The following is a 57,671-nucleotide window of genomic DNA, read 5'->3' as shown; positions in this document are numbered from 1 at the left end:
CACAAATAGCGTATAGGCAATGAACAGAGGATATTTATGAAGCCTGTTGACCTTGAGTTTCCCGAGATACAACAAGAAAAAAATGACAATAGATACAATAAAATAGCATACGGCAGGTAGAATCGGTGGGGTTAATGACAACTCGAATTGTTCCGACATAATTAATTCTCTTTAGCTATCTGGTACATCTGCCAACCTGTGACGCTTCCACTGGTTATATCCAGAGCCATCGCTGTTTTAGAAGCCTCTTGCCATCCTCTGATATAATCAGATTCGATGTTGCGAAACAGACTCCAGGATTTTTCTCTGGGAGCCAGTACTCTCCTGCCCGCGCCATAGGCTGATAAAGAGATATCAACTACTCCATAGACAATATCAGCTTCATTATTCCCATAGCCGAGTTTCGCTGCTGCGTAACGATAAGCATCTCTTAGCGTGCCAGACCGATCTTCACGATAAAGAAGATAGTATCCATTTTCATACATGTTGTTTAGCCCATGAGTAATCATAGGTGCACCATACGCAGCACAGGCCAGACCCAGCGAACCGACGCATAAACTAGCGCCCCCATACACTTGCGCACCACCGGCAACGAAACCGATCTGTTTAAGCGCTAAAGTCGTCGTTGTTGTCCGGTTTTTTTCAACAACAATAAATAACTTAGCTCTATTGAAGGTGAGTAAATCATCCTGTTCCTTAAGATGATGTATCTGTTCATCAAGTAATTGAATCCCGCCTGACCAGGTCAAGCAATGCGACTCGATCTCCCTTCTCAGGTGAGCAACAAGTTGTTGAGTTTCAAAAAACATACCAGCGGTACCATAAAGCAAATGCTTTGTGGCAATTCGCTGCGCAAGATTTTCAATCTCTAAGACTTTCTCTTCGAAATGACTTTTGTCCCGATTATGGTTGTACATTCGGTCTCCCTGTCATTTTAATATGATAGTAATAATACTACCTTCAATGTTAGGACATTCAAAGAGCTACGTCATTTTAACAGCTAAAGGTAGTCATATTTTCAAGCATTGGGAAACCACTTACCAAAACATACGCACTTGTTGTGACTTTAGTCTCCCCCATAGCCCCCTTAGAGTAAAACAAGCAGACATGTCGCTGGTGTCAGTCCCGCTTAAGAAATCGGTGGATATGAATATCATGGAGTTAGGGTGCACATATGCTCTAGAATAATTGATAGAACTTATTGAATTCAATAATATTTTAGAAATTGTAAGATAATTTTAATCATGCTAACGTGAATGCAAAATCACTGGAGAAAGTCTTATGAAACTCGCGGTATATAGCACAAAGCAGTACGACAAAAAGTATCTGCAACATGTTAACGAGGCTTACGGGTTTGAGCTTGAATTTTTCGACTTTCTGCTGTCCGAAAAAACCGCCAAAACGGCGCACGGCTGTGAAGGCGTCTGCATTTTTGTTAACGACGACGGCAGTCGTCCGGTGCTGGAAGAGTTGAAAAAACAGGGCGTGAAATATATCGCCCTGCGCTGCGCGGGCTTTAATAACGTGGACCTCGACGCGGCGAAAGAGCTGGGTCTGAGGGTGGTGCGCGTCCCGGCGTACTCCCCGGAAGCGGTCGCGGAACATGCAATTGGCATGATGATGTCGCTCAACCGTCGTATTCACCGCGCTTATCAGCGCACCCGTGATGCCAACTTCTCTCTGGAAGGGCTGACCGGCTTTACCATGTACGGCAAAACCGCGGGCGTGATCGGCACCGGTAAAATTGGCGTCGCCGCCCTGCGCATTCTGAAAGGCTTCGGCATGCGTCTGCTGGCGTTCGATCCGTACCCGAGCGCCGCTGCGCTGGAGCTGGGCGTGGAATACGTCGACCTGCAGACCCTGTTCTCCCAGTCTGACGTGATCTCCCTGCACTGCCCGCTGACGCCGGAGAACTACCACCTGCTTAACCAGGCGGCGTTTGACCAGATGAAAGACGGCGTGATGATCATCAACACCAGCCGCGGCGGGCTGGTTGACTCTCAGGCCGCTATCGAAGCGCTGAAAACCCAGAAAATTGGCGCGCTGGGAATGGACGTGTACGAGAACGAACGCGATCTGTTCTTTGAGGACAAGTCGAATGATGTGATCCAGGACGACGTGTTCCGCCGCCTGTCAGCCTGTCATAACGTGCTGTTTACCGGACACCAGGCGTTTCTGACTGCCGAAGCGCTGATCAGCATTTCAGAAACCACGCTGGGTAATCTGCAGCAGCTGGAAAAGGGCGAAGCGTGCCCTAACGAACTGGCGTAAGCGTGACGCCGGGTGGCGGCTATGCCCCACCCGGCGTACTGTCTGTTTCCCAGGTCCAGTGCGAAAAGCACCACCACAGCAGGACGGCCACCAGCGCAATCGCGCTCAGGACACTGAATGCCGTGGCAAATGAGTAATGACCGGCAATCGTGCCGGTTAACGCCGGGCTCATGGATGCCCCTACCCCCTGCATCAGCATCACCACACTCTGCCCGGCATTGACGTGCCCGCTCCCGCGCAACAGCACCACGATAAACGACGGCACCGCGACGCCCAGGATCCCTGCGGCGAGCCCGTCGAGAATTTGTACCGGGATCATCATGAGCGGCGCGTCCGTCGACGCCGCCAGCGCGGCGCGCACCGGCATCACCAGCAGCGCCAGCATAATTAAGCGCCAGTAGCCGTAGCGGTCTATTCGGTGGGCGACCCAGATGGCGACGGGGATCATCACGGCCTGAGAGATGATAACGGTGCCCGCCGCGTACAAACCAGGGTTGATCGAGGCGGGCGCGGCGGCCACCCTCATGCTCAGCATCGGCAGCAGCGCGGCGTTCGCCAGGTGAAACAGCAGCAGCGTCAGTCCGGTCACTAACAGCGCCCGGTTTTTAATCAGCACGGCAAAGCCGGGAACCGGCAGGCTCGCTGAAGAAGAGAGCCCCCTCGCCGCGTCGTTATCGATATCCCCGTTGCGAATGGCAAGCAGCGCACAGAGCGTTAACAGCGTGGTACAGGTCATCAGCAGGAAAATCCCGCCGACGCCCCAGTACCACGCAATGCCCCCTGCAATCAGTGCGGTAACAAAGTTACCGCCGTGATTGAACGCCTCATTTTTGCCCATCTGCGCGCTGAACCCGCTCTGGCCGGTCAGCCCCAGGGTAATCCCGGCGATCAGCGGCCCGACAAACGCCGCGCAGATACCGGAGACAATTTGCGAAACGGCGACAACAGCGCTCTGCTGGCTAAACCAGAGCAGGAGCGTGCTAAGAGTGATGAGCAGGCACACCAGCGCCAGCACGGTCCGCTTGCTGCGGGAGGTGTCGGTGATGAATCCCGCCGGCAGCGTGGCCAGTAATCCCGCCAGCCCACCGGCCGTCATCAGGATGCCGATATCATCGGGAGCCCAGTGGCGTTCGGTCAGAAAAATACCGAGAAAAGGACCGAGGCCATCGCGGACATCCGCGATGAAAAAACTTGTCAGGCATAATGCCCGCAGCGAACGAAGAGACATACTTCCTGCCTTTGTCTGTTATCGCCTGTAAAAAAGGAAATGTAGTATAGCGGGTATTTTTTAAAATCAGATGACGTCTTAAAAAATATGCCTTGCGAACTTAAACAATTCATAACGGAGGCTGTCTTTTCGCTTTACTCATTATCGACCCTGACTATACTGGCAATAAATTTTCACAGGAGTCCTTCGTTGGAAAGTTATTTTATTGTTGATACGAAGGTAAGCTAGCGCGATTTCCTCGCTGCTTACCTGAAACGGTGGGCAGCAATCCTCTTTAAGCGATTGTATCCCGAAATAGTAAAACCACTCAATTTGTGGGGCATCGCATGTTCATGTTTACACATTCACTCTTTCCGCCACCGTCGTCCTGACACGTTTAGCATTTAAACGGCGTTATGATGTGCTTAGCAAAGCACTGACGCTTATTATTTAATAACGTTAACAGGCGACAGGCTGATGTTCCCTTATATCTCTCATCTGCTCGCAGCGATGCTGCTGGGCGCAATTATTGGCGCGGAAAGACAGTGGCGCCAGCGTATGGCCGGACTTCGTACCAATGCACTGGTTGCCACGGGTGCGGCAGTGTTCATTTTAAGTTCGGTATCGACTTCTCCTGATAGCCCGGGGCGTATCGCAGCGCAGATCGTCTCCGGAATCGGCTTTCTTGGCGCTGGCGTCATTATGCGTGAAGGAATGAATATTCGTGGTTTAAACACCGCCGCAACGCTGTGGTGCTCGGCTGGAATTGGCGTACTGTGCGGATTAGGCCAGTTCTGGAATGCCGCCATGGCCAGCCTAATTATTCTCTGCGCTAACATATTGCTTCGCGAAGCCGCGCAGCGAATTAATCAACTGCCCGTGCTCCATGAAGGCGAAAAATGCTATGTACTTAAAATCACCTGCAATGATGAGCATGAAGATGCGGTGCGGCAGAGCGTCGTAAATATGGCGAAAGAGTTGACGTTAAGTCTGAAAGCGATTTATTCCGCTACGGCGCAAGCAGAAGGTAAAACCGAAATTCGGGCGGAAGTGATGACCCGGGAGGAATACCGAAAATTACTCGATCTGATTATGGGGAATATGGGCGGGAATAAAATTATCGCGTCCGTCAGCTGTCACGCAATATGAACAAGGTACCGGGCATTGCGCCCGGTTGAGGCTTTGGCGTTTTGCAGAAAACGGACCGTGACGCGGAGAGATTCATCCCCGAATGCCGTGTTCGTTGTCACGCCACGTTGACGAGATCACGGGCTGGTTCGACTGTACGCCTATCACATAACCGAAATTTGTCCCCGTTATGACAGCTTGCTCTCTGTTTTCCTGAAATTAACGGTCTACCCTGAATTGTGTGAAAAACACTCAGGAGGGACAAATGTATAATTCAATTTTGGTTCCAATTGACATTTCGGAGGATAGCCTGACGCACATGGTTATCCCCTTCGTTCAGGCACATACAGCACTTAACACAGCTAAAGTTCACTTTCTTACCGTCATTCCATCGCTTCCGTATTATTCATCATTAGGCCTGGCCTATTCGGTTGAAATGCCGAAGCTGAAAGAGTTCCAGCACGCGGCCTTAGCGAAGCTGGATGAAATCGTTAAGCAATTCAAAATTCCTCCAGACAAGATACAGACTCACGCCGTGACGGGATCTCCAAAGGATCAAATCCTTAAGCTCGCTGACACGATCGATGCCGACCTGATTATCATCGCTTCCCACAAACCTGACATATCGACGTATCTGTTGGGTTCGAACGCTGCGGCAGTGGTTCGGCATGCGAAATGCCCTGTCCTGGTCGTAAGATAGAAAGCGGCGTTTACGATCGTGGATACGAACGGAGAGCGGATAACAAAAACCGGGCGAGAAGCCCGGTTTTTCATTTGCGCTTTCCTGAGTGAAAACGCGATTTAGAGATTTACTCTGTTGGCGTTTAAATTTAAGTCCGTAATGGCGGCCGGTTTTCCAAGCAGGTAGCCCTGAACTTCATCACATTTATTTTTTTTCAGAAAAGACAGCTGTTCGACGGTCTCCACCCCTTCTGCGGTTACCGCCATGGAATAGGCTTTTCCCAGGTCGATAATTTTCTCCACGACTGACTGGTTCTGCGGCGAGTCACCGAGGGTAAAAATAAAGCTCTTGTCGAGCTTAAGCCCGTCAAACTGAAACTTCCGCAGATAGCTCAGAGAGGCATAGCCGGTACCGAAATCGTCAATCAGAATGCGGACGCCCATTCTTTTGAGAGACTTCATGGTCTGCAAGGTTTTTTCCGGGTCGGAAAGCGTAACGTTTTCAGTGACTTCAATTTCCAGCCGGTTGGGTTCAAGCCCCGTTTCGTGAAGGATCTCTTTTATTCTTTCGGCAAGATCGCTTGCCTGGAATTCGATAGCAGAAATATTGACGGAGACCGATAATCCCGGCAATTTGTCTTTCGTCTCCGTACAGGCTTTGCGTATGACCCAGTTACTCAGGCTAATAATCAGCCCGGTTTCTTCTGCCAGCGGGATAAACTGATCGGGCATTATGGTCCCCCGAGCCGGGTGCTGCCAGCGTACCAGCGCTTCGACGGCCTCAATTTTAGAATACCGGAGGTTATAACGCGGCTGGTAAACCAGGTAGAGCTGTTCTTCGCGAATCGCGGTCTTGAGTTCTAATTCCAGTTTCCTGCGTTCGGTCAACTTTTCCGACATATCCGGGCGATAATAGACCCATCGGTTTCTGCCGGATTGTTTCGCCTGATACAGCGCAATATCCGCGTAGCGCAGAAGATCGTTTGCGCTGCTGCTATCCCGGGGAGCCAGCGCAATGCCCATGCTTACGCCTATCGCCACATCATTGCCCTCAATGGCGAAAGGACGGTTAAGTTCTTGCACGATACGACGACACACCTCCTCAATCTGGTCTTGCTGGCTGGTGTTGCCGAGGAGAAGCATAAATTCATCCCCTCCCTGCCGTGCGACAAAATCACCCCGACGAACGCAATTTTTAAGACGTGAAGCGACCTCGCCAAGCAGGGCATCGCCGGTGGAGTGCCCGAAAATATCATTGACGGGTTTAAACTTGTCTAAATCAAGGCAGATCATGGCAAACGGATAACGGTTAAGGTCTTCTTTCGCCAACTGGCCAGCCAAAAATTCCTTAATATGATACCGGTTCGGCAGACCGGTTAATTCATCATGGCGTGACAGGAACTCCACGCGTTTTGTTGCTTCAACTTCCTGAGAGACGTCGGTTGCCGCGCCTCGCAACACCACCGTTCCATCAGGCTGAGCAGAAAACTTTGCCAGAAGCGTGCAATATGACGTGGTTTTTTGCGCGTGAGTATAAGGACAGTTTTTAAATTCAAAGCGTTCGGTTAAATCCCGCTGCCCGGCGCAGTCATGTGATAATCCGCCTGTCGACGGAAAGAGTTCATCCAACCTGCGGCCTATCCATTTGCTATTTTCATATCCCGTTATTGTAGAAAAACGACCCGATAGCCACGTTATCCTTAACGATAAATCTGTTTCCCAGAACCAGTCGCTGGTTGTTTCACTGACGTCCCGGAATCTTTTTTCACTCGTAATAAGATTCAACCGCGCCTGCTCGAGGAGAAACGTATTTTCGTCAAGCATTCTCGCCTTGTGCATAATATGGCGCATCAATATAACCGTCATCGATACCGTCAGAACGACGGAAAGAATGAGCAATGGCAAAAAATAAATTATTAACGCCTGGCCGGGATTTTCACCGTCCCAGATAATTTGCACATCCCCATTTTGGGTGCTTAAGGTAAATTCCGTCTGATTATTTATTTGAGAAGTGGCTGTATCAGGTGAAGTACGAACGTTCTGGATGCCGTCATCCTGCCCAATCGTGAGGAGTTTTTTAGCCGTTAACTTGTCTATAAACACCATTGTCGACGGTTTTCCGGGCATGGTTTGCACGCTCGCATCATCGCCCGTCGTTATCCATTGCGCAGAAACAATGGCCGGCACGGAATCGATAAGCGCTAGCACAGAAACCGGCACTCCCTTTTTTATACTCAACTCATGGAGTAAACGGTCTTTGGTTGATTTGTCTAACCAGCGCTCCAGCTCCTGAAGCTTCAGCTTCCCATCAACCACGCTGTATCGCGTACTCCCTTCCGGAGAGAGAACAAACACCCCTTCGTAGCCAAAGTTGTCATACAGGGACTTACCCAGGTTCTGCTTATCCCATGCCCAGTGAACGTCATTGTTCAGATGAAGATGTTTGTAGGCATCCCCCCACTCGGCATTATCTTTCAAATGACTTCGCATGCTCTCCTGGCGGGTCTCCAGGGCTTTCCTTAACAAAAATTCATCGTGCGTGTCGCTGATTTCATTCACATTATCTTTTATTATTAGCAGGGAAATTATTGCCGCAATAAAAATACTTATCAACAACGTTACAATATAGGTAAAGGTTTTATTTATCAGGCCTTTAGAAGGCTCGGTATCCGTGAAGCCCGGATTGTTCAGAGGTAGGGTCATCTTTCGCCTTCTTAACTGCTACTACGTCGATTTTTATGCCACTTTCATTTATCGGCACAAAATAACAAAAATTTATAGCTAAAAATCCGAAGCTAAAGGTTTTTATTTTTCGCAATCCAGAACAAACTATTAATCATTAATTCATTTAAAGCCTAACCTCGGTTAATTAAATATACTGGTCAAAGTAAGTATTAATCTCACCTGTTTTATTTATAAAGAACGCATATTAAAACTTTTTTTTGCAGAAGACGTTACAAGCACGTTGGAGCCTATAAAAAAACCGGGCGTAAAGCCCGGTTTTTTTTTCTGACGAGACTGGCTCTATTCGCTCAACCCGCGATTTTCCAGCATCGGTTCAATCTTCGGATCGTGCCCGCGCCACTGCCGATAAAGTTCTGCCAGATCCGTGCTGTTACCACGGGACAAAATCGCCTCGCGGAATATTTGCCCGTTTTCACGAGTCAGGCCGCCCTGTTCGACAAACCACTGATAGCCATCGTCCGCCAGCATTTGCGTCCACAGGTAGGCGTAATATCCCGCCGCGTAGCCGCCGCCGAAAATATGGGCAAAATAGCTGCTGCGATAGCGCGGCGGTACGGCGGGCAGATCCAGCCCCTCTTTTTTCAGTGCTGCCGCTTCAAACGCGTCTACGCCCGAAACGGCTTCGCTGATCCCGTGCCAGTTCATGTCCAGCAGCGCGGCAGCCAGCAGCTCCGTCATGTCATAACCCTTGTTGAAATGGGTCGCGTTGAGCATGCTTTCCCGCAGCGCGTCCGGCATCGGTTCACCGGTTTCGTAATGACGGGCGTAGTGGGTAAATACCTGTGGATGGCTGGCCCAGTGTTCGTTGATCTGCGACGGGAATTCAACGAAATCGCGCGGCGTATTGGTCCCGGAGAGCGTGGCGAAACGCTGGCTGGCAAACAGACCGTGCAGCGTATGGCCAAACTCGTGGAACAGGGTGATCACGTCATCCCAGGAGAGAAGCGCGACGCCGCCGTTAGCCGGTTTTTGGTAATTACAGACGTTGTAGATCGCCGGACGGGCAGCAAGCTCGAAGGATTGCTCGACGAAATTCCCCATCCAGGCCCCGCCCTGCTTGGAATCGCGGGCAAAAAAGTCGCCGTAAAACAGCGCCATGCCCTCACCGGTGTGGTCGAAAATTTCCCAGACGCGGACGTCCGGGTGATACACCGGAATATCGAAGCGCTCCACAAAGCGGATGCCAAACAGCTGGCTTGCGGCCCAGAATACGCCATCGTGCAATACGGTATTGAGCGCAAAATAGGGTTTGATTTGCGATTCATCGAGGGCATATTTTGCCTGACGCACGCGCTCGGCATAAAAGGCCCAGTCCCAGGCCTGTACGGTGAAACCGCCCTGCTCGTCATCAATCACTTTCTGAATATCGGCCTGCTCGCGCTCTGCCCGGGCGCGGGCGGCGGGCACAATGCCGCGCATAAATTCCAGCGCGGCGTCCGGGGTTTTCGCCATCTGGTCGGCGATACTCCAGCTGGCGTAATCGTCAAATCCCAGCAGGCGGGCCTGCCGGGCGCGCAGCGCCGTAAGGCGGAGGATCAGCTCGCGAGTGTCGTTTTCATCCCCTTTCTGGGTGCGCGTCCAGCCTGCGTTGAACAGGTTTTCGCGGGTCTGACGATTGCGCAGCGCGGAAAGCGCGGGCTGCTGAGTCGTGTTCAGAAGCGGGATCAGCCAGCGGTCGTTTAACCCTCGATCCGAGGCAGCCTGCGCCGCGTCGGCGATCTCGCTGGCGCTGAGCCCGTCAAGCTGGTGCGCGTAATCCACCACCAGCCCACCCGTTTTATCGGCAGCCAGCAGACGCTGATTGAACTGGCTGGTCAGGGTCGCCGCCTCGGTATTCAACGCCTTCAGCTCGGCTTTTTCCGTTTCATTGAGACGCGCGCCGGCCAGAATAAACCGCTGATACGTCTCCTCGACCAGACGACGGGATTCGGCGTCCAGCGCGGCACGGTCCTGCCAGACGCTCTCCACGCGGGCGAAAAGGGTGTCATTCAGCCAGATGTCGTTTGCCAGCGAGGCAAGCTCGGTGGAGAACTGCTCCTCAAGCTCCTGCAGATACGCATTGGTGTGCGCGGAGGTCATGGCGAAGAACACGCTGCTGACGCGCGAGAGCATGGTGCCGCTTTTCTCCAGCGCCAGCACGGTGTTGGTGAAGTCCGGCGCAGCGGTTTGGGACACAATGGCGTCTACGTCCGCCCGCTTCTGGCGAAGCGCTTCATCAAAGGCCGGGCGATAGTGATCGTCGGTGATTTCATCAAAATGGGGGGCCTGGTAAGGCAGCAGGCTGATGTCAAAAAAGGGATTCGTGGCCGTCATCTTTCGCTCCTGAGTACGGGTATCCTCCCAGAGTAGGCCAGGCCGCCATCCCCTGCAACGCCGTCATACAAATGTTGCCTTAACGCACCCTCTGCGGCCGTGCTATGTTAGTACAACACAAAAAGCGTTGAGGAACAGTGAGATGATTATTTTAGTTACCGGGGCAACGGCAGGTTTTGGTGAAAGCATCACGCGTCGCTTCGTCGCCAACGGGCACAAGGTTATTGCCACGGGCCGTCGTCAGGAGCGCCTGCAGGAGCTGAAGGACGAATTAGGCGACAGCATCCTGACCGCGCAGCTGGACGTGCGTAACCGCGCGGCCATTGAAGAGATGATTGCCAACCTGCCCGCCGAGTGGCGCGCCATCGACGTGCTGGTCAACAATGCCGGTCTGGCGCTGGGCATGGAGCCCGCCCACAAAGCCAGCGTGGAAGACTGGGAAAACATGATCGACACCAACAACAAAGGGCTGGTCTATATGACCCGCGCGGTGCTGCCTGGCATGGTCGAGCGCAACCGCGGCCACATTATCAACATTGGCTCCACCGCCGGAAGCTGGCCTTACGCGGGCGGCAACGTCTATGGCGCAACGAAGGCGTTTGTGCGCCAGTTCAGCCTTAACCTGCGTACCGACCTGCACGGCACCGCCATTCGCGTTACCGATATCGAGCCGGGCCTGGTGGGCGGCACCGAGTTTTCCAACGTGCGTTTCAAAGGCGATGACGCGAAAGCGGGCAAAACATACGAAAATGCGAACGCGCTGACGCCGGAAGATGTGACCGAAACGGTCTGGTGGGTGGCAACGCTGCCAAAACACGTCAACATCAATACCGTGGAAATGATGCCCGTCAGCCAGAGTTTTGCCGGACTTAGCGTCCATCGTGGCTAACTCTGCCCTTCCCGGCCTGCGGGCCGGGTCTGTTTCGGGTTATAAAAGAATGGTAGTATGTTCAGGCTAACTCTCTGAGAAATGACAACTCATGGCCGCTGAATCGCAACTCAATCCCACCCAGCCCGTTAACCAGCAAATCTATCGCATTTTGCGACGTGATATTGTCCATTGCCTGATCCCACCGGGAACGCCGCTTTCTGAAAAAGAGGTGTCTGTGCGTTTTGACGTTTCCCGTCAGCCGGTACGTGAAGCGTTTATTAAGCTTGCTGAGAACGGACTAATTCAGATCCGCCCGCAGCGCGGCAGCTACGTGAACAAAATTTCACTCTCTCAGGTACGCAACGGCTGTTTCGTTCGCCAGGCCATTGAATGCGCAGTGGCGCGCCGCGCCGCAACGCTTATCAACGACAACCAGTGTTACCAGCTGGAGCAGAACCTGCACCAGCAGCGTATTGCGATTGACCGTAAGCAGCTCAATGATTTCTTCCAGCTTGACGATGAATTCCACCAGAAGCTGGCGCAAATCGCGGATTGTCAGCTGGCCTGGGACACCATCGAGAACATCAAGGCCACCATTGACCGCGTGCGCTATATGAGCCTCGATCACGTCTCCCCGCCGGAAATGCTGCTCCGACAGCATCATGATATTTTCAGCGCGCTGGAAAAACGCGACCCGGACGGTGTGGAAAAAGCGATGACGCTGCATCTGCAGGAAATTAGCGAATCCGTGCAGCTTATTCGTCAGGAAAATAGCGAGTGGTTTAGCGAAGAGTAATATGCGCCGCCCCTTTCGGGTGCGGCGAGGTGATTAGCGAACGACTAACACCGGGATCGTGGCGTAGCGCAGAATAGATTCCGCATTTGAACCCAGCAGATGCGTGGAGATGCTCGGATTTTTCGACCCGATGACAATCGCATCATATTTCCCCTCCTTGCTCAGCTTGATAATTTCATCCCGGACGTTGCCAAAACGCACCATGCTGTGAATATTCTCAGGGGCAATATCGAACAGTCTTTTTAACTCGTTCATTTTCTTGCCGGATTCTGCGGTCATATACTCTTCAAACTTTTTAATATCGGCGTTGAAACCGCGCAGCAGAGACCGGCTGCTGGCAGGCAGAATATTGACCAGGGTAATCGACGCGCCCTCAGCCTTCGCAAGGCTTGCCGCGTGGCGAACCGCTTTGTCGCTCAAATCCATTTCAAACACGTCTACAGGCATCAAAATGTTCTTATACATAAGCCTGACTCCTTATTCCGATGAAAGGGTTATTTCCTGCACACAGGATGACATCCGGAATATAAACCAACCCTCAACGCTTCCCTGTCGAAACTATCAATTAATGAAAATAACGGTCCACTTTGTAAATTACCGTCCTGAACCGTCAGCGCTCGACGAAATAAAGAAAAAAGTGTGAGTTTGATCAAAAACAAAAACATGAAGCGCGGACAGGCGTATTTATATGCCCCGTGAACGGCATAACCCGAAATAGCGCCGTAACGAACAGGTTAGAGAGGAGAAAATACCATGATGACATACGACCGTAACCGCAATGCAATCACCACCGGCAGCCGCGTCATGATTAGCGGCACGGGCAAAACCGGCGTGATTAAAGCGATCCACAGCGACGGGCTGGATGCCGCGCAGGTGCGCCGCAGCAAAACGGTTGAAGTGGAAGGATGCGAAGGTAAGTTCGAGCCGATTGAGCTGATTCGCCTGGGAATGCACTAAGCTGTGCGCAGCCATGCCGCCGCGCACGGCGGCATGTGCTGAACTACCGTTGAGACGCGTACTGCGCGACGGTCGCTTTCGCGCCTTTTTGCAGCAACGACCGGTACGCGGCCATCACCGCAGCCACAAAGCGCGGCTCCTTCGGTAACTCGTTACCAAAGATGGCCTCAATGCCGAGCAGCGCATTGACCCGGCTTTCGCCTTCCGCACTTTCGTTCACCGCCGCCTGAATCACCGCCAGCTGCGGATCGCTCACGTCAATGGCGTTACCCTGCTCGTCAATGCCGCCGACATAACGCATCCAGCCAGCCACCCCCAGCGCCAGCAGCGGGAAAGGCGTCTGGTGCACCAGGTGCCAGCGCACGGAGTCCAGCATACGCTGCGGGAGCTTCTGGCTGCCGTCCATCGCGATTTGCCATGTCCTGTGGCGCAGGGCCGGGTTGCTGTAGCGAGCTATCAGGAGATCGGCATAGCGACCTAAATCAACGCCCTTCACTTTCAGCGTGGGCGCCTGCTCGTTAAGCATCAGCGCGTGCGCGGCGAGGCGGTAGTTCTCATCTTCCATACAGTCGTTGATATGCGGGTAGCCGGCCAGATAGCCCAGGTACGCCAGGAACGAGTGGCTGCCGTTGAGCATGCGCAGCTTCATCTCTTCAAACGGGATCACGTCTGACACCAGCTCGGCACCGGCCTTTTCCCACTCGGGACGTCCTGCCACAAAGTTATCTTCGATCACCCACTGGCGGAACGGTTCACAGGCGACTGCCGCCGGGTCACGCACGCCGGTCAGCTGTTCGATTTTATCCAGCGTATCGGGCGTGACCGCCGGCACGATGCGATCCACCATGGTTGACGGGAAGGTGACGTTAGCCTCGATCCAGTCCGCCAGCTCGCCGTCTACCGCCCGGGCGTACGCGCAGGTCACATTGCGCATCACGTGGCCGTTCTCCGGCATGTTGTCGCAGGACATCACGCTAAACGCGGGCAGACCCGCCGCTCTGCGACGCGCCAGCGCTTCCACCACCACGCCCGGCGCGGATTTCGGCTGGTGCGGGTTTTGCAGGTCGGCGACGATAAACGGGTGATCGAGCATCAGTTGTCCTGTCGCCGGTGAATGGCAGTACCCTTTCTCGGTGATGGTCAGCGAGACAATCGCCACCTGCGGTTCGCACATCGCCGCCAGAACGCTTTCCAGCCCGTCAACCTGCGCATGCAGCGCTTTTTTAACTACGCCAACTACGCGGGATGTCCATGCGTCGGCAGACATCTCCGCCACGGTGTAGAGGTTATCCTGCGCCTTCAGATCGGCAATCTGCTGCTCGCCGCCAATCAGGTTAACCTCACAGTAGCCCCAGTCGCTGCCGTGCCCGGCGGCGAGAATGTCGGCGTACACCGCCTGGTGCGCCCGGTGAAAGGCGCCAAAACCCAGATGAACAATGCGTGGTTGAAGGCTGTCGCGATCGTACTGAGGCAGCGTCGCGTTGGCCTGTAATAAGGTGTTTTCCATGATTAAGACTCGTTAATTAGAAAGTCGTGGACCGCTGCCGCTCCTCTGAAGCGGCAGCGCCTGCTGACTACACCAACTAGAATGGCAGCTGGGGTAAAAAAATAACTGCCATCAACCATACTGATACTGCCGTTTGAGATTTTGATTTATATTAACTTTTGCTCATGTGGTGTGACATAAAGATAAAGTTATGTGACAGGTCACGTAAGTTATAAACCATTAGCGTCGCGAGGAGACCGCGCCGTAACCCACACTCTCCTCTGGCGCGGACTCCGCTGCGTCGTGCGCCGCGCTCAAATCACGGTCGCGCACTTCCGGCATCAGGAACGCCGAGACTAGCCCAATCACGGAATAGGCCACCAGCATGGCAACAATCGGCCACCAGGAGCCGGTCATGTTGCAGAAGATCCCCGCCAGTACCGGACCAAAGCCCACCGCCACCAGACCGCCCGCCTCTTTCGAGATAGCCATGCGGGTAAAGCGATTTCGCGAGCCAAACATCTCAGCCATGGTGATATTTTCCAGCGCAAACAGCCCCAGCACGGCGAAGTTATGGATAACGATGATAGAGAGCATGATTGTCCCCGGCGCATAGCTCTTATCGACGATGATAGAGAGCATCGGATACGCGAGAAGAATGGCGGAGACATTGAGAAAAATGTACGGCAGACGGCGCCCTACTTTATCGGAAAGCCATCCCAGCAGCGGAATGGAGATAAACCCGAGAATGGAGCTTATCATCAGCGCATCGGTCGGGATGGCTTTATCGAACAGCAGCGTCTGGACCAGATATCCGGCGAGGAACGTCTGGATCAGACCCGAGTTGCCTGCCTGACCAAACCGCAGGCCGGTCGCCAGCCAGAAGGATTTACTTTTCACCATTGAACCGAGCGAGGTGTCCGGCTGTACGGTTTGGGCATCGTTCACTTTCTCAAACACCGGGCTCTCTTTCAGGTTCATTCGCAGCCAGATGGCGAAAATCATCACCACGACGCTGGCGAGGAACGGCACGCGCCAGCCCCAGGCAATCAGCTCTTCACGGTCGAGGGCAAAGAACATCACCGCCCAGATCGCCGTGGCGCTCAGCGTCCCGCAGTTAGTGCCCATCGCCACTAGCGAGGAGATAATGCCGCGTTTCCCTTTCGGCGCGTACTCCGCCAGCATGGTCCCGGCCCCGGAAATCTCAGCCCCGGCCCCCAGGCCCTGGATGATACGCAGCGTTACCAGCAGAACGGGAGCAAAAATCCCGATCTGCGCGTAGGTCGGCAGGACGCCAATCAGCGTGGTGCAGATCCCCATCATGGTGATGGTGATAAACAGCACCTTCTTACGACCAATGCTGTCGCCCATTCTGCCAAAGATAAAGGCGCCGACAATGCGTGCGATATAGCCTGCGCCGTAGGTTCCCATCGCGAGGATCAGCGCCATCGCGGCTGACTGTTCCGGGAAGAAGATCTCGTGAAAGACCAGGGCTGCCCCCAGCGAGTAAAGCTGAAAGTCCATAAACTCCAGGGCGGTGCCCAGCCAGCCGGAAACGGCGGCTTTCACCAGGTCGGAGGTGGTTCTTTGAGGTTGTGCTTGCGTCATAATGGCTATCTCTGAAGGGTAAGATGCGTACCACATAGAGCCTGTCTGCGCAGGCTCTTAACCGCGTATAGGATTATTGCCCGAACGTGAGCAAGACTTTGCAGCACTGCCGCTGGTCTTTCTCAAACAGTTCAATGGCGTCTGTTACATGGTGATAGTCAAAGGCATGAGTGATCAGTTTTTCCGGGTCGATCAGCCCTTTTTTCAGCCAGTCGATGACGACCGGGAATTTGTTGGCATTGAGGCGCGAGGAGAAGATCGCCAGCTCTTTGCCGGTGATGCCCTGCTGGACAATCTGGCTCGGCTCGCTGGAGAACCCCATCAGCACGATGCGCGCCGCCGGAGAGGCCAGGGTAATCGCCTCCTGCAAAATCGCCGGATGACAGGCGGCATCAATGATTAACGTCGGTTTGATCCCCCTTTCCTCCAGTGCGGCCTGCAGCGACTGCTCGCCGTTATTCAACACCCAGTCCGCGCCGCTGCGCTGGGCCATTTTCAGGCGTTCGTCGATGCGATCAACCACGATAACCTGCTTCACCTTATAGACGCCCTTCAGCGCCTGCACGGTGACCAGCCCCATCGGGCCTGCGCCATAAACCAGTGCGACGTCCTGCTCGATGGGGTTGGCCTGCCCCGTTACGTTGGCGGCGATGGTGAAAGGTTCCACCATAACGGCGTGTTTATCCGGAATGTCATCGGGGATAGGCCAGGCATTTTTAGCGGGTACCGCCGCGTATTCGCTGAAGCCCCCGTCGCGGTGTACGCCCAGCACCACCAGCGAGGTACAGACGTTCGGTTTTCCGACGGAACACGGATAGCAGTGTCCGCAGCTGATCACCGGATCGACCGAGACGCGCTGGCCCAGACGTGCACTGTCGACCCCCTCGCCTACGGCGTCAATCACGCCAAAGAACTCATGGCCGATGACGCGTGGATATTTCGCAAACGGATTATGGCCGCGATAGATGTGGCTATCCGAACCGCAGATCCCCGCCAGCGTGATTTTGACGCGAACTTCACCTGCACCTGGCGCCGGGAGTGGCCGCTCTTCAATCACCAGTTCGTTCGGCTGTTGAATCACTACGCTTTTCATCGTTCGCTCCTCGTTTACCAGTTCCACAGCGTGCCGTCCTCAAGACGGGCCACCGGCAGATAGGCCGGATCGTACGGGTATTTCGCCGCCAGCTTTTCATCAAACTCGATGCCCAGCCCCGGCCTGTCGCCCGGATGCATATAGCCGTTATCAAAACGCCAGCTGTGCGGGAAGACTTCCAGCATCTGTTCGGAATAGCCCATATATTCCTGGACGCCAAAGTTTGGCACCCACAGGTCGAAATGCAGCGCGGCGGCGTGGCATACCGGCGAGAGATCCGACGGGCCGTGCGAGCCGGTTCGCACCTGATAGAGCGAGGCGAAGTCCGCGATGCGACGCATCCCGGTGATCCCGCCCGCGTGGGTAATGGTGGTGCGGATATAGTCGATGAGCTGCTCTTCGATGAGCTGCTTACAGTCCCAGATGCTGTTAAATACTTCGCCCACGGCAATTGGCGTGACGGTGTGCTGGCGGATCAGGCGGAAGCAGGCCTGGTTTTCCGCAGGCGTTGGATCTTCCATCCAGAACATGCGGAATTCCTCGATGCTCTTGCCGAAGCGCGCCGCTTCGATTGGCGTCAGGCGGTGGTGCATGTCATGCAGAAGATGCTCATTGAAGCCGAATTTACTGCGCACCGCGTCGAACAGCTTCGGTGTGAAATCGAGGTATTTTTCGGTGGACCAGAGCTGCTCTTCCGGCCAGTCGCCTTTGGTCGCAGGCTCGTAGGCAAGCCCCTTCCCTTTGGCCATGCCGTAGGTGGTTTTCATACCCGGCACCCCGCACTGCACGCGGATCGCCTTAAAGCCCATCTCTTTATGGCGGGCGTAGTCTTCCAGCACGTCGTCAATGGTGTGACCGGTCGTGTGGCAATAAACCATCACGCCTTCGCGGGATGCGCCGCCCAGCAGCTGGTAGAGCGGCATATTGGCCGCTTTGGCTTTGATGTCCCACAGCGCCATGTCCACGGCGGAGATGGCCGACATGGTGACCGGGCCGCGACGCCAGTAGGCGCCCTTATAGAAAAACTGCCAGATGTCTTCGATACGGTGCGCATCGCGGCCAATCAGCTGCGGGCAGAGATGGTCTTTCAGGTAGGAAGCCACGGAGAGTTCACGCCCGTTTAGCGTAGCGTCACCGAGGCCGACAATCCCCTCATCGGTGGTGATTTTAAGGGTGACAAAGTTCCGCCCCGGGCAGGTAACAAACACGTCAGCCGCGACAATCTTCATAATTCCTTTCCTTACATCATTCGTTGTGATGCTGGAAACTTACCCACTAACCAGACTACCATACAAGTATAATGATCATAAAATCCGCTAACGATCACAAAACCGGGGCCTCAGGCCCGCCCCCATCCCGCCACAATAATCAGCATTCCGCACAGGGCAATCAGCGCGCCGGCCCAGTCGTACGCGCTGAGCTTGACGCCGTCCACCACGCGTAGCCACAGCAGCGCGGTACAGACATAGACACCACCGTAAGCGGCGTAGACGCGGCCGCTCGCGGCCGGATGCAGCGTTAACAGCCAGACAAACAGAGCCAGCGCGATGCTTGCCGGGATGAGAAGCAATACGGATCCCCCCTTCTTCAGCCAGAGCCAGGGCAGGAAGCAGCCGATGATTTCGCATAGCGCGGTGGCAAAAAAAAGCAGCGTCGTTTTGAGCATATTTCACGTCAGGTGAGGATTTATTTAGACATCATACCTGATGATATCCTTTACTTTTCCATACTTGCACCGCGGGTATGCCGTCTTTTCGCTTTGGTGTAGAATCTGTTCGGGGTAACTTGATTATCTGCACCCGTTTAAAAGGAAACGCTATGACCACATTAAGCAAACGCCTTTGTCTGACAGCCCTGCTGGCGCTGTCATCGTTCGCCTTTGCCGCCTCTGCGACAGCGGAAACCAGCAAGCTCATTATTGAGTCTGGTGACAGCGCGCAAAGCCGCCAGAACGCCGCTATGGACAAAGAACAATGGAATGACACCCGCAGCCTTCGTCACAAGGTCAACAAACGTGCTGAAAAAGAGTGGGATAAAGAAGATGTCGCTTTTGACGCGCGCGATAAGTGTCAGCAAAGTGCAAACGTCAACGCCTACTGGGAGCCAAACACCCTGCGCTGCCTGGATCGCCGCACTGGCCGCACGGTAGCCCCGTAATGTCGGCGCCCTGCGACGTTAAGCTCCGTCCGCTGGAGCGTGAAGACCTGCGCTTCGTCCACCAGCTCGACAATAACGCCAGCGTGATGCGCTACTGGTTCGAAGAGCCGTACGAGGCTTTTGTTGAGCTGTCCGATCTCTACGATAAGCACATTCACGATCAGAGTGAACGTCGTTTTGTGGTGGAGTGTGAAGGCGAAAAAGCCGGTCTTGTGGAGCTGGTTGAAATCAACCATGTTCACCGCCGGGCGGAGTTTCAGATCATTATTTCCCCTGAGCATCAGGGAAAAGGCCTTGCCTCACGGGCAGCGAAGCTGGCAATGGATTACGGATTCAACGTTCTGAATCTCTACAAGCTTTACCTGATTGTGGATAAAGAGAACGAGAAAGCGATCCATATCTACCGCAAGCTGGGCTTTATGGTGGAAGGCGAGCTGATTCACGAGTTCTTTATCAACGGCGAATACCGCAATACCATTCGCATGTGCATCTTCCAGCATCAGCATCTTGCCGGGCACAAGCCGTCAGGCGCCAGCCTGCTGAAACCGACCGCGCAGTAACCTGCGCGGTTTTATTCTCAGTAGTATTCAATCGTGTTTTTGATGGTGTATTTGTGCTCAACGGCAGGTTTGACGCTATCGTCCGTGATCGTCAGGTCACAGCTCACCGGATTATTGTGTCGATCGTAATCGCAGCTCTGCTTCACGTTGCCCAGCGGCTTGTCATTCAACATGCTCACTGCCGAGTAATCCATTCTTTTGCGAACGTCTTTAGACGGCGTCGACTGGACGGACAGGTGCTGATCCCCCGAGACGGTGGTTTTGCCCAGCGGGTAGCCATCCGCATCGTAACGATACTTCACTTCCATCTCTTTGCCGTGCGCCGCCACCACAAAACCGTTGTCGTCGGTATCCCACGTTATCCCGGCTGACGGCAGTTCGGCCAGCTGGCATTTCCCCTGCAGCTTCACTTTTCGCTGCTGGGTTTCCGCATCAAGGTAGTAATTGGCATCCAGCACCAGCGCCACGCCGGTATTGGCCTCCAGGTCGTGCAGTTCCAGGGTATCGAAACACCCTTCCGCCGACACGGTGCCGGTCACCCGTTTGGACACTTCGCCCTTCTCGTTGAGCAGCGTCTGGGTGAAGTCTTTCACCGGGCCGCGCAGCGGATCAAAATCAAATTCGTTCGAGAAACTCGCCATCTCGGGCGTAAACGACAGCGGCGCGGAGCTGTTGTCGCACCCCACCAGTGTTGCTGCCAGTAGCGTTATCGCTGCGTATTTCTTCACATTTATTACCGTTCAGGGAGATTATTCCCAATCATATTAGCAAATACAGTTGTTTACACGAAGCCTGCTAAAATTAATCTCTACACAGAGAAAAGGAGCTACAGATGAAACGGTTACCCTGGATTACCGCCCTGCTGTTAATGAGTGCCTCAACGGCCGCGCTGGCGGCACCGGATTCCTGCGAGCGCGTGAAAAGCGACATTCAGCAGAAAATTATCAACAACGGCGTGCCTGAATCAGGTTTTACGCTGAGCATTGTGCCAAACGATCAGGCTGACCAGGCGGGCACTCAGGTGGTAGGCCACTGCGCCAACGACACCTTTAAAATTTTGTATACCCGCACAGGCAACGGGGCTGCTGAAGCGCAGTAATTTACCCTCAATCCCCTTTGATTTGATGAGGATTAAGATTTAATACCCCCAAATCAGTAACACTCACCCCATCATTAGCCCGGTTATCATTTCGGGAAAAATAATACGTAATTATAATGATGGGGTGAGCCATGTCCGATACTGAACATCACGGCGGAATTAGCCGTCGAACTCTCGTGAAATCTACGGCAATAGGGTCTCTGGCGCTGGCCTCCGGTGGGATCTCACTTCCTTTCGGCTTAAAAAGCGCCGCCGCGGCGGTGAAGAACGCCGTTCAGCCTGCTGAAGATAAAGTGGTATGGGGCGCCTGCTCGGTCAACTGTGGCAGCCGCTGCGCGCTGCGTCTGCACGTCCGCGACGACGAAGTGTACTGGGTCGAAACGGACAACACCGGTGAAGATATTTACGGTAACCATCAGGTGCGCGCCTGCCTGCGCGGGCGTTCTATTCGCCGTCGGATCAATCATCCTGACCGTCTCAACTACCCGATGAAACGCGTGGGCAAACGCGGTGAAGGCAAGTTCGTGCGCATCACATGGGATGAAGCGCTGGACGCCATCACCGCCAGCCTTAAAAACGTGGTCAGCAAATACGGCAACGAGGCGGTGTATATCAACTACTCTTCAGGCATCGTCGGCGGCAATATCACCCGCTCCTCCCCTTACGCTTCGCTGGTGGCGCGCCTGATGAACTGCTACGGCGGTTTCCTGAGCCACTACGGCACCTACAGTACGGCGCAAATCGCCTGCGCGATGCCCTACACCTACGGCAGCAACGATGGCAACAGCACCTCGGATATTGAAAACAGCAAACTGGTGGTGATGTTCGGCAATAACCCGGCGGAAACCCGCATGAGCGGCGGCGGGATTACCTATTATCTGGAGCAGGCCCGCGAGCGATCCAATGCGCGCATGATCGTTATCGACCCGCGCTATACCGATACGGCAGCCGGACGCGAAGATGAATGGATCCCGATCCGTCCGGGTACCGATGCCGCGCTGGTGGCGGGAATCGCGTGGGTATTGATCGACGAAAACCTGGTCGACCAGCCGTTTCTGGATAAATACTGCGTTGGCTACGACGAAAAAACGCTGCCGGAAGGCGCGCCCGCTAACGGCCACTACAAAGCGTACATTCTCGGCCAGGGCGATGACCGCACGGCGAAAACGCCGGAGTGGGCCTCACGCATCACAGGCATTCCCGCGGATCGCATCATCAAACTTGCTCGTGAAATCGGCTCCGCGAAACCGGCCTATATCTGCCAGGGCTGGGGGCCACAGCGCCAGGCGAACGGCGAGCTGACGTCGCGCGCCATCGCCATGCTGCCAATCCTCACCGGAAACGTCGGCATCAACGGCGGTAACAGCGGCGCCCGAGAGTCGACCTACACCATTACCATCGAACGTATGCCGATACCGGATAACCCGGTCAAAACGCAAATCTCCTGCTTCAGCTGGACGGACGCCATCGCCCGCGGGCCGGAGATGACCGCCCTGCGCGACGGCGTGCGCGGGAAAGATAAGCTGGACGTGCCGATTAAGTTCATCTGGAACTATGCGGGCAACACCATCATCAACCAGCACTCTGATATCAATAAAACCCACGATATCCTGCAGGACGAAAGTAAATGCGAAATGATTGTCGTCATCGACAACTTCATGACCTCGTCAGCGAAGCACGCCGATATTATTTTGCCGGACCTGATGACCGTCGAGCAGGAAGACATTATTCCTAACGATTATGCCGGTAACATGGGCTACCTGATTTTCCTCCAGCCCGTGACCGCACCGAAGTTCGAGCGTAAGCCGATCTACTGGATGATGAGCGAAGTGGCGAAACGCCTCGGGCCGGATATCCATCAGAAATTCACCGAAGGACGCACGCAGGAACAGTGGCTGCAGTTCCTGTATGCCAAAATGCTCGAGAAAGACCCTAAGCTTCCGTCCTATGACGAGCTGAAAAAAATGGGCATTTATAAGCGCAACGATCCGAACGGACACTTTGTGGCCTATAAAAAATTCCGCGAGAACCCGGAAGCCCATCCGCTGAAAACGCCATCTGGCAAGATTGAGATTTACTCCAGCAAGCTGGCGGAGATTGCGGCTACCTGGGAGCTGGAAAAAGATGAGACCATCAGCCCTCTGCCCGTCTACGCGTCGACCTTTGACGGCTGGGATGCGCCCGAGCGCGCGCAGTTCCCGCTGCAGCTGTTCGGCTTTCACTTCAAGGCCCGTACCCACTCGAGCTACGGTAACGTCGACGTGCTGAAAGCGGCCTGTCGCCAGGAGGTGTGGCTTAATCCTGTCGATGCTGCAAAACGCGGCATCAAGAACGGCGATACGGTGCGCGTATTTAACGATCGCGGCGAGGTGCGAACTGAAGCGAAAGTCACGCCACGCATCATGCCCGGCGTGAGCGCCATGGGCCAGGGAGCGTGGCATGATGCCAATATGAATGGCGATCGTATCGATCACGGTTCATGCATCAACACGCTGACGACCCATCGACCTTCTCCGCTGGCAAAAGGCAACCCGCAGCACACCAATCTGGTGCAGATTGAGAAAGTGTAGAGGGTGAAACGCGAGACCCTGGTTTATTCTGTGGTCAGTATTATCGGTTAACACAGTCGCGCGGGCGTCATCCGCGCGAGCAAGGAAAGTTTAATGAAAGACGTCTCACATCGTGAATCGTTCGCGTTCAGCGCCCGGGTGCTGGGCGCGCTGTTTTATTTCGCTCCCGACAGCGAGCAGGCCGCGCCGCTGGTGAAAGCGCTCACCGCTGGCGAATGGGTTCAGGACTGGCCCCTGCCTTCGGAAACGCTGCAGCCGGTTGCCGATACGTTTGCTTCATCTTCCGATGAGCCGCTGGCGGACGCCTGGCAACGGCTGTTTATTGGTCCGTATGCCCTGCCCGCTCCGCCGTGGGGTTCCGTCTGGCTGGACCGTGAATCCGTATTGTTTGGCGACTCGACCCTCGCGCTGCGCCAGTGGATGCGGGAGAACAATATCGCGTTTGAGATGCAGCAGAATGAGCCGGAAGATCATTTCGGTACGTTGCTGCTGCTGGCGGCGTGGCTGGCCGAGAACGGCCGCGAGCCGGAGTGCAATCAGCTTCTGGCGTGGCACCTGCTGCCGTGGAGCACCCGCTTCCTGTCGGTGTTTGTCGACAACGCCGGGCATCCGTTTTATGCCGCGCTGGGCAGGCTTGCGCAGCTGACGCTCGCGGACTGGCGATCCGGTCTGCTTATTCCGGTGACGGAAAAGACGTTGTATCGCTAAGGGTGTGGCTTGCTCGCGGTTGGCGGGCAAGCCTTTAGCTTATACCTCGCCACCTGATTCACTCGCACTCTCCTTGCTTTGAATGAACCGAAGTGCCAGATAGAGGTCTGGCGCCAGAATCATGTCATCATCATTCATCGTTGGCCGGCTATCTTTAAACCAGCGCGTTAATTCCGTTTTTCTGCCCGCAAGGATTAACGTAATTTCTCGACCTTTCAGATCGCGCTTTAACTCATTTATGGTTGCCAGAACGCTGATATCTGAATAGGTGAAGCAAGCAACGGCATCAATGACCACCCATTTAGGCTGTACTGCTGCACCATCAACCAGGTTCAATACCCGACGTTTAAAATAAGCCACGTTAAAATAGGTCAACGGTGAGTTAAATCGATACATCAGCACGCCCGGGACCATTTTAATATCGGTTGTATTCCCTAATGAGTGAATCATTCCATCTTCGTCGGTTCCCAGTAAGTGCTCAGAGGGACGAAACACCGTACGCAGGAACTGTAACAGGCCAAGCAACACCGCAAGGCCGATCCCCTGGATAACGCCGATAATTAACACACAGCCAAACGTGAAAAAGGCCAGGCGAAATGCCTGTTTATTTCTTCGCCTCAGATTCCATAACCCGCGCAGATCAATTAATGACCAGGATGCGTACATCAGAACAATTCCTAATGCAGATACCGGAATAAATTGTAATGGCTGAGTGAAAAACACCACCACGATACCGATGAGTAAGGCTGCGACGATGGAAACCAGCTGGCTTTTCCCACCCACTGAATCATTAACCGCTGTCCGGGAATCGGCTCCACTGATAGCAAACCCCTGAGATAACCCAGACATAATGTTCGCAATACCCAGCGCTCTGAACTCTGCATCAGCATTAATTTCATAGCCATTTTTCGCGGCGAAACTGCGGGCGGTCAGCATCAGGCTGACAAAACTGACCAACGCCAGGTTCAGTGCCGGGATCACTAAATCACGCATCGGACCGGGCTGGAACGCGCCCCAGTTAACGACGGGTAAACCAGGCTGGAAGCCTTCCCCCCCAATAGTGGCAATACCATACTGTTGTGCAGATGTCGCCCATACCAGTAGCGTTGTCATCACAATGGCAATCAACGGTGCTGGCCAGTGGCTGCGATACGTTTTGATCGCCATTAAAATAATTAACGTTAAAAGCGATATGCCAACGGTTAATAAATGGCTTTCTGAAAGACGGCCTGGCAAGGCCATTATTTTCTCAATAACCTGCGCTTCGTCGAGTTTTATCCCCAACACCTTGCCTAATTGCCCGACAATAATCGTCACGGCAACGCCATTAAGCAAACCCGTAAGGATGGGATGAGAAAGTAAATCGGCAAGTGCGCCCAGACGAAATTTACTGGCAAGCAGGCACCACCCGCCCATCATCAACGTCATGATAATGGTCAGCTGCCAGTGCAGTTCGGGATTACCTGCAGAAAGCGGAAACACGACGGCCGCAATCACCGCGCAGGTCGTGGCATCAGGGCCCACAATAAGCTGACGCGAAGAACCAAAGAGTGCATACGCTATCATCGGTAAAACGCAGGAATAGAGCCCCACTATTGCCCCAACACCCGCCAATTCAGCATAAGCAATAGCCACGGGTAGCGCGACAGCCGCAACGGATAACCCGGCTTTAATATCATGTTTTAGCCAGCTTTTATCGTAGGCTAACAAAGTTTGTAAACCTGGCATGTAGTTTAATAATTGTTTTCCGAACACGTTGTTCTCCGGATAAGGATATTAGCCACGTCATGCTGGCACACTTCTCAGTGAGGTTCTGGTTTTCAAATGCTCCGGATTAAGGCGCCACTGTTCAGAATCTAATAACAGTTGAACTATTTATTATTCTGACTGGTGTTAAACATAGTTCAAAAACGACCGCTTGTGACTATTCTTCGTCCGGGAACGTATCGGCTTCAGGAGAATAATGCTGAAAAACGCATGCCAGCTTATGCCCGTCAGGATCGCGCAGATAGGCAACATAAAAATCGGGGCCGTATGCGGTTCGTGTCCCTGGCATGCCTTCACTCCTCCCTCCCGCAAGAAGGCCTGCGGCATGGAAACGTCTGACTAGCTCCGCGTTAGCTGCACGGAATGCGAACATTGTCCCGTTTCCCGCCGTTGCGGGTTGTCGGTCAAACGGAGGACAAATACAGAAGCTAAACCCCTCATCTGGATTATTTTCATCTCCCCACGTTGCCCAGTCCTCGGTCCAGGCAGGAAAACGTGAATAGCCAAGCACGTTAAAAATCGCGTCATAAAACGACGCGGCGCGCTGAAGATCATTTGTACCTATGGTGATATAAGTCAGCATCTTGTCACATCCTCTTTGCCGTTTTCTGAACAGCGATTATACCTCAGAGGCTATGATTTTAGCGGCGGTAAAAGGCTGATTTTCACTCCTGTAAGCGCGTGGGGTAAGGGTTCTCAGAACATGTCCTATCGTAATTTCAGCCCCCAATCCGTGACGTGAATATCTCGAGTTTTGGTATGTATGCTAAAATTTATCCAGCTGAAGACCGAAAACAGTCCTTATAATTTCAGTACGTTAGCCAAAGTGAGCGAATATGGATAATATTCCACATAAGCAGACAGTTCGGAAAAGATGCCCCACATGGCTGTGGTGCGGAAGTTTTTATCTTTTTACGTTGAATTGCTCTGCAGATGAAATAAATCTGTATTCAATAAACACCGGCTCATACGTTTATCATCTGACGCATAATCGAGGACAATACACGGAGAACTTTGAAAATAAGTTCATATCCGTGGAGAGGAAATTCTCGGATACGTCGAAATACAGTCTTGTGCTAGGGACAATGAAAAACAGCTTTAATGACAGATGCCTCGCTGCCGGCGTAAGAAGAGACTGGGCTGGATGGGATAACGGTTGGGTTTTTAAAGGAATCTATGGATATGTAGGTGAATTTTTCTTTGATACTTTCGATGATTGTGGTGACCATGGTTCATACCATGATTTTAAAAAAGCAACAGGGATAGGATTTTCGCCCTATATATATCATGGGTTCCAGTATAATTTTACGTCTTATTTTGGAATGGATGTGGGTATTATCATACCTTCCGTGTTTGTCATTACGGCACAATGGAGCTTTAGATAAATCCGTCAACCTCGTGTGCAGTGCTGTAACTGTCTGCAAAGGGAACCGCCCCGCCATCTCAACCGGAGCGGCTTTAATTACCGCAAGTGCGTGCTCAAAACGTTAAGCCACCGCAGCCCACAATCAAAAACTGTACGTCACCTTCAAACTCCCCGTGGGCGATGTTTTGCGTTGCACAATGGGACTATCACCCGCATCCCCCGTCAGCTGCGTAACGCCCGCTGAGGCAAGGACGCTCCAGCGCGAGGTGAGCCTGTGGGTCCAGTCAAGATTCATCGAGTAGCCATAAATTCCCGCCCCGGCGTCATGTCGGGCAAAGCCCGATGCGCTCGACTGAGCGGCGCTGACCCCGTAGTAGGTCTGCATGTACTTGTCGGATCCCCAGCTGCCGGTCAGCGCCAGCGTCACCTCATTTTTGGGTGAGGTATAGAACGGGCTGGAAATGCCGAAATGCACCGCTTCACCGTTGTCCCTCTCAGAAACCGGAACCTCTGCCTGCAGCTGCAGGTGAAGCCAGTCGGTCACCCTGTACTCAAGCCCGGGCACAACGATTGCCGAGCCTTTTATCTCGCCCATTCCTCGCAGCTCGTCGCTGCCGGAGCTGATCGAATCGCTGCTCACGTCTTTATCTTTACGCCCAACTCGATAGCTCAGCGCGGCGCTGTAATCCAGGTTGCCGATGTTGTTGCCGTAACCGATCCCTCGCGTGGTGCCGATAAAGAAGCCGTTTGCCATGGCGTACTCCACCACCTGAGCTGCGGAAACGCGGGTTTTATCTGAACCCGAGTAGCGCGGCGCGACGTCCACGCCTCCCCCCAGGGTTAAGACGTTACCCTGGCTCTGTTCTGCCGCCAGTACGGGCGTAGCCAGTAACGCCAGAACGACGCCCGGCACGATGTTTTTCAGGCTGCGGCCCGGGAGTAAATGGGGGAACGTATGACGCAGTTCGATGTTTCTCATTAAAGAAGCCCTTCTGGATTCAAATGATGACGATGCATGCGGTTAACCGCCAGAACGCCCATTTTGAATACCGACCCTAAGGTTCTTATGAGCCGAACATGAAGAAACACTGAAGCGCGAGCCGGTGCTGTAATCCGGGCAGGTTTCCTGATACCGTTTTTTTCTTAAGATGTTCTTCATTCACGGTTGATACAGTTACCAGTGTGAAAATTCTACTAATCGAAGACGACCTGGATCTCGGCAACGGCGTACGTATCGCCCTCTCCGATCAAGGGTTTGACGTCATATGGGTTCGCCGCAAAGAGGATGCGCTGCATCAGCTGGACGTCTGCGTGCCGGAACTTATTTTGCTCGACCTGGGGCTGCCCGACGGTGATGGCATGAGCCTGATGACGCGTTTGCGTCAGCAGCTCAAGGGGATCCCGGTCATCATTCTGACGGCGCGAGGTACGCTGCAGGACCGGCTGTGCGGGCTGGATGCCGGTGCGGACGACTATCTCGTCAAGCCATTTATTCTCGCCGAGCTGCTGGCGCGGGTGAGAGCCCTGGCGCGGCGCAGCTACGGTTTCGAAAATGAGGCGATAGAAATCCGAGGCTTATCGCTTCATGTTCCAACGCGCCGCGTGACGGTGAGCGCGCGCCACGTAGACCTGACGGCGAGTGAATATGCGCTGCTGGAAACGCTGATGCTGCGCGCTGACCGCGTGATTACGCGACGGTTTCTGGAAGAACGGATATTCGGTAACAAAGAGAACCTCAGCAATGCGCTCGACGTGCATATGGGGAATTTGCGGCGAAAAATCGGCGATGGCTATGTGCGAACGGTGCGGGGCGTCGGGTATGTCATTGATACCGTTTCAGTCCAGAAGGTGACAGGGTAATGCAAAACGTCTGGTACCACCTGAGACGCCCAACGCTGGTACGGCGAATTATTATCGCCCAGCTGCTGCTGCTTACCCTGCTGTGGTGTCTATTTTTAACCTTCATTCTGTGGGAGGACCTGCGCAGTCCTCCCATCCTTACGGGCAGTCATACCTACGACACCCTTTTTACCCTGGTCGAGCGGATGGACGAACACCCGCAGGATCGCACCGCGGTGCTGGAAGCCTTTAGCAAGGCGCTGCGTGAGGGCTATGGCGGCGGCGAAGATCCCGCGCTGTCAATCAACTTCATCGTGCGCAAAAATAACGCGATTATTTTTTCATCGCCTGATGCGCCAACGGGGGTAACCAACACCCGGTTTGGGGAAATGCAGCGTGTTCAGAGCGATGGTCGTACCTGGACCAGCCGAACCCTTAAATCCGCTCATTCCGACGTGGAGGTCACCCTTTTCACCCCGGCCGGCGGCTGGAACTTCTTTATCTACCTGAACTCGCGCGGCTACTACATCATGCCGCTTCTGGTCTGCTTCCCTTTTCTTCTTTTTCCCGCGTGGCTGTCAATCCGCATTGCGATGCGCCCCTGGAACAAGGTGGTCAATGAAATTACGTTACGCACGCCTGACGATCTCTCCCCTTTAAAAGCCGTTCCCGGACACAGGGAGCTTCGCCAGATGGTGGATGCGATCAATGACTTCCTTGCCAGGGTGCGTGAAAGCGCGGAAAGGGAACGGGTTTTCATTGCGGATGCCGCGCACGAGCTGCGTACGCCCCTTGCGGCGATGCGCATCAACGTGGAAGCGCTGCAGTCCTGGGTCATTAGCGAGAGTCAGCAGGAGCTGCTTGCGGGGGTGATTCGCAGCAACAGCCGGGCAGCGCGTCTCGTCAACCAGCTGCTGCTGATGATGCACAGCGAAGCGCGGATTGATACGGAAATGGAGACCGTGCCGCTGACGACGCTCATCCAGGAGCGAATGGCCGAGCTGGAACCGCTGGCGTCTGCGCGCAGGATTGAGCTGGAATTCTTCGCCGAGGATGACATCTGGATCCCCGGCGTCAGGGAACGCCTGGTGTCGCTTATTGATAACCTCATTGAGAACGCTGTGAAGTACAGTCCCGAGCGCGGGCGGGTTCAGGTCGATGTCTGCATAGCAGATGGCTTCGCGCGGCTTCGCGTTTCAGATGCAGGGCCCGGTATTCCGGTTGAACTGCGCGAGCGCGTGTTCGACCGGTTTTTCCGTGACCCCAATCAGGTGCAAAGCGGGAGCGGGCTGGGGCTTGCCATCGTCAAAGCGGTGGCGCAGCAACACAACAGCAGCGTAAACCTGAGTACTTCCGCTGAAGGTGGCCTGATGGTGACGGTTGACTTCCCGAACCGCACGTTTTGCTAAATCAGAACAGGGAGTTCGATCGCAAATGCCGCAGATTGCTTCAAAATAATTACCGTATTTGTTATATTGTTGTTTATTGCTTATTCACCTCTGCGGTGCCAAAAAGAACAAGATTCACCGCAACCCAGGACAGAGAAATGTTAGATTACCGCTTCCCGACAGCTTTGCAGATGGTTCTCAGCGTAGCGATGGCGGAGCAATTGGGTGAACGTTCCACGAGTGCGATTCTGGCCTACGGCCTGGAAGCGAACCCGAGCTTCATCCGCAAATTGATGGTTCCGCTGACGCGTGACGGCATTATCGTCTCAACGCTTGGCCGTAACGGCTCAATTCATCTTGGTCGCCCGCCGGAAGAGATTACCCTGCGCGACATCTACCTTTCGGTCATCGAAGATAAAAAGCTGTGGGCGTCGCGCCCTGACGTGCCGGCCCGCTGTGTGGTCAGCGCTAACGCCTGCTGGTACTTCAAATCGATATCCGAAGAAGCCGAGGAGGCTTCGTTAGCGGTACTGGCCCGCCATACCGTGGCAAGCGCCCTGGAAGCGGTTAAAAACGCCGATAGCAGCGGATGGGATCCCCTCCCGGACCTTATTGCCCAGTATCAAAAAACGTCTTAGCGAACTTGCCGGGTGGCGCTGCGCTAACCCGGCCTACATTCAGATGTAAAAAAACCGCCTTCACAATGAAGGCGGTTTTTTATTATCGGCAACGTCCCTATGCGGGCAGAACGTCCCTTTCCTCTTTTTTCCCGCGCGTCACGAACTTACGCAGCGTCACGTAAAACACCGGCGTCAGGAACAGACCAAACAGCGTCACGCCCAGCATCCCGGAGAAGACCGTGATCCCGGTGACGCCGCGCACTTCTGCGCCCGCGCCGTGGCCGAGGATCAGCGGAATAGTCCCGGCAATAAAGGCGATGGAGGTCATCACAATCGGACGTAAACGCAGACGGCACGCCTCCAGCGCGGCTTCCATAATGCCTTTGCCCTGAATTTCCAGCTCGCGGGCAAACTCCACGATAAGAATCGCGTTCTTACACGCCAGCCCCATCAGCACCACCAGCCCCACCTGCACGAAGACGTTGTTATCGCCACCGGTCAGCCAGACGCCAAACAGCGCGGAGAGCATGGTCATCGGCACGATTAGGATCACCGCCAGCGGCAGCGTCCAGCTTTCATAGAGCGCCGCCAGGACCAGGAACGCCAGCAGCACCGCGACCGGGAAGACGATCAGCGCCGTGTTGCCCTGCGTCGCCTGCTGGAAGCTCAGGTCCGTCCATTCAATGTTCATCCCGTTTGGCAGGATCTGCTTAGACATGGCGTCCAGCTGCGTCATCGCCTGCGCAGACGAAAGCACGCGCGGGTCGGCATCGCCAATCAGATCCGCCGCCGGGTAGCCATTGTAGCGGATCACCGGATCCGGCCCGTAGGTGGTCGTGATTTTCACCATGCTGCCAATCGGCACCATTTCGCCCTGACTATTACGGGTGCGTAAATTCGCAATATCTTCAACGCTGTCGCGGAACTGCCCGTCGGCCTGAGCCATCACGCGCCAGGTACGGCCGAACTGGTTGAAGTCATTCACGTACGACGAGCCCAGATAGGTTTGCAGCGTACCGAAAAGATCGGTCAGCGATACGCCCTGCGCTTTCGCCTTGTCGCGGTCGACCTGCACGTCCAGCTGCGGAACGTTAGCCTGGTAGGTTGAGATCGGAAAGTGCATTCCCGGGGTCTGCATAATCGCGCCGGACATGGTGTTCACCGCGTTTTGCAGCGCGCCATACCCCAGACCGCCTCGGTCCTGAATGTACAGAGAATAGCCCGACCCCTGACCCAGCCCTAAAATCGGCGGCGGCAGGATGGAGAAGCCAAAGCCTTCCTGAATTTGCGCGATTTTCGCGTTAATCTCCGCGTTTATTTCCGCCGCAGTATGTTTGCGCTGGTCGAACGGCTTCAGGCCAAAGAAGACCGTCCCGGTATTCGGCGTATTGGTGAACTGCAGCGCGTTCAGCCCCGGGAACGCAACAGCGTAATCCACCCCTTCGGTATTCATCCCGATTTCGCTCATTTTGCGGATCACCGCGTCGGTGCGCGCCAGCGAAGAACCTTCCGGCATCTTCACGCCGCCAATCAAGTACAGCTTATCCTGCGTCGGAATAAACCCGCCGGGCACCGCTTTAAACATCACGCCAGCGGCACAGAGCAGCAGCAGATACACCACAAATACCGAGCCGCGCCGTCCCAGCGTTTTGCCCACCAGCCCCTGATAGCCGTTCGAGCTGCGGTGGAAAAAGCGGTTAAACGGACGGAAAATCCAGCCGAATAGACGATCGATAAGCCGGGTCGGGAAATCTTTCGGCGCGCCGTGCGGTTTTAACAGCAGTGCCGCCAGCGCCGGAGAGAGCGTCAGCGAGTTAATGGCGGAGATGACCGTGGAAATCGCGATCGTCACCGCAAACTGCTTGTAGAACTGACCGGTAACGCCCGAGAGAAACGCCATCGGCACAAACACCGCGCACAGCACCAGCGCAATCGCGATAATCGGCCCGGACACTTCGCGCATCGCCTGATGCGCCGCCGCAAGCGGCGCAAGCCCCTCTTCTATGTTTCGCTCGACGTTTTCCACCACCACGATGGCGTCGTCCACCACGATGCCGATGGCCAGCACCAGCCCGAACAAGCTCAGGGTGTTCAGCGAGAAGCCGAGCAGGTAGAGAATGCTGAAGGTACCCACCACCGAAACCGGCACCGCGATCAGCGGAATGATCGACGCGCGCCAGGTTTGCAGGAACAGGATCACCACCAGCACCACCAGCACCACCGCTTCCAGCAGCGTTTGCACCACCGCACGGATGGAGTCCCGCACGAAAACAGTCGGATCGTAAGGTGCCGCCCATTTCATGTCCGCCGGGAAGCGCGTGGACAGTTCGTCCATTTTCGCGCGCACCGCGTTAGACAAATCAATGGCGTTCGCCCCAGGTGACTGGAAGATACCAATCCCGACCGCGTCTTTATTGTTCAGCTGGGAACGCAGCGCATAGCTGCCGGACCCCATTTCGATACGCGCCACGTCGCGCAGGCGGACCACCGTACCGTCCTGCGTCGTTTTCAGGACAATATTGCCGAACTCTTCTTCGGTATGCAGACGCCCCTGGGCGTTAATGGAGATCAGGAAATCGCTCTCTTTCGGCAGCGGCTCGGCGCCAAGCTGCCCGGCGGACACCTGTACGTTCTGCTCCTGCATCGCCGTGACCACGTCCGACGCGGTCAGCCCGCGGGCCGCCACCTTGTTAGGATCCAGCCAGACGCGCATCGCGTATTCACCCGAGCCGAAAATCTGGATCTGGCCGACGCCGGGCAGGCGCGCCAGCTCGTCCTTCACCTTCAGCGTGGCGTAGTTACGCATATACAGGGAGTCGTACTTGCCGTTGGGCGAAAACAGATGCACCACCAGCGTCAGCGTCGGGGACTGTTTCTGGGTGGTAATGCCCAGGCGCCGCACGTCTTCCGGCAGACGCGCTTCGGCCTGCGCGACGCGGTTTTGCACCTGCACCTGCGCCTGATCCGGGTCGGTTCCCGGACGGAAGGTGACGGTGGTGACCAGCACGCCGTCGGAGCCCGCGACGGACTTCATGTACATCATGTTCTCAACGCCGTTGATCGCCTCTTCCAGCGGCGTCGCCACCGTCTCGGCAATCACTTTCGGGTTGGCGCCCGGATACTCCGCGCGCACCTGCACGCTTGGCGGCACGACGTCAGGATATTCGCTCACCGGCAGCAGCGGGATGGCGATTAACCCTGTGATAAAAATCAGAATCGACAGCACCGCGGCAAAAATCGGCCTGTCGATGAAAAAGCGGGAAAAGTCCATGGATGGATTCTCAGGTCAAGGGATCAGTTGAGGGCGGCGCTGGCGGTCATAGCAACGGTTTTCGCGTTAACCGGCATACCCGGCATAAACACTTTTTGTAAACCCTCGACGATAACTTTATCGCCAGGGTTCAGCCCCTGCCGCACGATGCGTAAACCGTCTGCCAGACGGCCTGGCGTGATGTCGCGGCGCTGCGCTTTCCCCTCTTTATCGACGATATAAACGTATTTACGATCCTGATCGGTCAGCACCGCTTTGTCGTCGATAAGCGTGGCTTTGAACTCCGCGCTGCCCGGCAGGCGGACGCGGGCAAATAGTCCCGGCGTGAACTGACGCTGGGCGTTATCCAGCAGCGCGCGCATGCGGATGGTGCCGGTACTCGGCGTCAGCTGATTATCAAGGAAGTCCACTTTGCCCTGGTGGGGATAACCCTCCTCGCCCGTCAGGCCAATCTCAACCGGAAGCGCCGTATGATTGCTGGACGCCCCCTGCCCGCTGCGGGCCAGATTCTGGTAGTGAAGGTAGGTCGACTCGTCCACGTCAAAGTAGACGTAAACCGTCTTCTGCGAGACCAGCGTGGTAAGAACGCTGGCGGTGTCGCCCGCAGTCACCAGGTTGCCGCTGGTGATCAGCGCCCGGCTGGCGCGACCGTCGATAGGCGCGGTGACTTTGGTGAAGTCCAGGTTGAGCTGCGCGGCGTCAACTGCCGCCTGCGCGGCGCGAATATCGGCCTGCGCCTGAGTGGCGGCCGAACGACGCTGCTCCCACTCTTCACGGGAGACAACGTTGGTATTGACCAGCTTATCGGTACGGTTAGCCTCACTTTGCGCCAGGCTGGCCTGCGTTTTAGCTCTCGCCAGGTTCGCCTGCGCCTGTTCCAGCGCCGCGCGATAGGTTCGGTCATCAATCGTGAACAGCACCTCGCCCTTCTTCACTTCCTGGCCGTCGGTGTAATTCACTTTATCAATGTAGCCGGACACGCGCGGACGGAGCTGAACGCTCTCCACCGCTTCAATCCGGCCATTAAAGCTATCCCACTGGCTAATGGATTTCACCACCACGTCAGCAGCGCTGACGGCGGGCGCAGGCGGCGCGGCGTTTTGCGCGACGCTGTTGTCGCATCCGACGAGCAGCACGGAGAGCAACATGACCCCCAGCGCGTTCAGATGAAAGTTACCCCAGGTTTTTTGCAGGCTCATTATTTTTATTCCGGTAATTGTCGCCGCCGGGCAAGACGCAGCAGGAGGCACTGCGCCACTTCCTTTGTCCGGTGGCTGTCTTAAGGCCATTTGTGTCGTTCATCGCCACAAAACTGTAACAGTTGCGAATACACTATCGCGGCGATTGTAGGAAGGCGCTTAACTAAGTGCAAGAATAATTGTTGCACTTTATGTGCTATTTGAGCGGATGTGAAAAGACCCGTTACGGTCAGGGATTTAAATGCAACAATAAAACTTGCAATTAATACAAAAACGCGCCACCTTTTAATGCAACAGACAAAGATACTTTTTAACAGGCAGCGTGGGAGTAACCCGATGAACACTGGCGCATTTATGCATGATTTACTCGACTGGATCGACAACAACCTGGATAGCCGTCTGGACATTGAGTCCGTTGCCAGGCGATCCGGCTACTCAAAATGGCACCTCCAGCGCCTGTTCAAAGAGCATACGGGCTATCCCCTCGCCGGGTATATTCGCGCGCAAAAGCTGCAAAAATCGGTTGAGCGCCTAACCCGCAGCGATGAACCGATTCTGAACGTGGCGATCGCGCTGGGCTTCGACTCCCAGCAGTCCTTCAACCGCAGCTTTAAGCGTCAGTATGGTCAGGCACCCGGGGCGTGGCGGCGGAGTGTGGGTGGCCCGGAATCGCAGCAGCTTTGCCAGTAATGCATATTTTGCTGCAACTTCTATCGGGAGCTGATATACTGTATATAAATACAGTATAACGAGGTGCACGATGGCTGTTGAAACAAAATTTGTTGTCGTTAGAAAAGGTGAAGAGAAAATGACATTTGCCAGTAAGAAAGAGGCTGACGCTCACGACAAGCTGCTCGATATGGCAGACGCGTTCACCGACTGGCTGTTGCAAAGCGGAATGCAAATGGATGAAACGCAGGCTGAAAATCTTGGCCTGTATCTCGCCGAGCAGAAAGAGACCGTGCAGCATATTCTGCGTACCAGCAAGCTTCCCGATCTCAATGCTCAAGCAGCAACGGGTAAAACAGAATCCGATGCGGCTGACACGAAAAAAATCAGGGCCGTGAAAGCGGCCTGATTGTCAGAAAAATCATCTCCGATCCTGGCGCCGTAAGCAGATAACTGCTTACGGCTTTTTTGCTGTCTGTTGGGATCCACTGCCGGTTGATGGTAACAATGTCATTGTTTCATATTCAGAACATAAATAAGGAGATGACGTGCGCCAGGAAATGAAAGAGAAAATCATCAGGATCTGTGATTCAAAAATTGCCTCTAAGGGAAGCCACGTTGGGCTTTCGTTTTATGCTTTTTTTGCTAATAAAAATGACGATCCAGAACTGCTTATGGAAGTTGCGCACTGGTGGATTATGGAAATGAAACTCGATCATTTTGAAAAGGCAGAAAAGATCAGAAACCTCGTCTCAGCTCTGTAACACGCTAAAGCGGGATGGCCGGTGAGGACAGGACGCCAGCTTACACGTCAACTTTTCGTTCAAAGCAGACATTTTTTCTGCTGATGTACGCTTTGCACTGTGTGTTCAATCGCTTAATGAGATCGCCCGGCGTTTAGCGCGTTCGGTGTCGAATCAGCTCTATCGCACCTGTCCAGGTTAATAATAGAACCTGTTATGCGCTCCGTAATAACAGATGCCGTTCAGTTTATTCTGAACGGCATTTTTCTTTTTATTTTCGTTTTATTAAAGAAAAATTAACATCATTTTCGTATTAGAGTGCAAACCTGTTATCAGGCAAAAGCCAGGGTAATAACGCCTCAAAAAAAACTCTATCCTATCAGTCGATTGCAACACCCGCCTGATGTCTGGGGATAAAAGTACTAAAGAGGACTATATTTTCGGAGTTTTTCTTCTTAAGTGAAAGTAAAATTTCTGAACTTTCTAGTCGGCCGCAATTAAAATTGCTCGTCGCAATGTATCGATTCATTTTTATGGCAAACCACACTCTATGGTGCAACATGGCAGACGCAATGAAACAGTCTAATTGTTTTAAACTTAAAACCAATCCAGTTAATATTTTTGTACTGGGTGTTCTCTATTCGACAGGACTTTTTTCGACGCAGGCCGTAGGTAGTACAACGGATATTACCGGACAAACTATCACCGACGGAGTGTTAGTTGATAATTCTGACGATATTGTTAATATTAATGGTGGTAGCAAGATAAGTAATGCTGCAGATCAAACTAGTGTAAAGATTAACCTTGCTTCATCGGACCCTACGAAAGGCGCAACACTGAATGTCAGCGGTGCGGGAACCACTATTTCTGGCGGGAATGTAGGTATAGATATAAACACCTCTAAAGGAAGTGTGGTTAACGTTACGGATAACGCCGAGGTTAGTGGTTCGCTATATGGTATTTACGGCCGGAATGATATCAATGGTCAGGCTATTGACGCAAAATTAAATATCGATCATGCGACTGTTACGGGTGGATCTGCGGCAGTATTTTTCTGGGAAAGCTCGTCCATCGATAACGCGACTAGTGTTGATATTTCTAACTCCACATTGATCGCTAATGGCGGGAGCGCGGATGACAATGGTCTGAGAATGACTCTAGGATCCGATACTGTCCATATAAATAACAGTAAGATTATATCGGATGGTCGTGGCGTCTATTCTAATGGTAGTTTCGCCGGTAGTATCAATATAGTGGACTCAACGATAAATGCTGTTGCCAGTGGTCTTCGATTACGACAAGTCCTCGGATGCAGTTACGATGTGTCTAACACGATTATAACGTCCGACGATACAGGCCTTTATTATGATGACGGTAACAAAAATAGCACCGTAACGTTGTCGAAAGGCACAACACTAAACGGCGAGAAATATGGGATCTACACTGTTGACGTCAGTGACAATGAAAATAATACCATCATTGTCGATGATTCCACTGTGCATTCCGCTGAAGGCAATGGTGTTTCACTAGGTGGCGGTTTTACGCTGAATGTGAATAATCATTCTCTTGTCGATGGCGATAATGCCATTGTTCTCAATGGCGATACCGCTGGCAGCACCGTAAACGTGAAAGATTCCACCGTCACCGGCAAAACCAATCTGCTGCAGTTCTCCGGCACCAGCGCGGTGGATACGGTCGATTTCACCGGCTCTACCCTGTCCGGCGCCATCACCACCTCTTCAGGTGCTGACCAGTCGGTGAACATCGACAGCTCAGCCTGGACCGGCAGCGCCGGGAAAACCGGTACCGGCGCGCTGGCGCTGAATATCAGCAACGGCTCAACCTGGATCAACAACGCGGCCACGGATGTCGATGCCATCAGCCTGACCGGTGGCAGCACCATCGTGATGGACGGCGGGAATATCCACACCGCAAGCCTGTCCGACAGCGCACCGACCACGCTGCTGGCGGCGGCCAGCCCGACGGCATCCACCATTTACTCCACGTATAACGCGGAAACCGGTTCAGCCTTCGTGCTCACGGCCGACAAGGCTACCGGCAGCTTTAATGCCGGCGTCACCTCCAGCTCCAGCGGTGCGGCGGGCGATATGACCGGCAACACCATTGTTCAGGTGACGGACGGTTCCGGTGCGACCTTCAACTCCATGCAGAGCGATGTCGGGGTTTACCGTTACGAATCACGCAGCGTGGCTAACGCAGACGGGTCAACCAGCGTGATCCTTGATAACATTACGCCAGAACCGACGCCAGACCCGGCCCCTGGCCCGAATCCGAACCCGAACCCGGATTCACGCACGCTCTCAACCGCCGCGCAGGCTGTAGTGAATACCCGTGCGGCAGCGATGAGCATCTGGAGCGACGAGCAGGATGTGCTGAACCGCCGTCTGGATAACGAGCGCCTCACCGGCAGCAGCGACGGCACGGTGAACGCCTGGGGCAGCTACTACGGCGGCTACCACCGTCAGCAGGTCGAGCAGACCAGTTCTGCCTACGATCAGACCAACAACGGCTTTATGTTAGGTGCTGACAAGCGTGTCGATATCGCGCCGGGCAACCTGCTGTTCGGTTTTGCCGCCACCCGCGGGTATTCGGATGTGAACATGCATGACGGCGGCAGTGCAGGTACTGATGTCGACAGCTACGGCGCCTCACTGTATACCTCACTGCGCCTGAACAACGGTCTGTTCTTTGATGCCAGCATCAAGGGCACGCACCTGAAAAACGACATCAGCGTGACGTCTCTGGACGGCGGTCATACCACCGGCGACTATAACAACAATGGCTTCGGCGGAGCTTTCAAAACGGGCTACCACAAGCAGTTTAATGCCTGGTATATCGAACCTTATGCCCAGATTTCTTATGCCCGCTATAACAGCGTCGACTACAAGCTGAAAAATGGCCTGCACACGAAAGATGACGGCAGCACGTCACTGGGTCTGGAAGGCGGTGTGAATGTCGGTACGGCGATGGCGCTGAACAATGGCACCGAGGTCCGTCCGTATGTGCATCTGGCCGTTGCGGGTGAAACCGAGAACAGCAACACCATGGACATCAACGGCGAAAAAATCAACGACAGCACCGACGGTTCACGCGGCATCGTTGGCCTGGGCGCGGATGTGAAGCTCAGCAAAAACCTGAGCGGATGGGCCGGGGCGAACTATGCCAAAGGTCAGGATCACTACGAGTCTCCATGGCAGCTGAATGCCGGTGTCAGCTACACCTGGTAATTTAATGACAGGAGCGAAAACCGGGCATAATGTTATGCCCGGTTTTTTTTTACGAAAAGCCTGCAAGGATAACGTCCTTTTACAAAGCTTCCGGATGCACAAAAGGTAACGCGTTTCTGTGCAGCTAGCTTTCTCCTCCGCCTCTACCGCCCTCACCTCAGAAACCCATTGCAATCCAGCAACCAAAGAGCCCTGCCTGCAGATACATCAGGTTGGTTCATAAACACGGTTTTATGATAATAGCGGACAAATAAAGAAATTTTGTCTGATGTAACAATCTGAACACAATCCTTTTAAGGACTTACAAAAAAAGACTTTTTTTATCTTCGCCAGTATCATCTTTTAAGATCTGCAAGGAGCTCCAGATAATAATATTACGGAGTTTGTTTAAATTAATTATTGTGGAGTCAGGATTGAAAGCCACATTACCTATATTAACTGGCTGCGTTGCAATTGCCCTCATTCATAATACCTCCGACACTGTCAATTTCCGCGGCACCCGTTTTTTAGATAAAGCAGCAAAAAAAGAAGTTTCATTAATCGTGCGCAACCCGTTCAGTGCACCGTATTTAATTGAGGCGGTAGTGAAAAATCTTAACAACGACGTGCACAAATCCCCCCACCTCATCATTCTTCCCTTCTGTCACCAGGAAGGCGGTAAAGAGAACCTAAAGCGCCTTGTTATTGCAGGCACGCTTTCCCAGGATAAAGAGTCGATGTACAGGCTTCGCGTCAAGGCGATTCCGTTTGCGTCTAAGGAAAATAAGACGCTACAGATTGCCGCCGCGACCAGTATCAAACCCATCTATCGCCCTGACGCGCTAAAAGATGCCCACGTTGAAAAACAGAGCGATAAACTCAAGTGGCATGTTACAGGCGAGCGGTTTGAAGGACTTTCTTATGAGGCCTACAGCGGCGGGAAAACAGGGATTATCGATACTGCCTCAGCAGTTGGCACGCCGACCTTTAAAATCCATACACATACTTTGAGTATGGCCTCTGGCAACATACCCGGTAAAATCAGTCCTGTTTTTACCATGTCATTTGCATACAACTGAGGACGAGCTGCGTACGCAAAACCGCTATCAGAAGGCGGTTTCATGTTTGTTTTTTCTCACAAGGATGTCCAGATGAAGCTAATCCTCCAACCCCATATTCTGTTCAGAGCCTTATCAACCTCCTGACTGATTGTATCGATACGTTCTGATTCGGAATTTTTATCATCTTTTCAACAAACTCTTCTATCATACATTAACAATTATAATTTTTTTGGTAGCCATAAGTATGAAACCTGAAACACATTTCAATACCCTGATCGAGGCAGCCTCTGACACCAGGCGGATCCAGAGTGGTAAGCCACGCCAGCTCATTTCGCTGGAGAAGAAAACCGAGCCAGTAACGTTTATCCTGCATGAGGGAGTCGTTGCGATATACCGAAGCAGCGATCGGCTTCTAATCAAATACATCAAAGCCCCAATGATTACTGGCATGAACGAATTAATTGACACCAACGCCGACATTTTTATAAAGGCCTACAGAAATGTTAGCTATGAGATCCTGCCCACAAAAGAGATGCTTGACGTCATCAGTACGAAGGGATTATGGAAAGAGGCCGCATACTGTTATATGTATGCCGTCCGGCAACTGCTGGTCGCCCACTACTCATCCGTCGGGCTCTCCACCTATGAGTTGATACGACTGAATTTGATTGCCCTGATGAATGAAGATGAAGCGCTGAGTGGTCATGTCAACGTCAGTGATTATATTCTCGAAAAAACCCGACTTTCACGCAGTCGTGTTATGAAAATACTGGGCGATTTGCGTATCGGTGGTTATATTGAGATCAATCGAGGTATTCTGATAAAAATTAATAAATTGCCTGAAAAATATTAAGCGCTTTTAACGGATAATTAACACAGGTCCGTTATATCTGACAAACAATACCGGGGGATAAATTACCTGACGTAAGTACAGCTGCCGCATCACAGCGGCGGCTGGAGCTTTTGTATCGCTTTACGCAGTTGCAGATCATTCTTAACCCCCAGCTTAAACATAATCTTTCGCTTATGGGTACTGATCGTTTTCTGACTTCGAAACATTTCACGTGATAATTCAATCCCGGTTTTACCGCTTTTCAGGCCAATAAGTACTTTTTTTTCTGCATCGGTAAAAATCATACCGTCGGTTATATTATTCTCCTGCTCCTGCAGTCGCAGGAAGTGAGCACTGATATAACGTTGTTTTTTCATACTGTGTTTTATTAACTCACGCAGTTCCAGCAGACGTTCATCCACACAAAGCAGTGAACATCGGTATGACCTCATGAGCTGATGCGCCAGCTTCTCCTGACATGCAGAGAGCATAACCAGAGCAGTTCCTTCACCTGACCGGCAGAGACTTTCGTACTCCGCGGCGGAGATATCAGTAAGCGTGTCATATGCGGTGAAATCAAGCAAAGTCAGATGCGCGTTATCATGCCGTGTAAGTTCATATTTCCAGTCAGGGTTTTGTTCGCGAAAAGCCTTCAGGCTGGATATAAACCCGTTCAGTAGAGTCGGATGAACCACACGGGAACAAACAGTAAAAGTAAACATAGTTCTCCAGATGTTCAGATTGAATAAATCTGATCCAAACGGTTAAGCAGATCCAGCCAACTGGCTGACTTTTGCAGGCTCAGACGTAACCGGATGTTTTGTTTATGGGTGAAGACCGTTTTATATCCCATATGGCGCAGACTGGCGATCTCATAGGCACTCAGACCTCGGGCGCAGTCGATAAGAATATTCAGTTCAGAGTGTGTGAGCCTATTTTTTCTATTCATGTTATTTATTAGAGGGGAGCGTAAAGGCAAATATCCTGAACTGAAATTTTTGGATAACATGCGCTGAGCGAGTTCTTCTTCCAAATAATTTTCGCAGAGTAGCGTCTGTACACCAAGCTCGTACATCAGTCTGATAAGCAGGTCATCCCGTTTTGCGACCCAGACGATAATTTCTTTTCCCTGCATTATCAGATGATGAATTATCCGTAATAGAGAATATATTTCTTCACCGGCACCACTAACGCCTGCAGCGAATAAAGATGTTTGATCATTAAAAGGGGGCACCTCCTCTATTAGCGCGTCTGGTTCAATCACTAACAGAGAGCCATTGACGGCCTGGATGCTGTTTTTGGCCGCATTGCGAAACAGTGGCCGAGGTTCATAAAGTATAATTTCTGTTATTTTTTGCTGTAACATCGTATCATTTATAAATATAAGTCAATATAGATAATATTAGATAAACATGCTGCAATATTGGAGTGGTTTTGTGTCCAATAAAGGATGTCAATTGCAGATAATTATTTTCCAGGGGATTCCTGGGGCGGAATTTATTTTTTTCGGCAGGAAAACGATGATCGCTGGCTTTGTACCATCGACAACTCCTGCGGTACGAGCGCGGCGCAGTTGTCTGAGACAGCAAAAAGATAGGCATCCGCCGGAAGGGGTCGATTGGGCAAGACAGTACATCCCACTAAATTTTGCCCCAACCTTCCCCGCGCAACTGGTGTATTGTTTTTAGACAATTCATTCCTCTAAAGGACACCTGCGCAATGATCACCATCCTCGGCAAAACCACCTCCATTAACGTTCGTAAAGTGCTCTGGACCTGCGAAGAAGCAGGCCTCGAATATCTACAGGAAGATTACGGCAGCGGTTTTGCCTCAACGGAAACGGAGGCCTTCCGCGCGCTGAATCCCAACGCCATGGTGCCGGTGCTGATCGATGACGATTTCGTGCTGTGGGAATCCAACGCCATCTGCCGTTACCTGGCGCGCAAGGCCGGACGTCACGATCTGCTGCCCGCAGAACCGCAGGCCTGCGCCAACGTCGAGCGCTGGATGGACTGGCAGGCGACCGAATTTAACAACGCCTGGCGCTATGTCTTCCCGGCGCTGGGGCGTAAAAACCCGGACTTTAACGATCCTGAACGTATTGCGGCGGGAATAAAAGAGTGGAACCACTGCATCACCATCCTGGAAAACCAGCTGCAGCGCACCGGCGCCTTTGCGGCAGGCGAGACGTTTACCCTTGCGGACGTGGTGCTTGGGCTGTCGGTGAATCGCTGGAAAATGACGCCCTTTGATAAGCCCGACGTGCCCGCGATTGAGGCCTGGTTTGAACGCCTTAACCAGCGACCGGCGTTTTTGCGTCACGGAAATAACGGCATGATTTAAAGTATTCTCGACCCCATTTTGAGTAAGGATATTTTAATTAATTACTAAACCCTGAAAGTCGTCAGAGGGAATAATAATTAAGCCATATCCTGGACAGCCCGTTGCGCCGCTTTGCTAGCCTGAATATTCAGGCAAAGCTCAATCTGGAGGTATTCTTGCTGATTAGACTCAAGAAAGAACGAACGCATAAGGAGGATCGCCGGCTTGCTCTCTGGCTGGCGACCTCGGCAGGTTTGCTGAATGCCATCGCTCTCGGGGCATTTGGTTTTTTCCCCTCACACATGACCGGCAACACCTCCCAGTTATCCAGCGAAGTCTCTTCCACCGATCTGAGCGATATGATTTTCTTCGGCTCGATTATTCTCTCTTTTGTCGCAGGCGCCATTGTTGCGCGCATGATTGTGATATGGGGCATTATCCATAACGTCAGGCTGGTTTTTTGCCAGATCCTGTTTGTCGAAGGGTTATTACTGACCGGCGTATCCTTCTACGAGATGTATTTTCATGCCCTCACCAGCAACCGCGTGATTATTCTTTTTCTGTGCGGACTAATGGGCATTCATAACTCCACCTCCACGCAGCTTTCAGGCGGACGGGTGAGATCGACGCACATTACCGGCACGCTGACGGACGCGGGGATATCCCTGGCCTCGGTACTGGTGGCGATGCTGCGCAGGGATTACTCCAAAGATACGGCGGCACAAAAAAGCCAGCTGAAAACCCACTTAACCACCCTTTTCTCGTTTATTTCGGGCGGTATCGCGGGGCTGCTGCTGTTCAGATGGATCGGGTTTAACGCCATGCTGGCGCTCGGGTTGATGCTCGCCGTGGTCGCTATCGTTTCAATTATCACCGTCTCGACGCGGGTTCGACGGGTTCGTGCCTCTCTTTGAAGTTAATGACCGATATCCGGCGTATGAGCTCTTTAGATGTGACACCGTCACATCTAAAAATTCGCTTTAGGACTATTCTGCCTGACCCTCAATCAGCCCTTATGCCATAAGGCTTAACCCAAGGTTGTCACTGTTTTCATAGGGTTACTGATTTTACCCCTTCGCTGGAACCCTTCCCAAACGCTTGCTATAGGTGAAATACCCCTGCCGAAACATGGCATAACAACAGGCAACCGGTGGTTGCTATAACGCATGCGCACAGGGAGACACACCGCAATGCACCCATTACTCAAACGTTCGCTGCTGTTTGTCGGCGCCATTATCGTGGTCCTCGCCCTTCTCGTCTGGGGCATCGGGCTGGAGACGATCGGGGCGCGCCAGGTTGACCTGGTCTATCTCGGGCAACAGCACATGATTCTGGTTTTCTCTTCGATGTTTTTTGCCCTGCTGGTCGGTATTCCGGCCGGTATTTTGCTGAGCCGCCCGGCCGCGCGGGGTATCGCCGAATATGTGATGCAAATCTTCAACGTCGGCAACACGCTCCCGCCGCTGGCCGTACTGGCGCTGGCGATGGTGGTGATTGGCATTGGCGATACGCCCGCCATCATCGCCCTGTTCCTCGCCTCGCTGCTGCCAATCGTGCGCAATACCTACGCCGGGCTGTGCTCGGTCCCGCCGTCGCTGCTGGAAGCGGCAAACGGTATCGGGATGACTAAATGGCAGCGTCTGCGTCAGGTTGAGCTGCCAGCCGCCTGGCCGGTCATGCTCTCGGGGATCCGCATCGCCACCGCCATTAACGTCGGTACCGCGCCGCTGGCGTTCCTGATTGGCGCCAGCAGCTACGGCGAGCTGATTTTCCCCGGTATCTACCTGAACGATTTCCCGACCCTGATCCTCGGCGCGGCGGCCACCGCCCTGTTCGCCCTGATCCTCGATACCCTGCTGGCGGCGCTGGGTCGCGCGATGAGTCCCCATCTCGCTCGATAACAATAACAAGGAGCTTTTATGAGACTGTTTTCCGGCCTGACGGCGCTGTGTGCCGCGGCGCTGTTCACCAGCCAGGCGATGGCGGCCCCGCTGATTCTGGCGACCAAGAGCTTTACCGAGCAGCATATACTCTCGGCGATGACCGTGCAGTACCTGCAAAAGAAAGGTTTCCAGGTCCAGCCGCAAACCAACATTGCCACGGTGATCTCCCGCAACGCGATGATCAACAAGCAGATTGACATGACCTGGGAGTATACAGGCACGTCGCTGATCATCTTTAACCACATCAACAAGCGCATGTCGCCGCAGGAGTCTTATGAGACGGTGAAACGCCTGGACGCGAAGCACGGTCTGGTCTGGCTCAAGCCCGCCGACATGAACAACACCTACGCTTTCGCCATGCAGCGCAAGCGCGCCGAGGCGGAACACATCAACACCATGTCAGAGATGGTGGCGAAGATCGAGCAGGTCCGTAAAACCAACCCGGACAAAAACTGGCTGCTGGGATTAGATCTGGAATTTGCCGGGCGCAGCGACGGCATGAAGCCGCTGCAGGCGGCCTACAAGATGGATCTGGACCGCCCGCAAATCCGTCAGATGGACCCCGGTCTGGTCTATAACGCGGTGCGCGACGGCTTCGTTGACGCCGGTCTGATTTACACCACCGACGGGCGCGTGAAAGGCTTCGACCTCAAGGTGCTGGAAGACGATAAAGGCTTCTTCCCGAGCTACGCGGTGACGCCGGTGGTGCGTAAGGACACGCTGGAGGCCAACCCCGGTCTGGAAGAGGCGCTCAACACCCTCTCGGCGCAGCTCAACAACGACGTTATCACCGAGCTGAATAAGAAGGTGGATATCGACCATCAGTCACCGCAGCAGGTCGCCCGCGATTTCCTGCGTAGCAAACAGCTGCTGTAGGAGGCGCTATGGAGACGATTCACTACATTCTCGACAACTGGGATTACCTCTTAACCCTCACCCTTCAGCACCTGTGGCTGGTGGCGCTGGCCGTAGGTTTAGCCATCATCATCGGCGTACCGCTGGGGATTCTGATTGTCCGCCATAAGTGGCTGACAACGCCGGTGCTGGGGATTGCTACCATCGTGCTGACCATTCCGTCCATCGCCCTGTTTGGCCTGATGATCCCGCTGTTTTCGCTGATCGGTCAGGGTATTGGCGCCCTGCCCGCGATCACGGCGGTGTTTCTCTACTCGCTGCTGCCGATTGTGCGTAACACCCATACGGCGCTCGACAGTCTGCCGCCGGGCTTGCGCGAAGCCGGGCGCGGCATCGGCATGACCTTCTGGCAGCGGCTGCGCTGGGTTGAAATCCCGATGGCGCTGCCGGTGATTTTCGGCGGGATCCGCACCGCCGTGGTGATGAATATCGGCGTGATGGCGATTGCCGCCGTGATCGGCGCGGGCGGTCTGGGCCTGCTGCTGCTCAACGGCATTGGCGGAAGCGATATTCGCATGTTGATTGCGGGCGCGCTGATGATTTGTCTTTTAGCGATTGTGCTCGACTGGCTGCTGCACCGTCTGCAGGTGGTTCTGACTCCAAAGGGGATTCGATAATGATAAAACTGGAAAACCTCACCAAACAATTTTCACAGAAGCACGGCCAGTCCTTTAAGGCCGTCGACAACGTTAACCTGACCGTACCCGAAGGGGAAATGTGCGTCCTGCTCGGCCCCTCCGGCTGCGGGAAGACCACCACCCTGAAGATGATTAACCGCCTCATTACCCCAAGCAGCGGGACAATCCTGATCAACGGTGAAGACACCAGCGGGATGGACACCGTCACCCTGCGCCGCAACATTGGCTACGTTATCCAGCAGATTGGCCTGTTCCCGAACATGACCATCGAAGAGAACATCACCGTCGTGCCGCGCATGCTGGGCTGGGATAAAGCGCGCTGCAAAACCCGCGCCGAAGAGCTGATGGATATGGTGGCGATGGATCCGCATAAGTTCCTCAACCGCTACCCGCGCGAGATGTCCGGCGGCCAGCAGCAGCGTATCGGCGTCATCCGCGCCCTGGCGGCGGATCCTCCGGTACTGCTGATGGATGAACCCTTCGGCGCGGTGGACCCGATCAACCGCGAGGTGATCCAGAACCAGTTCCTGGAGATGCAGCGCAAGCTGAAAAAAACCGTCATGCTGGTCAGCCACGATATCGACGAAGCCCTGAAGCTCGGCGACCGTATTGCGGTGTTCCGTCAGGGAAAAATCGTGCAGTGCGCCAGCCCGGATGAACTGCTGGCGAAACCGTCGAACGAGTTTGTCGGCTCGTTTGTCGGTCAGGACCGGACGCTGAAGCGTCTGCTGCTGGTATCGGCGGGCGACGTCACCGACCAGCAGCCGACCATTACGGTGCGGGGCTCTACTCCGCTTCCCGAAGCCTTTGCGACCATGGATGATAATGACATTCGTGCCGTTACGGTGGTCGACGAGCACGGCAAACCGCTGGGCTTTGTGAAGCGTCGCGAAGCGCGTAACGCCAGCGGTACCTGCGCCGACATTCTCCATCCGTTCCGGATGACCGGCAAGGCGGAAGACAACCTGCGCGTGGTGCTTTCACGTCTGTATGAGAGTAATACCAGCTGGATGCCGATTGTTGATGAGGACGGTCGCTACAACGGCGAGATTTCGCAGGACTATATTGCCGAGTACCTGAGCTCCGGGCGCACGCGCCGGGCGCTGAATATTCATAGCGACAGCTAACCTTTCTGGCCGGGCATCGCCCGGCTTTTTCGCACGCAGACCTTTTGCTAACCCCGCGATTTCCCGCCACAATATCGTATCGTCCCCGTTAAAACGCGACCCATGCAACGTCTTCATACCTACCCCGATATCCGCGCGATGTTTCGTCGCCTGCTGATTGCCACCGTCACCGGCGTGCTGGCCGCGCTCGCCGTTGCGGTATTCCGCCACAGCATGTACCTGCTGGAGTGGCTGCTTCTCAGCAACGACAGCGGCAGCCTGGTGAATGCGGCCGCGTCGCTCTCGCCCTGGCGACGCGCATTGACGCCCGCACTGGGTGGGCTGGCTGCCGGACTGCTGCTCTGGGGATGGCAGCGTCTGACCGCGCAGCGGCCTCATGCCCCCACCGATTACATGGAAGCGCTGGAGACCGGAGACGGCCAGTTTGACTACGGCGCCAGCCTTGTGAAATCCCTTGCCTCGCTGCTGGTTGTGGCCAGCGGAAGCGCCATCGGGCGTGAAGGGGCGATGATCCTGCTTGCCGCCCTCGCCGCCTCCCTTTTCGCCCGGCGCTTTACGCCCAAATCCGAATGGAAATTATGGATAGCCTGTGGTGCCGCCGCCGGGATGGCCAGCGCCTACCATGCTCCGTTAGCAGGAAGTCTGTTCATCGCGGAAATTCTGTTTGGCACGCTGATGCTGGCCTCGCTCGGCCCCGTGGTGATCGCGGCGGTGGTGGCGCTTCTCACCACTCAGCTCCTGGCACCGGGCGCGGGTACGCTCTACGCGGTCCATCTGAGCGGCATCCTCACCGCGGCCGATTATGCTCTTCTCGTCGCGATGGGGCTGGTGGCGGGCCTCTGCGGACCGCTGCTGATGTGGCTGATGGACGTCAGCCACGGGCTTTTCCTGCGCCTCAAGCTTTCGCCGCCGTGGCAGCTGGCGCTGGGCGGTGCGATCGTCGGGCTGCTGTCTCTTCTCACGCCGAAGGTGTGGGGGAATGGCTACAGCGTGGTTCAGGCTTTTCTGCTCGCCCCGCCGCTGCTGTCGGTGATTGCCGGGGTGTTCATCTGTAAACTGCTGGCGGTACTGGCGAGCAGCGGATCGGGCGCGCCCGGAGGGGTGTTTACGCCCACGCTGTTTGTCGGTATGGCAACAGGAATGCTGTTCGCGCAGCTTTTCGCGCTGTGGCTACCGGGCTCTGAGACGGCGATTTTGCTGGGGCTGGCGGGGATGGCAACGCTACTTGCCGCCACCACGCATGCGCCCATTATGTCGGCGCTGATGGTCTGTGAAATGACCGGGCAGTATTTTTTACTTCCCGGCCTGCTGGTCGCCTGCGTGGTGGCGTCCGTGCTGTCGCGGACGTTACGCCACGACTCGGTCTACGGTCAACACGCCACCGAGGGCAGAGAGATCGATGTACTGCGCTAGCTCGCGCTGCTCGGCGCGGGGCAGATAAGGCAGTTCACCCACCAGCGGCCCGGGCAGCTTTTTGCTCAGCACGTCGATGATCTCGGCGTAGTGCGCCAGGCCCGGGTTAATGCGGTTTGCCACCCAGCCAATCAGCGGCAGGCCATCATTGGCGATCGCCTGCGCCGTCAGCAGCGCGTGGTTGATGCACCCTTCCTGGATACCCACCACCATTACCACCGGAAGCTGTTCCTGTACGACCCATTCAGACAGCGGGCGCAAATCATTCATCAGGCTGCGCCAGCCGCCCGTCCCTTCCACCACCACGTGGTCAACCTTCTCGCTCAGGTTCGCCAGGCCGTCGGACAACAGGGGATAATTAATCAGGCCGCTGTGCGCTACGCTGCTCTCCTCTTCGCTTAACGCAATGGGATTGACCGCGTGATAAGGCAGTTCCAGCGACGAGACGCTTTGCAGCACCAGAGCGTCTTTATTACGCAATCCCTCTGGCGTCTCTTTACTCCCTTTTGCGACCGGTTTGTACCCTGCCACGCGTTTACCGCTTGCTGCCAGCGCCTGCAGCAATGCGCGGGATACGACGGTCTTGCCGACAGAGGTATCTGTACCAGTAACAAAGAAACGCTTAAGCATGACTCACTCCACCTCTTGGGTATGCTTCGAAAATATAAACCAGGTAAATAATTCAGTGGAGGAAGTCTACGGGATGCGTGCGCTACCCGGCTTGAGATAGCGCAATTTTTCTTACATCTGCGGAAAAGAGTTAACCCTGCAGCAGGCGGATCAACAGCGAGCCGTTATACATGGCATCTTTGACCAGCGCCGCGCCGGCCATGGTTCCCTGGTTGGAAAACTGGGTGCTTTCTACCGCAATATTTTTGCTGTAGGCGGGAAGCGACTGCTGATGGATGCAGGCCGAAATCGCCGGGAAGAGGATCTCCGCCGCCTGGCTCAGCGGTGAGCCAATAAGGATTTTTTGCGGGTTGAAGAGGTTCACCATAATGGCCAGTATACGGCCAACGTTATTCCCCACGCCGGTAATAATGTCCTTCGCCAGCAAATCGCCCTGGCGCGCGGCGGCGCAGAGGGAATCCACCGTCAGGGGTTGTCCGTGCAGCGAAGAGCTCATGGACTGGCTGAGCCTGACCTGCGCCAGCTCCAGCACGCTTTCCACGCTGGCAATGGTCTCCAGACAGCCGTGGTTTCCGCAGTAGCAGCGCTTGCCGTACGGGTCGACCTGGGTATGACCGATTTCCACCAGGCTACTGCTCCCGGCGTGGAGAAGACGTCCGTCGGTAATCACGCCCGCCCCAACGTTATGGTCGATGACCACCTGAATCACATCCCGCGCACCGCGCGACGCGCCAAACAGCGCCTCCGCCATTGTCCAGGCGCTGATGTCATGCTGAATATAGACCGGCACGCCGGTATGATTTTTCAGCACCTCGCCCAGCGGCATCTCTTTGACATCGTCGTAAAACGGCATGCGGTGAACAATACCGTTTTCGGTATCAATAATGCCCGGCATGGTGATGGCAATCGCCGTTAAGCGTTCAAGCCGCTGCTGATGGCGGATAAAGAAGTGATCGATATGCGAGACAATCGCGTCGAGGAGCGGTTCCTCAGCGTTGAGCGGCAGTTCAAGCCGGTCTTCCACCACCAGCTTGCTGCTCAGGTCGCGCAGCGCAAGGAAGATCTCCCCCCGGCTGATGCGCAGTGACAGGTAGTGCCACGCTTCCGTTTCAACCACCAGCCCGACTGCCGGACGACCGCGGCTGCCCGGCTCCTGAATTTCCGTCTCCTGAACCAGGTGCGCTTCCAGCATCTCGCGGACAATCTTGGTGATACTGGCAGGTGCCAGTTGTGCCAGGCGCGAAAGATCGATACGCGAAACCGGACCAAGCTGATCAATCAGGCGATACACCGCGCCAGCGTTGGTCTGCTTAATCTGATCGATATGCCCTGGCTGACTATCAGCAACCACCTCGTACTCCCTTATTTTCGAGCTTCGAAATAAACTGTTTGCTATGGTGAAGCACTTGCATGGCCGTCGTCAAATATTTACTTAGCCATGTGATTTACCGCACATTTTTACCCTCTTTTGCGTGAAAATGCCGCCCGGCAGAGGCGCTCATTAGCTGCTGTTTGAAGCGCTGTGCGGCATGGCTCTGTTCACGGTGTTTTGACCACACCAGCCACATTTCGGAAACGGCATCCTCTTCGGCGATGCTCACCCAGCGCATTTCGCGCAGTTGCACCCGCTTAAAGGAGGCCGGAAGAATAGACACGCCCAGACCGGCCGCGACCAGGCCGATGATGGTCATCGCTTCCCCTACTTCCTGTGTGATGACCGGGGCAAGATCGTAGCGGCGCATCAACCCCAGGATATCGTCATACAGGCCCGTCCCGACCTGCGGGTCAAAAAAGACAAACGGCTCTTTTGCCAGCTCTGCCAGCGAAACCGACGGACGCGACGCCAGCGGGTGATCGTGCGGGATCATAGCCATCAGCGGTTCGCGCAGGATAACCTCCCACGCCAGCGTGTCCGGCAGCTGGGTGTTACGCATCAGCCCCAGATCCAGCGCTCCCTCATTCAGCGGCGCAATCTGCTCGCGGGTGTTGATTTCGCGCGTCTGAATGTGAACATCCGGAAAATGGCGACGAAATGACGAAAGGGTCTCCGAGACGGCGCTGATAAACGGCGCGGACGAGGTAAACCCGATCCGAAGCTCTCCGGCTTCCCCGAGATAGAGCCGTTCAGCACGGGCGGCGGCGTCATCGACCATGCTCAGAATTTGTCGGCTGTCGATCAGGAACTGTTTACCCGCCGCCGTCAGGCTCACGCTGCGGTTGGTGCGGGCCAGAAGGCGCGCCCCGACCTGCTGCTCCAGGATCTGAATCTGCTGGCTTAACGGTGGCTGAGAGATATTCAGCCGTGCCGCCGCGCGGCCAAAATGCAGCTCCTCGGCGACGGCGACAAAGTAGCGAAGATGACGCAGCTCGATATTCATATTTTTAAAGTATCATTTGAGATTATTAATATATTAGACAGAATATTTACATTTTCCTACCCTGAACAGGTGGTCATACCCGTCACCAGAAATCACGGGGATGTTTAAGCAAGGAAATTGTGTGAGCCGTACAACGACTATTGATATCGATCCGGCAAGAGATATCAATGACTTACCCGCAGCACCGCAGCCGGTCCAGTTCATTAAACGTGGTACCCCCCAATTTATGCGCGTCACGCTGGCGCTCTTTTCCGCCGGTCTGGCGACCTTCGCCCTGCTCTATTGCGTTCAGCCGATCCTGCCCGTTCTCTCTCATGAGTTTGGCGTATCGCCTGCCAGCAGCAGCGTTTCGCTCTCTGTTTCTACCGGCATGCTGGCGATTGGCCTGCTCTTTACCGGGCCGCTGTCCGACGCCATTGGCCGTAAACCGGTGATGGTAACCGCGCTGATGCTGGCGTCGGTCTGTACGTTACTCTCGACCATGATGACCAGCTGGCACGGTATTCTGGTGATGCGCGCGCTGATTGGGCTCTCGCTCAGCGGCGTGGCGGCGGTCGGGATGACCTACCTCAGCGAGGAGATCCACCCGAGCTTTGTTGCTTTCTCTATGGGGCTTTACATCAGCGGAAACTCGATTGGCGGAATGAGCGGCCGCCTGCTGAGCGGGGTGTTTACGGACTTCTTTAACTGGCGTATTGCGCTGGCGGTAATCGGATGTTTTGCGCTGGCATCAGCGCTGATGTTCTGGAAAATTCTGCCGGAATCGCGTCATTTCCGCCCGACATCGCTGCGCCCGAAAACGCTGTTTATCAACTTCCGCCTGCACTGGCGCGACAAAGGGCTCCCGCGCCTGTTTCTGATCGGCTTCCTGCTGATGGGCGCCTTCGTCACGCTGTTTAACTATATAGGCTACCGCCTGATGCTATCGCCGTGGCATCTGAATCAGGCCGTTGTCGGTTTGCTTTCTGTGGCCTATCTCACCGGCACGTGGAGCTCGCCGAAAGCCGGGGCGATGACCGCACGCTATGGACGCGGGCCGGTACTGCTGGTATTCACGGGCGTGATGTTACTCGGCCTGCTGCTGACGCTCTTTTCCTCGCTGTGGTTCATCTTTGCCGGGATGCTGCTCTTCTCCGCCGGGTTCTTCGCCGCCCACTCTGTCGCCAGCAGCTGGATTGGCCCGCGCGCGCGTCGCGCCAAAGGCCAGGCATCATCGCTGTATCTGTTCAGCTATTACCTGGGCTCCAGCATCGCCGGGACCCTCGGCGGCGTGTTCTGGCATAACTACGGCTGGAACGGCGTGGGCGGGTTTATCGCGCTGATGCTGTGCGCGGCGCTGCTGGTGGGCACCAGTTTGCATAAACGTCTGCATTAACATTCCAGCGCCTTCGTGTTTAAATCAAGCCGATGCTAATTTTTGTCATCGGCTGATTCAGACACGAGGACTTCATGAAAAACAATAACTACCAACAACTCACCCGCACCTTCCAGCGTCTCTCCCGCTTCTCCCACCTCTCCTCCATCGCCAGCTGGGACATGTTCACGATGATGCCGCCGGGCGGCAGCGCCGCGCGCGGTGAAGCACTCGCGGAGATGAGCGTCCTGCAGCATCAGATCCTGACCGATAAAAAAGTCGGCGACCTGTTAGCGGCGGCAGGTGAAGATCTGAATGATGTCGAACAGGCCAACCTGCGCGAAATGACGCGCCACTACCAGCAGGCCACTCTGCTGCCGGAATCGCTGGTGGAAGCCAAATCCCTGGCGGGCAGCAAGTGTGAACACGCCTGGCGTACTCAGCGCCCCGCTAACGACTGGCAGGGTTTTTCCACCAACCTGAAAGAGGTGGTCAAACTCAGCCGCGAAGAGGCTCGCCTGCGGGCCGAAGCCAAAGGCTGTACGCCGTACGACGCGCTGCTGGACATTTTTGAACCCGACATGACCAGCGCGCGTCTGGACGTTCTGTTCGGCGATATGAAATCCTGGCTCCCGGACCTGCTGGCAAACGTGGTGGAAAAGCAGGCTCAACGGTCGTTTATTCCGCCGCAAGGCCCCTTCCCGACGGCAACACAGCGTGAGCTGGGCCTGGAAGCCATGAAGATGCTTGGCTTCGATTTTAACGGCGGTCGCCTGGACGTGAGCGCACACCCATTCTGCGGCGGCGTCCCGGAAGACGTGCGCATCACCACGCGCTATGACGAAGATGAGCTGCTCAGCGCGCTGTTTGGCGTGATCCACGAAACCGGACACGCCCGCTACGAACAAAACCTGCCGCGCGCGTGGGCAGGACAGCCGGTTGCCCTGGCGCGCTCAACCGCGATCCATGAGTCACAGAGCCTGTTCTTTGAAATGCAGCTGGGGCGTAGTGAAGCCTTCCTCAGGCATCTTCTCCCTGCGGTACACGCCCGCTTTGGTAGCCAGGCGGCGTTCAGCGAAGAGAACTTTATTGCCTGGAACCAGCGCGTGAAGCCTGGCTATATCCGCGTCGATGCGGACGAAGTGAGCTACCCGGCACACGTGGTGCTGCGCTATGAGATTGAGCGTGCGCTGATCAACGGCGAGATCGAGGTGGACGATATTCCCGCACTGTGGGATGAGAAAATGCAGGCCTGGCTCGGATTATCCACCAAAGACAACTACCGCAACGGCTGTATGCAGGACATCCACTGGACCGATGGCGGTTTTGGTTACTTCCCGTCATACACCCTTGGCGCTATGTACGCCGCGCAGCTGTTCCATGCCGCCCGAACCGCACTGCCGGGTCTGCAGGCCTCCATCGCTGAAGGCGATTTTTCCGCACTCTTTGAGTGGCTGCGTCAGAACATCTGGCAGCACGGCAGCCGTTTCAGCACGTCGCAATTAATCACCCAGGCGACGGGTGAAGATCTGAATATCCGTTACTTCCGCCAACATCTCACCTCACGTTATCTTTAATTCCTCTGCCGGAGCCTGCTCCGGCACTCTTCTCACCCTTTTCAATAAGAATATGATTTAGCACATGTTGTCATGAATGTGTCGGGTGTATGAATGCGTGTCCTTCCGACACAATTAGACTGCCATCAGGTCAGGATTAAAAAAAAAAGGGATGAATGATGAAAGGCATAATGAAAACGATGTTAGCCATTCTGTGTGCGACCAGTTTAAGTACTTTCGCAGCCACGGATAATACCCCGCAAGACGCGTTCAACGATATTACCCGCTCTCTTGCGGACCTCCAGCCCATCACGTTTCAGGCTCCTGCTGAAAAATATAAGCTGCTGGTGTTTATTGATAATCAGTGCATTTACTGCAGCAACGTAGTGAAAAACGTTAAGCAATATACGGATGCCGGTTTGACGATGTCGTTTCTGACCGTTGCGCCCAACGCCATTCGCGACTCGGTAATTGAAGATATGGGGCGCGTCTGGTGTTCAACCGATAAGGTCAAAAGCCTGCAACAAGCGATGGCGGGATTTTTACCGGATAACGACACCACCACAGCCTGTTCCGATCTGATCGCGCGGCAATCTGCACTGACAGAACGACTGGGCATTAGCATCACCCCGGTAATGGTGGTGATCGAGCCTGAATCACGGACGATTATAGGCAGTCAGTCTCCGGCGGCTATTCTGGCCACACTGAACAAATAACAGAGGCCCGTACGAGCAGCGGCGTTTGGCCTGTTCGTACACTTTCCTCCCCTCTGTACATTCCGTTACACGCCGATACCAATCACTCACGGAAACCTCGAATTTACAGGGATATAGTTATTTCAACGGCCCCGCAGTGGGGTTAAATGAAAAACCAAATTCGAGGGTATGAGAATGAATAAAGTATTAGCTCTGGTTGTTGCCGCTGCTATGGGTCTGTCTTCTGCTGCATTTGCTGCTGACACTACCGCAACTGCTGCACCGGCTGCCGCGCCTGCTGCAACCACCACCGCTGCGCCAGCAAAAGCGGTTCACCATAAGAAACATCACAAAGCTGCAGTGAAAAAAGAAGCCGCTGCGCCAGCAACCGCAGCACCAACCGAGCAGAAAGCTCAGGCTGCCAAAAAGCACCACAAGAAAGCCGCTAAACCGGCTGTAGAACAGAAA

At 54.4% G+C, this 57,671-nt stretch carries 54 protein-coding genes (1 of these 54 cut by a window edge); 32 read left to right on the top strand and 22 right to left on the bottom strand.

Features of this window, described 5'->3' with window-relative positions; all coding sequences use genetic code 11:
* Positions 1 to 159: the 5' end (the start) of a hypothetical protein gene (locus tag IM317_RS04355; RefSeq protein WP_033145413.1), read on the bottom strand. 165 nt of this gene lie to the left of the window's left edge; only the first 159 of its 324 coding nucleotides appear in the window; it begins with the start codon at positions 157 to 159; the stop codon falls past the left edge of the window.
* Between the two features lie 2 nt (positions 160 to 161).
* On the bottom strand, positions 162 to 917 hold the full coding sequence (locus tag IM317_RS04350) for a DUF4225 domain-containing protein (RefSeq protein WP_033145412.1): 756 nt from the start codon (positions 915 to 917) through the stop codon (positions 162 to 164).
* A gap of 364 nt (positions 918 to 1,281) precedes the next feature.
* Between IM317_RS04350 and IM317_RS04345 the strand changes: the two genes are divergently transcribed.
* Positions 1,282 to 2,271, top strand: coding sequence for a 2-hydroxyacid dehydrogenase (locus IM317_RS04345; protein ID WP_033145411.1), 990 nt, complete (start codon positions 1,282 to 1,284; stop codon positions 2,269 to 2,271).
* A gap of 19 nt (positions 2,272 to 2,290) precedes the next feature.
* On the opposite strand, the gene IM317_RS04340 is transcribed toward IM317_RS04345, so the two are convergent.
* Positions 2,291 to 3,499: an MFS transporter gene (locus IM317_RS04340; protein WP_033145410.1), complete on the bottom strand. Its 1,209-nt coding sequence runs from the start codon at positions 3,497 to 3,499 to the stop codon at positions 2,291 to 2,293.
* 456 nt (positions 3,500 to 3,955) lie between these two features.
* Between IM317_RS04340 and IM317_RS04335 the strand changes: the two genes are divergently transcribed.
* The gene (locus tag IM317_RS04335; RefSeq protein WP_033145409.1) at positions 3,956 to 4,627 is read left to right on the top strand and encodes an MgtC family protein; all 672 of its coding nucleotides are present in this window, start codon (positions 3,956 to 3,958) and stop codon (positions 4,625 to 4,627) included.
* A gap of 244 nt (positions 4,628 to 4,871) precedes the next feature.
* The gene (uspF, locus tag IM317_RS04330) at positions 4,872 to 5,306 is read left to right on the top strand and encodes a universal stress protein UspF (RefSeq protein ID WP_023292544.1); all 435 of its coding nucleotides are present in this window, start codon (positions 4,872 to 4,874) and stop codon (positions 5,304 to 5,306) included.
* A gap of 101 nt (positions 5,307 to 5,407) precedes the next feature.
* On the opposite strand, the gene IM317_RS04325 is transcribed toward uspF, so the two are convergent.
* Positions 5,408 to 7,990, bottom strand: a complete 2,583-nt coding sequence (locus IM317_RS04325; protein ID WP_033145408.1) for an EAL domain-containing protein — start codon at positions 7,988 to 7,990, stop codon at positions 5,408 to 5,410.
* Positions 7,991 to 8,311: 321 nt separating this feature from the next.
* Positions 8,312 to 10,345 (bottom strand): peptidyl-dipeptidase Dcp, encoded by a 2,034-nt coding sequence (dcp, locus tag IM317_RS04320; RefSeq protein ID WP_033145407.1) that lies wholly within the window; start codon positions 10,343 to 10,345, stop codon positions 8,312 to 8,314.
* 142 nt (positions 10,346 to 10,487) lie between these two features.
* Here dcp and ydfG point away from each other — a divergent pair, with 142 nt between their 5' ends.
* Positions 10,488 to 11,234 (top strand): bifunctional NADP-dependent 3-hydroxy acid dehydrogenase/3-hydroxypropionate dehydrogenase YdfG, encoded by a 747-nt coding sequence (gene ydfG / locus IM317_RS04315; RefSeq protein ID WP_023311558.1) that lies wholly within the window; start codon positions 10,488 to 10,490, stop codon positions 11,232 to 11,234.
* Between the two features lie 91 nt (positions 11,235 to 11,325).
* Complete coding sequence (locus IM317_RS04310) at positions 11,326 to 12,012, top strand: GntR family transcriptional regulator (protein WP_023311557.1); 687 nt, start codon at positions 11,326 to 11,328, stop codon at positions 12,010 to 12,012.
* Positions 12,013 to 12,045: 33 nt separating this feature from the next.
* On the opposite strand, the gene IM317_RS04305 is transcribed toward IM317_RS04310, so the two are convergent.
* A complete protein-coding gene (locus IM317_RS04305; RefSeq protein ID WP_033145406.1) occupies positions 12,046 to 12,477 on the bottom strand; it encodes a universal stress protein in 432 nt (143 codons plus the stop codon).
* Positions 12,478 to 12,765: 288 nt separating this feature from the next.
* Between IM317_RS04305 and ydfZ the strand changes: the two genes are divergently transcribed.
* Positions 12,766 to 12,969, top strand: coding sequence for a putative selenium delivery protein YdfZ (ydfZ, locus tag IM317_RS04300; protein WP_014883679.1), 204 nt, complete (start codon positions 12,766 to 12,768; stop codon positions 12,967 to 12,969).
* Positions 12,970 to 13,012: 43 nt separating this feature from the next.
* On the opposite strand, the gene IM317_RS04295 is transcribed toward ydfZ, so the two are convergent.
* The 5 genes from IM317_RS04295 to IM317_RS04275 form a co-directional block, all read right to left on the bottom strand.
* Positions 13,013 to 14,476, bottom strand: coding sequence for a mannitol dehydrogenase family protein (locus tag IM317_RS04295; RefSeq protein ID WP_033145405.1), 1,464 nt, complete (start codon positions 14,474 to 14,476; stop codon positions 13,013 to 13,015).
* 219 nt (positions 14,477 to 14,695) lie between these two features.
* Positions 14,696 to 16,063: an MFS transporter gene (locus IM317_RS04290; protein WP_033145404.1), complete on the bottom strand. Its 1,368-nt coding sequence runs from the start codon at positions 16,061 to 16,063 to the stop codon at positions 14,696 to 14,698.
* A gap of 73 nt (positions 16,064 to 16,136) precedes the next feature.
* A complete protein-coding gene (locus tag IM317_RS04285) occupies positions 16,137 to 17,156 on the bottom strand; it encodes a Zn-dependent oxidoreductase (protein WP_033145403.1) in 1,020 nt (339 codons plus the stop codon).
* A gap of 14 nt (positions 17,157 to 17,170) precedes the next feature.
* A complete protein-coding gene (gene manD, locus IM317_RS04280) occupies positions 17,171 to 18,385 on the bottom strand; it encodes a D-mannonate dehydratase ManD (protein ID WP_032657497.1) in 1,215 nt (404 codons plus the stop codon).
* Positions 18,386 to 18,495: 110 nt separating this feature from the next.
* The gene (locus IM317_RS04275; RefSeq protein WP_033145402.1) at positions 18,496 to 18,822 is read right to left on the bottom strand and encodes a YnfA family protein; all 327 of its coding nucleotides are present in this window, start codon (positions 18,820 to 18,822) and stop codon (positions 18,496 to 18,498) included.
* Between the two features lie 152 nt (positions 18,823 to 18,974).
* On the opposite strand from IM317_RS04275, the gene IM317_RS04270 reads away from it, so the two are divergent.
* Together IM317_RS04270 and speG are read left to right on the top strand one after the other, a co-directional pair.
* Positions 18,975 to 19,313: a DUF1283 family protein gene (locus tag IM317_RS04270; protein ID WP_023311550.1), complete on the top strand. Its 339-nt coding sequence runs from the start codon at positions 18,975 to 18,977 to the stop codon at positions 19,311 to 19,313.
* Positions 19,313 to 19,873, top strand: a complete 561-nt coding sequence (gene speG, locus IM317_RS04265; protein WP_023311549.1) for a spermidine N1-acetyltransferase — start codon at positions 19,313 to 19,315, stop codon at positions 19,871 to 19,873. Before IM317_RS04270 ends, speG begins: the two co-directional genes overlap by 1 nt.
* 17 nt (positions 19,874 to 19,890) lie before the next feature.
* On the opposite strand, the gene IM317_RS04260 is transcribed toward speG, so the two are convergent.
* Positions 19,891 to 20,601 carry a YnfC family lipoprotein gene (locus tag IM317_RS04260; RefSeq protein ID WP_033145401.1) on the bottom strand — a complete coding sequence of 237 codons (711 nt, stop codon included), beginning with the start codon at positions 20,599 to 20,601 and terminating at the stop codon, positions 19,891 to 19,893.
* Between the two features lie 104 nt (positions 20,602 to 20,705).
* On the opposite strand from IM317_RS04260, the gene IM317_RS04255 reads away from it, so the two are divergent.
* The 3 genes from IM317_RS04255 to dmsD all read left to right on the top strand — a co-directional run bounded on the left by IM317_RS04255 (position 20,706) and on the right by dmsD (position 24,250).
* Complete coding sequence (locus IM317_RS04255) at positions 20,706 to 20,972, top strand: DUF1161 domain-containing protein (protein WP_029739394.1); 267 nt, start codon at positions 20,706 to 20,708, stop codon at positions 20,970 to 20,972.
* A 131-nt stretch (positions 20,973 to 21,103) separates the two neighbouring features.
* Positions 21,104 to 23,542, top strand: a complete 2,439-nt coding sequence (gene ynfE / locus IM317_RS04250) for a selenate/tellurate reductase subunit YnfE (protein ID WP_033145400.1) — start codon at positions 21,104 to 21,106, stop codon at positions 23,540 to 23,542.
* Positions 23,543 to 23,635: 93 nt separating this feature from the next.
* Complete coding sequence (gene dmsD / locus IM317_RS04245) at positions 23,636 to 24,250, top strand: Tat proofreading chaperone DmsD (protein ID WP_033145399.1); 615 nt, start codon at positions 23,636 to 23,638, stop codon at positions 24,248 to 24,250.
* A 39-nt stretch (positions 24,251 to 24,289) separates the two neighbouring features.
* Here the strand turns inward: dmsD and IM317_RS04240 are convergent, their stop codons facing one another.
* Both IM317_RS04240 and IM317_RS04235 read right to left on the bottom strand, forming a co-directional pair.
* Complete coding sequence (locus tag IM317_RS04240) at positions 24,290 to 26,005, bottom strand: SulP family inorganic anion transporter (RefSeq protein WP_033145398.1); 1,716 nt, start codon at positions 26,003 to 26,005, stop codon at positions 24,290 to 24,292.
* Positions 26,006 to 26,174: 169 nt separating this feature from the next.
* Complete coding sequence (locus IM317_RS04235; RefSeq protein WP_033145397.1) at positions 26,175 to 26,600, bottom strand: VOC family protein; 426 nt, start codon at positions 26,598 to 26,600, stop codon at positions 26,175 to 26,177.
* Between the two features lie 253 nt (positions 26,601 to 26,853).
* Here IM317_RS04235 and IM317_RS04230 point away from each other — a divergent pair, with 253 nt between their 5' ends.
* On the top strand, positions 26,854 to 27,402 hold the full coding sequence (locus IM317_RS04230; protein ID WP_223998184.1) for a hypothetical protein: 549 nt from the start codon (positions 26,854 to 26,856) through the stop codon (positions 27,400 to 27,402).
* A gap of 123 nt (positions 27,403 to 27,525) precedes the next feature.
* Here IM317_RS04230 and IM317_RS04225 read toward each other — a convergent pair whose 3' ends face one another.
* Complete coding sequence (locus IM317_RS04225; RefSeq protein WP_033145396.1) at positions 27,526 to 28,362, bottom strand: MipA/OmpV family protein; 837 nt, start codon at positions 28,360 to 28,362, stop codon at positions 27,526 to 27,528.
* A 203-nt stretch (positions 28,363 to 28,565) separates the two neighbouring features.
* On the opposite strand from IM317_RS04225, the gene IM317_RS04220 reads away from it, so the two are divergent.
* From IM317_RS04220 to IM317_RS04210, 3 genes are all read left to right on the top strand, one after another.
* Entirely contained in the window at positions 28,566 to 29,243 is a 678-nt protein-coding gene (locus IM317_RS04220; RefSeq protein ID WP_033145395.1) for a response regulator transcription factor, read from the top strand.
* A complete protein-coding gene (locus IM317_RS04215) occupies positions 29,243 to 30,631 on the top strand; it encodes a HAMP domain-containing sensor histidine kinase (protein WP_033145394.1) in 1,389 nt (462 codons plus the stop codon). The genes IM317_RS04220 and IM317_RS04215 overlap by 1 nt, the downstream gene beginning before the upstream one ends.
* Positions 30,632 to 30,768: 137 nt before the next feature.
* Positions 30,769 to 31,248, top strand: coding sequence for an Rrf2 family transcriptional regulator (locus IM317_RS04210; protein WP_029739386.1), 480 nt, complete (start codon positions 30,769 to 30,771; stop codon positions 31,246 to 31,248).
* 97 nt (positions 31,249 to 31,345) lie between these two features.
* Here the strand turns inward: IM317_RS04210 and oqxB are convergent, their stop codons facing one another.
* Together oqxB and IM317_RS04200 are read right to left on the bottom strand one after the other, a co-directional pair.
* Complete coding sequence (gene oqxB / locus IM317_RS04205) at positions 31,346 to 34,501, bottom strand: multidrug efflux RND transporter permease subunit OqxB (protein WP_033145393.1); 3,156 nt, start codon at positions 34,499 to 34,501, stop codon at positions 31,346 to 31,348.
* A gap of 23 nt (positions 34,502 to 34,524) precedes the next feature.
* Positions 34,525 to 35,700 (bottom strand): efflux RND transporter periplasmic adaptor subunit, encoded by a 1,176-nt coding sequence (locus IM317_RS04200; RefSeq protein WP_033145392.1) that lies wholly within the window; start codon positions 35,698 to 35,700, stop codon positions 34,525 to 34,527.
* A 336-nt stretch (positions 35,701 to 36,036) separates the two neighbouring features.
* On the opposite strand from IM317_RS04200, the gene IM317_RS04195 reads away from it, so the two are divergent.
* The 6 genes from IM317_RS04195 to IM317_RS04170 all read left to right on the top strand — a co-directional run bounded on the left by IM317_RS04195 (position 36,037) and on the right by IM317_RS04170 (position 42,253).
* Positions 36,037 to 36,390: a helix-turn-helix domain-containing protein gene (locus IM317_RS04195; protein ID WP_033145391.1), complete on the top strand. Its 354-nt coding sequence runs from the start codon at positions 36,037 to 36,039 to the stop codon at positions 36,388 to 36,390.
* Between the two features lie 70 nt (positions 36,391 to 36,460).
* Complete coding sequence (locus IM317_RS04190) at positions 36,461 to 36,778, top strand: YebG family protein (RefSeq protein WP_033145390.1); 318 nt, start codon at positions 36,461 to 36,463, stop codon at positions 36,776 to 36,778.
* A gap of 139 nt (positions 36,779 to 36,917) precedes the next feature.
* On the top strand, positions 36,918 to 37,133 hold the full coding sequence (locus IM317_RS04185) for a DUF6500 family protein (protein ID WP_033145389.1): 216 nt from the start codon (positions 36,918 to 36,920) through the stop codon (positions 37,131 to 37,133).
* 1,301 nt (positions 37,134 to 38,434) lie between these two features.
* On the top strand, positions 38,435 to 40,360 hold the full coding sequence (locus tag IM317_RS04180) for an autotransporter outer membrane beta-barrel domain-containing protein (RefSeq protein WP_033145388.1): 1,926 nt from the start codon (positions 38,435 to 38,437) through the stop codon (positions 40,358 to 40,360).
* A 413-nt stretch (positions 40,361 to 40,773) separates the two neighbouring features.
* The gene (locus IM317_RS04175; RefSeq protein ID WP_158002594.1) at positions 40,774 to 41,418 is read left to right on the top strand and encodes a molecular chaperone; all 645 of its coding nucleotides are present in this window, start codon (positions 40,774 to 40,776) and stop codon (positions 41,416 to 41,418) included.
* 226 nt (positions 41,419 to 41,644) lie between these two features.
* Positions 41,645 to 42,253, top strand: a complete 609-nt coding sequence (locus IM317_RS04170; protein ID WP_050595278.1) for a helix-turn-helix domain-containing protein — start codon at positions 41,645 to 41,647, stop codon at positions 42,251 to 42,253.
* A gap of 89 nt (positions 42,254 to 42,342) precedes the next feature.
* Here IM317_RS04170 and IM317_RS04165 read toward each other — a convergent pair whose 3' ends face one another.
* Complete coding sequence (locus tag IM317_RS04165; protein WP_080277771.1) at positions 42,343 to 42,954, bottom strand: helix-turn-helix transcriptional regulator; 612 nt, start codon at positions 42,952 to 42,954, stop codon at positions 42,343 to 42,345.
* Positions 42,955 to 42,968: 14 nt separating this feature from the next.
* The gene (locus IM317_RS04160; RefSeq protein WP_033145386.1) at positions 42,969 to 43,598 is read right to left on the bottom strand and encodes a response regulator transcription factor; all 630 of its coding nucleotides are present in this window, start codon (positions 43,596 to 43,598) and stop codon (positions 42,969 to 42,971) included.
* Between the two features lie 353 nt (positions 43,599 to 43,951).
* Between IM317_RS04160 and IM317_RS04155 the strand changes: the two genes are divergently transcribed.
* The 7 genes from IM317_RS04155 to clcB all read left to right on the top strand — a co-directional run bounded on the left by IM317_RS04155 (position 43,952) and on the right by clcB (position 50,590).
* Positions 43,952 to 44,575, top strand: coding sequence for a glutathione S-transferase family protein (locus IM317_RS04155; RefSeq protein WP_033145385.1), 624 nt, complete (start codon positions 43,952 to 43,954; stop codon positions 44,573 to 44,575).
* Between the two features lie 155 nt (positions 44,576 to 44,730).
* Entirely contained in the window at positions 44,731 to 45,468 is a 738-nt protein-coding gene (locus IM317_RS04150; RefSeq protein ID WP_033146530.1) for a YoaK family protein, read from the top strand.
* A gap of 276 nt (positions 45,469 to 45,744) precedes the next feature.
* Complete coding sequence (gene osmY / locus IM317_RS04145) at positions 45,745 to 46,455, top strand: osmoprotectant ABC transporter permease OsmY (protein ID WP_033145384.1); 711 nt, start codon at positions 45,745 to 45,747, stop codon at positions 46,453 to 46,455.
* 18 nt (positions 46,456 to 46,473) lie between these two features.
* Positions 46,474 to 47,373: an osmoprotectant ABC transporter substrate-binding protein OsmX gene (gene osmX / locus IM317_RS04140; protein WP_033145383.1), complete on the top strand. Its 900-nt coding sequence runs from the start codon at positions 46,474 to 46,476 to the stop codon at positions 47,371 to 47,373.
* Between the two features lie 8 nt (positions 47,374 to 47,381).
* The gene (gene osmW, locus IM317_RS04135; RefSeq protein WP_033145382.1) at positions 47,382 to 48,029 is read left to right on the top strand and encodes an osmoprotectant ABC transporter permease OsmW; all 648 of its coding nucleotides are present in this window, start codon (positions 47,382 to 47,384) and stop codon (positions 48,027 to 48,029) included.
* A complete protein-coding gene (gene osmV / locus IM317_RS04130; protein WP_033145381.1) occupies positions 48,029 to 49,177 on the top strand; it encodes an osmoprotectant ABC transporter ATP-binding protein OsmV in 1,149 nt (382 codons plus the stop codon). The genes osmW and osmV overlap by 1 nt, the downstream gene beginning before the upstream one ends.
* A 102-nt stretch (positions 49,178 to 49,279) precedes the next feature.
* A complete protein-coding gene (gene clcB / locus IM317_RS04125) occupies positions 49,280 to 50,590 on the top strand; it encodes a voltage-gated ClC-type chloride channel ClcB (RefSeq protein ID WP_033145380.1) in 1,311 nt (436 codons plus the stop codon).
* Here the strand turns inward: clcB and bioD are convergent.
* The 3 genes from bioD to IM317_RS04110 form a co-directional block, all read right to left on the bottom strand.
* Entirely contained in the window at positions 50,525 to 51,220 is a 696-nt protein-coding gene (gene bioD, locus IM317_RS04120; RefSeq protein WP_023311511.1) for a dethiobiotin synthase, read from the bottom strand. The two genes, clcB and bioD, sit on opposite strands and share 66 nt — an antisense overlap.
* Before the next feature lie 130 nt (positions 51,221 to 51,350).
* Positions 51,351 to 52,571 (bottom strand): sugar metabolism global transcriptional regulator Mlc, encoded by a 1,221-nt coding sequence (mlc, locus tag IM317_RS04115; RefSeq protein WP_023311510.1) that lies wholly within the window; start codon positions 52,569 to 52,571, stop codon positions 51,351 to 51,353.
* 94 nt (positions 52,572 to 52,665) lie between these two features.
* Complete coding sequence (locus IM317_RS04110) at positions 52,666 to 53,598, bottom strand: LysR family transcriptional regulator (protein WP_033145379.1); 933 nt, start codon at positions 53,596 to 53,598, stop codon at positions 52,666 to 52,668.
* A gap of 121 nt (positions 53,599 to 53,719) precedes the next feature.
* Here IM317_RS04110 and IM317_RS04105 point away from each other — a divergent pair, with 121 nt between their 5' ends.
* From IM317_RS04105 to asr, 4 genes are all read left to right on the top strand, one after another.
* The gene (locus IM317_RS04105; protein WP_033145378.1) at positions 53,720 to 54,973 is read left to right on the top strand and encodes an MFS transporter; all 1,254 of its coding nucleotides are present in this window, start codon (positions 53,720 to 53,722) and stop codon (positions 54,971 to 54,973) included.
* Between the two features lie 74 nt (positions 54,974 to 55,047).
* Complete coding sequence (locus IM317_RS04100; RefSeq protein WP_033145377.1) at positions 55,048 to 56,529, top strand: carboxypeptidase M32; 1,482 nt, start codon at positions 55,048 to 55,050, stop codon at positions 56,527 to 56,529.
* Between the two features lie 170 nt (positions 56,530 to 56,699).
* Positions 56,700 to 57,224 (top strand): thioredoxin fold domain-containing protein, encoded by a 525-nt coding sequence (locus IM317_RS04095; RefSeq protein WP_223998181.1) that lies wholly within the window; start codon positions 56,700 to 56,702, stop codon positions 57,222 to 57,224.
* Positions 57,225 to 57,398: 174 nt separating this feature from the next.
* Positions 57,399 to 57,671: acid resistance repetitive basic protein Asr (gene asr / locus IM317_RS23890; RefSeq protein WP_227010850.1), on the top strand; the 273-nt coding region annotated here is incomplete at its 3' end.

The sequence above is a fragment of the Enterobacter cloacae complex sp. S3 genome, assembly GCF_014930495.1.
GTDB classification, from domain to species: Bacteria; Pseudomonadota; Gammaproteobacteria; order Enterobacterales; family Enterobacteriaceae; genus Enterobacter; species Enterobacter asburiae_B.
This window is presented reverse-complemented; position numbering and strand designations above follow the sequence as displayed.

What these genes read in the sequence shown, in the direction of transcription:
- IM317_RS04350 (WP_033145412.1), bottom strand. Translation starts at nt 917, where the DNA reads ATGTACAACCATAATCGGGACAAAAGTCATTTCGAAGAGAAAGTCTTA.
- IM317_RS04345 (WP_033145411.1), top strand. Translation starts at nt 1,282, where the DNA reads ATGAAACTCGCGGTATATAGCACAAAGCAGTACGACAAAAAGTATCTG.
- IM317_RS04340 (WP_033145410.1), bottom strand. Translation starts at nt 3,499, where the DNA reads ATGTCTCTTCGTTCGCTGCGGGCATTATGCCTGACAAGTTTTTTCATC.
- IM317_RS04335 (WP_033145409.1), top strand. Translation starts at nt 3,956, where the DNA reads ATGTTCCCTTATATCTCTCATCTGCTCGCAGCGATGCTGCTGGGCGCA.
- uspF (WP_023292544.1), top strand. Translation starts at nt 4,872, where the DNA reads ATGTATAATTCAATTTTGGTTCCAATTGACATTTCGGAGGATAGCCTG.
- IM317_RS04325 (WP_033145408.1), bottom strand. Translation starts at nt 7,990, where the DNA reads ATGACCCTACCTCTGAACAATCCGGGCTTCACGGATACCGAGCCTTCT.
- dcp (WP_033145407.1), bottom strand. Translation starts at nt 10,345, where the DNA reads ATGACGGCCACGAATCCCTTTTTTGACATCAGCCTGCTGCCTTACCAG.
- ydfG (WP_023311558.1), top strand. Translation starts at nt 10,488, where the DNA reads ATGATTATTTTAGTTACCGGGGCAACGGCAGGTTTTGGTGAAAGCATC.
- IM317_RS04310 (WP_023311557.1), top strand. Translation starts at nt 11,326, where the DNA reads ATGGCCGCTGAATCGCAACTCAATCCCACCCAGCCCGTTAACCAGCAA.
- IM317_RS04305 (WP_033145406.1), bottom strand. Translation starts at nt 12,477, where the DNA reads ATGTATAAGAACATTTTGATGCCTGTAGACGTGTTTGAAATGGATTTG.
- ydfZ (WP_014883679.1), top strand. Translation starts at nt 12,766, where the DNA reads ATGATGACATACGACCGTAACCGCAATGCAATCACCACCGGCAGCCGC.
- IM317_RS04295 (WP_033145405.1), bottom strand. Translation starts at nt 14,476, where the DNA reads ATGGAAAACACCTTATTACAGGCCAACGCGACGCTGCCTCAGTACGAT.
- IM317_RS04290 (WP_033145404.1), bottom strand. Translation starts at nt 16,063, where the DNA reads ATGACGCAAGCACAACCTCAAAGAACCACCTCCGACCTGGTGAAAGCC.
- IM317_RS04285 (WP_033145403.1), bottom strand. Translation starts at nt 17,156, where the DNA reads ATGAAAAGCGTAGTGATTCAACAGCCGAACGAACTGGTGATTGAAGAG.
- manD (WP_032657497.1), bottom strand. Translation starts at nt 18,385, where the DNA reads ATGAAGATTGTCGCGGCTGACGTGTTTGTTACCTGCCCGGGGCGGAAC.
- IM317_RS04275 (WP_033145402.1), bottom strand. Translation starts at nt 18,822, where the DNA reads ATGCTCAAAACGACGCTGCTTTTTTTTGCCACCGCGCTATGCGAAATC.
- IM317_RS04270 (WP_023311550.1), top strand. Translation starts at nt 18,975, where the DNA reads ATGACCACATTAAGCAAACGCCTTTGTCTGACAGCCCTGCTGGCGCTG.
- speG (WP_023311549.1), top strand. Translation starts at nt 19,313, where the DNA reads ATGTCGGCGCCCTGCGACGTTAAGCTCCGTCCGCTGGAGCGTGAAGAC.
- IM317_RS04255 (WP_029739394.1), top strand. Translation starts at nt 20,706, where the DNA reads ATGAAACGGTTACCCTGGATTACCGCCCTGCTGTTAATGAGTGCCTCA.
- ynfE (WP_033145400.1), top strand. Translation starts at nt 21,104, where the DNA reads ATGTCCGATACTGAACATCACGGCGGAATTAGCCGTCGAACTCTCGTG.
- dmsD (WP_033145399.1), top strand. Translation starts at nt 23,636, where the DNA reads ATGAAAGACGTCTCACATCGTGAATCGTTCGCGTTCAGCGCCCGGGTG.
- IM317_RS04235 (WP_033145397.1), bottom strand. Translation starts at nt 26,600, where the DNA reads ATGCTGACTTATATCACCATAGGTACAAATGATCTTCAGCGCGCCGCG.
- IM317_RS04230 (WP_223998184.1), top strand. Translation starts at nt 26,854, where the DNA reads ATGGATAATATTCCACATAAGCAGACAGTTCGGAAAAGATGCCCCACA.
- IM317_RS04225 (WP_033145396.1), bottom strand. Translation starts at nt 28,362, where the DNA reads ATGAGAAACATCGAACTGCGTCATACGTTCCCCCATTTACTCCCGGGC.
- IM317_RS04215 (WP_033145394.1), top strand. Translation starts at nt 29,243, where the DNA reads ATGCAAAACGTCTGGTACCACCTGAGACGCCCAACGCTGGTACGGCGA.
- IM317_RS04210 (WP_029739386.1), top strand. Translation starts at nt 30,769, where the DNA reads ATGTTAGATTACCGCTTCCCGACAGCTTTGCAGATGGTTCTCAGCGTA.
- oqxB (WP_033145393.1), bottom strand. Translation starts at nt 34,501, where the DNA reads ATGGACTTTTCCCGCTTTTTCATCGACAGGCCGATTTTTGCCGCGGTG.
- IM317_RS04200 (WP_033145392.1), bottom strand. Translation starts at nt 35,700, where the DNA reads ATGAGCCTGCAAAAAACCTGGGGTAACTTTCATCTGAACGCGCTGGGG.
- IM317_RS04195 (WP_033145391.1), top strand. Translation starts at nt 36,037, where the DNA reads ATGAACACTGGCGCATTTATGCATGATTTACTCGACTGGATCGACAAC.
- IM317_RS04190 (WP_033145390.1), top strand. Translation starts at nt 36,461, where the DNA reads ATGGCTGTTGAAACAAAATTTGTTGTCGTTAGAAAAGGTGAAGAGAAA.
- IM317_RS04170 (WP_050595278.1), top strand. Translation starts at nt 41,645, where the DNA reads ATGAAACCTGAAACACATTTCAATACCCTGATCGAGGCAGCCTCTGAC.
- IM317_RS04165 (WP_080277771.1), bottom strand. Translation starts at nt 42,954, where the DNA reads ATGTTTACTTTTACTGTTTGTTCCCGTGTGGTTCATCCGACTCTACTG.
- IM317_RS04160 (WP_033145386.1), bottom strand. Translation starts at nt 43,598, where the DNA reads ATGTTACAGCAAAAAATAACAGAAATTATACTTTATGAACCTCGGCCA.
- IM317_RS04155 (WP_033145385.1), top strand. Translation starts at nt 43,952, where the DNA reads ATGATCACCATCCTCGGCAAAACCACCTCCATTAACGTTCGTAAAGTG.
- osmY (WP_033145384.1), top strand. Translation starts at nt 45,745, where the DNA reads ATGCACCCATTACTCAAACGTTCGCTGCTGTTTGTCGGCGCCATTATC.
- osmX (WP_033145383.1), top strand. Translation starts at nt 46,474, where the DNA reads ATGAGACTGTTTTCCGGCCTGACGGCGCTGTGTGCCGCGGCGCTGTTC.
- osmW (WP_033145382.1), top strand. Translation starts at nt 47,382, where the DNA reads ATGGAGACGATTCACTACATTCTCGACAACTGGGATTACCTCTTAACC.
- osmV (WP_033145381.1), top strand. Translation starts at nt 48,029, where the DNA reads ATGATAAAACTGGAAAACCTCACCAAACAATTTTCACAGAAGCACGGC.
- clcB (WP_033145380.1), top strand. Translation starts at nt 49,280, where the DNA reads ATGCAACGTCTTCATACCTACCCCGATATCCGCGCGATGTTTCGTCGC.
- bioD (WP_023311511.1), bottom strand. Translation starts at nt 51,220, where the DNA reads ATGCTTAAGCGTTTCTTTGTTACTGGTACAGATACCTCTGTCGGCAAG.
- IM317_RS04110 (WP_033145379.1), bottom strand. Translation starts at nt 53,598, where the DNA reads ATGAATATCGAGCTGCGTCATCTTCGCTACTTTGTCGCCGTCGCCGAG.
- IM317_RS04100 (WP_033145377.1), top strand. Translation starts at nt 55,048, where the DNA reads ATGAAAAACAATAACTACCAACAACTCACCCGCACCTTCCAGCGTCTC.
- IM317_RS04095 (WP_223998181.1), top strand. Translation starts at nt 56,700, where the DNA reads ATGAAAACGATGTTAGCCATTCTGTGTGCGACCAGTTTAAGTACTTTC.